36 protein-coding genes and 2 pseudogenes (1 of these 38 running past the window's edge) are annotated in these 57,671 nt (G+C 70.0%); 20 read left to right on the forward strand and 18 right to left on the reverse strand.

Annotated elements, in window-relative coordinates:
• Positions 1-77: 77 nt before the first annotated feature.
• From ACFV9M_RS32080 to ACFV9M_RS32105, 6 genes are all read right to left on the reverse strand, one after another.
• On the reverse strand, positions 78-200 hold the full coding sequence (locus ACFV9M_RS32080; RefSeq protein WP_385077259.1) for a hypothetical protein: 123 nt from the start codon (positions 198-200) through the stop codon (positions 78-80).
• Positions 185-1,057, reverse strand: coding sequence for a hypothetical protein (locus ACFV9M_RS32085; RefSeq protein ID WP_385077261.1), 873 nt, complete (start codon positions 1,055-1,057; stop codon positions 185-187). The genes ACFV9M_RS32080 and ACFV9M_RS32085 overlap by 16 nt, the downstream gene beginning before the upstream one ends.
• 204 nt (positions 1,058-1,261) lie before the next feature.
• On the reverse strand, positions 1,262-4,345 hold the full coding sequence (locus tag ACFV9M_RS32090) for a pPIWI_RE module domain-containing protein (protein ID WP_385077263.1): 3,084 nt from the start codon (positions 4,343-4,345) through the stop codon (positions 1,262-1,264).
• A 31-nt stretch (positions 4,346-4,376) separates the two neighbouring features.
• A complete protein-coding gene (locus tag ACFV9M_RS32095) occupies positions 4,377-8,075 on the reverse strand; it encodes a hypothetical protein (protein ID WP_385077265.1) in 3,699 nt (1,232 codons plus the stop codon).
• Positions 8,068-9,300 (reverse strand): hypothetical protein, encoded by a 1,233-nt coding sequence (locus ACFV9M_RS32100; protein WP_385077268.1) that lies wholly within the window; start codon positions 9,298-9,300, stop codon positions 8,068-8,070. Before ACFV9M_RS32100 ends, ACFV9M_RS32095 begins: the two co-directional genes overlap by 8 nt.
• Before the next feature lie 23 nt (positions 9,301-9,323).
• Positions 9,324-11,006: a PD-(D/E)XK nuclease family protein gene (locus ACFV9M_RS32105; RefSeq protein WP_385077271.1), complete on the reverse strand. Its 1,683-nt coding sequence runs from the start codon at positions 11,004-11,006 to the stop codon at positions 9,324-9,326.
• 205 nt (positions 11,007-11,211) lie between these two features.
• Between ACFV9M_RS32105 and ACFV9M_RS32110 the strand changes: the two genes are divergently transcribed.
• Positions 11,212-12,681: a serine/threonine-protein kinase gene (locus ACFV9M_RS32110; RefSeq protein WP_385077274.1), complete on the forward strand. Its 1,470-nt coding sequence runs from the start codon at positions 11,212-11,214 to the stop codon at positions 12,679-12,681.
• A 43-nt stretch (positions 12,682-12,724) separates the two neighbouring features.
• On the opposite strand, the gene ACFV9M_RS32115 is transcribed toward ACFV9M_RS32110, so the two are convergent.
• Positions 12,725-14,728, reverse strand: coding sequence for an N-6 DNA methylase (locus ACFV9M_RS32115; protein ID WP_385077277.1), 2,004 nt, complete (start codon positions 14,726-14,728; stop codon positions 12,725-12,727).
• Positions 14,729-15,046: 318 nt separating this feature from the next.
• Here ACFV9M_RS32115 and ACFV9M_RS32120 point away from each other — a divergent pair.
• Positions 15,047-15,358, forward strand: a pseudogene (locus ACFV9M_RS32120) (hypothetical protein); the annotation flags it as partial.
• A 143-nt stretch (positions 15,359-15,501) separates the two neighbouring features.
• Here the strand turns inward: ACFV9M_RS32120 and ACFV9M_RS32125 are convergent.
• The 5 genes from ACFV9M_RS32125 to ACFV9M_RS32145 all read right to left on the reverse strand — a co-directional run bounded on the left by ACFV9M_RS32125 (position 15,502) and on the right by ACFV9M_RS32145 (position 24,049).
• Positions 15,502-20,811 (reverse strand): sacsin N-terminal ATP-binding-like domain-containing protein, encoded by a 5,310-nt coding sequence (locus ACFV9M_RS32125; protein WP_385077278.1) that lies wholly within the window; start codon positions 20,809-20,811, stop codon positions 15,502-15,504.
• A 271-nt stretch (positions 20,812-21,082) separates the two neighbouring features.
• Positions 21,083-21,796 (reverse strand): restriction endonuclease, encoded by a 714-nt coding sequence (locus tag ACFV9M_RS32130; protein WP_385077280.1) that lies wholly within the window; start codon positions 21,794-21,796, stop codon positions 21,083-21,085.
• Positions 21,797-21,839: 43 nt separating this feature from the next.
• Entirely contained in the window at positions 21,840-22,514 is a 675-nt protein-coding gene (locus tag ACFV9M_RS32135) for a restriction endonuclease (protein ID WP_385077283.1), read from the reverse strand.
• Positions 22,514-22,726, reverse strand: coding sequence for a hypothetical protein (locus tag ACFV9M_RS32140; RefSeq protein WP_079033661.1), 213 nt, complete (start codon positions 22,724-22,726; stop codon positions 22,514-22,516). Before ACFV9M_RS32140 ends, ACFV9M_RS32135 begins: the two co-directional genes overlap by 1 nt.
• A 774-nt stretch (positions 22,727-23,500) precedes the next feature.
• Positions 23,501-24,049: a hypothetical protein gene (locus tag ACFV9M_RS32145; protein WP_385077286.1), complete on the reverse strand. Its 549-nt coding sequence runs from the start codon at positions 24,047-24,049 to the stop codon at positions 23,501-23,503.
• Between the two features lie 892 nt (positions 24,050-24,941).
• On the opposite strand from ACFV9M_RS32145, the gene ACFV9M_RS32150 reads away from it, so the two are divergent.
• Positions 24,942-25,976 carry a S8 family serine peptidase gene (locus ACFV9M_RS32150; protein ID WP_385077289.1) on the forward strand — a complete coding sequence of 345 codons (1,035 nt, stop codon included), beginning with the start codon at positions 24,942-24,944 and terminating at the stop codon, positions 25,974-25,976.
• A gap of 348 nt (positions 25,977-26,324) precedes the next feature.
• Here ACFV9M_RS32150 and ACFV9M_RS32155 read toward each other — a convergent pair.
• Positions 26,325-26,473, reverse strand: a pseudogene (locus tag ACFV9M_RS32155) (IS5/IS1182 family transposase); the annotation flags it as partial.
• A 100-nt stretch (positions 26,474-26,573) separates the two neighbouring features.
• The gene (locus ACFV9M_RS32160) at positions 26,574-27,677 is read right to left on the reverse strand and encodes a substrate-binding domain-containing protein (RefSeq protein WP_385073248.1); all 1,104 of its coding nucleotides are present in this window, start codon (positions 27,675-27,677) and stop codon (positions 26,574-26,576) included.
• 139 nt (positions 27,678-27,816) lie between these two features.
• Here ACFV9M_RS32160 and ACFV9M_RS32165 point away from each other — a divergent pair, with 139 nt between their 5' ends.
• From ACFV9M_RS32165 to ACFV9M_RS32190, 6 genes are all read left to right on the forward strand, one after another.
• A complete protein-coding gene (locus ACFV9M_RS32165; RefSeq protein WP_385073249.1) occupies positions 27,817-29,121 on the forward strand; it encodes an ABC transporter substrate-binding protein in 1,305 nt (434 codons plus the stop codon).
• Positions 29,122-29,195: 74 nt separating this feature from the next.
• Positions 29,196-30,089 (forward strand): carbohydrate ABC transporter permease, encoded by an 894-nt coding sequence (locus tag ACFV9M_RS32170; protein ID WP_385073252.1) that lies wholly within the window; start codon positions 29,196-29,198, stop codon positions 30,087-30,089.
• On the forward strand, positions 30,086-31,051 hold the full coding sequence (locus tag ACFV9M_RS32175; RefSeq protein ID WP_385073254.1) for a carbohydrate ABC transporter permease: 966 nt from the start codon (positions 30,086-30,088) through the stop codon (positions 31,049-31,051). The genes ACFV9M_RS32170 and ACFV9M_RS32175 overlap by 4 nt, the downstream gene beginning before the upstream one ends.
• A gap of 29 nt (positions 31,052-31,080) precedes the next feature.
• Positions 31,081-32,094, forward strand: coding sequence for a hydroxyacid dehydrogenase (locus ACFV9M_RS32180; protein ID WP_385073338.1), 1,014 nt, complete (start codon positions 31,081-31,083; stop codon positions 32,092-32,094).
• Between the two features lie 91 nt (positions 32,095-32,185).
• A complete protein-coding gene (locus ACFV9M_RS32185) occupies positions 32,186-33,082 on the forward strand; it encodes a polysaccharide lyase (RefSeq protein WP_385073257.1) in 897 nt (298 codons plus the stop codon).
• A gap of 31 nt (positions 33,083-33,113) precedes the next feature.
• Positions 33,114-35,930, forward strand: coding sequence for a heparinase II/III family protein (locus ACFV9M_RS32190; RefSeq protein ID WP_385073260.1), 2,817 nt, complete (start codon positions 33,114-33,116; stop codon positions 35,928-35,930).
• Positions 35,931-36,121: 191 nt separating this feature from the next.
• Here the strand turns inward: ACFV9M_RS32190 and ACFV9M_RS32195 are convergent, their stop codons facing one another.
• On the reverse strand, positions 36,122-37,501 hold the full coding sequence (locus tag ACFV9M_RS32195; RefSeq protein WP_385073263.1) for an alpha/beta hydrolase-fold protein: 1,380 nt from the start codon (positions 37,499-37,501) through the stop codon (positions 36,122-36,124).
• A gap of 1,071 nt (positions 37,502-38,572) precedes the next feature.
• Here ACFV9M_RS32195 and ACFV9M_RS32200 point away from each other — a divergent pair.
• Entirely contained in the window at positions 38,573-41,935 is a 3,363-nt protein-coding gene (locus ACFV9M_RS32200) for a S8 family serine peptidase (protein ID WP_385073265.1), read from the forward strand.
• A 252-nt stretch (positions 41,936-42,187) separates the two neighbouring features.
• Here ACFV9M_RS32200 and ACFV9M_RS32205 read toward each other — a convergent pair whose 3' ends face one another.
• Positions 42,188-43,303, reverse strand: coding sequence for an LLM class flavin-dependent oxidoreductase (locus tag ACFV9M_RS32205; protein ID WP_385073268.1), 1,116 nt, complete (start codon positions 43,301-43,303; stop codon positions 42,188-42,190).
• A 367-nt stretch (positions 43,304-43,670) separates the two neighbouring features.
• Between ACFV9M_RS32205 and ACFV9M_RS32210 the strand changes: the two genes are divergently transcribed.
• Positions 43,671-43,928: a hypothetical protein gene (locus ACFV9M_RS32210; RefSeq protein WP_385073271.1), complete on the forward strand. Its 258-nt coding sequence runs from the start codon at positions 43,671-43,673 to the stop codon at positions 43,926-43,928.
• Positions 43,929-44,095: 167 nt separating this feature from the next.
• Here the strand turns inward: ACFV9M_RS32210 and ACFV9M_RS32215 are convergent, their stop codons facing one another.
• Positions 44,096-45,046, reverse strand: a complete 951-nt coding sequence (locus tag ACFV9M_RS32215; protein ID WP_385073273.1) for an SDR family NAD(P)-dependent oxidoreductase — start codon at positions 45,044-45,046, stop codon at positions 44,096-44,098.
• A gap of 871 nt (positions 45,047-45,917) precedes the next feature.
• Here ACFV9M_RS32215 and ACFV9M_RS32220 point away from each other — a divergent pair.
• Positions 45,918-46,628 carry an SDR family NAD(P)-dependent oxidoreductase gene (locus ACFV9M_RS32220; protein ID WP_385073275.1) on the forward strand — a complete coding sequence of 237 codons (711 nt, stop codon included), beginning with the start codon at positions 45,918-45,920 and terminating at the stop codon, positions 46,626-46,628.
• A 417-nt stretch (positions 46,629-47,045) separates the two neighbouring features.
• Here the strand turns inward: ACFV9M_RS32220 and ACFV9M_RS32225 are convergent, their stop codons facing one another.
• A complete protein-coding gene (locus ACFV9M_RS32225) occupies positions 47,046-47,945 on the reverse strand; it encodes a LysR family transcriptional regulator (protein ID WP_385073278.1) in 900 nt (299 codons plus the stop codon).
• Positions 47,946-48,075: 130 nt separating this feature from the next.
• Between ACFV9M_RS32225 and ACFV9M_RS32230 the strand changes: the two genes are divergently transcribed.
• From ACFV9M_RS32230 to ACFV9M_RS32265, 8 genes are all read left to right on the forward strand, one after another.
• A complete protein-coding gene (locus ACFV9M_RS32230; RefSeq protein WP_385073280.1) occupies positions 48,076-48,954 on the forward strand; it encodes an NAD-dependent epimerase/dehydratase family protein in 879 nt (292 codons plus the stop codon).
• A gap of 104 nt (positions 48,955-49,058) precedes the next feature.
• Positions 49,059-50,096 (forward strand): DMT family transporter, encoded by a 1,038-nt coding sequence (locus tag ACFV9M_RS32235; protein ID WP_385073283.1) that lies wholly within the window; start codon positions 49,059-49,061, stop codon positions 50,094-50,096.
• Positions 50,097-50,194: 98 nt separating this feature from the next.
• Positions 50,195-51,565 carry an amidohydrolase family protein gene (locus ACFV9M_RS32240; protein WP_385073286.1) on the forward strand — a complete coding sequence of 457 codons (1,371 nt, stop codon included), beginning with the start codon at positions 50,195-50,197 and terminating at the stop codon, positions 51,563-51,565.
• Between the two features lie 353 nt (positions 51,566-51,918).
• Positions 51,919-52,518 (forward strand): aldehyde dehydrogenase family protein, encoded by a 600-nt coding sequence (locus ACFV9M_RS32245; protein ID WP_385073289.1) that lies wholly within the window; start codon positions 51,919-51,921, stop codon positions 52,516-52,518.
• Positions 52,500-52,823, forward strand: a complete 324-nt coding sequence (locus ACFV9M_RS32250; protein ID WP_385073292.1) for an aldehyde dehydrogenase family protein — start codon at positions 52,500-52,502, stop codon at positions 52,821-52,823. The genes ACFV9M_RS32245 and ACFV9M_RS32250 overlap by 19 nt, the downstream gene beginning before the upstream one ends.
• A gap of 189 nt (positions 52,824-53,012) precedes the next feature.
• Complete coding sequence (locus ACFV9M_RS32255; protein ID WP_385073295.1) at positions 53,013-55,781, forward strand: ATP-binding protein; 2,769 nt, start codon at positions 53,013-53,015, stop codon at positions 55,779-55,781.
• Positions 55,782-55,930: 149 nt separating this feature from the next.
• A complete protein-coding gene (locus ACFV9M_RS32260; RefSeq protein ID WP_385073298.1) occupies positions 55,931-56,755 on the forward strand; it encodes an alpha/beta hydrolase in 825 nt (274 codons plus the stop codon).
• 57 nt (positions 56,756-56,812) lie between these two features.
• On the forward strand, positions 56,813-57,671 hold the 5' portion of the coding sequence (locus tag ACFV9M_RS32265; protein ID WP_385073301.1) for an APC family permease. It continues 431 nt past the right edge of the window; only the first 859 of its 1,290 coding nucleotides appear in the window; the start codon lies at positions 56,813-56,815; its stop codon lies beyond the right edge, outside the window.

Raw genomic sequence — 57,671 nt, forward strand, 5'->3', positions numbered from 1 at the left:
ACCGGCACCTGCACCACCTGCCACCGCCCCCTGCCCAGAACCTCCGCCACCAGCCAGAACCCAAGAGCCAGAGCAACCTAACGGAGTCCTACTAGCTCGGTCATCGCCGCCAGCAGGTCCCGTGCGCTGGGCAGCACCCCGCCCGCCCGGTGCTCGCCGAGCGCGGACGCGAGTACCTCCAAGTCTAGAGTGCGCTCCACACGTACCTCCTCACGTCCTTCGCGAAGTCTTCAAGATCCTCGATCGCCACCACTACGCCCTGCAGCGCGCCCGGGTGGGTGTGGGTGGTGAAGTGCTGGTGCGAGCGCTCGAAGGCCGTGTCCGGGATGTATTCGGCGTCGAGAGCGATGCTGACCCCGCCGTTCCCCGACGCCTTCGCGTCCACCCATTGCCGAGCTATTGAGGCAACGAACTCCCGGGTGTCGGGGGCCAGCTCCCGGCCTCCCCACGAGATCTGACCCAGGTACCGCGCCCCCCAAGTGTTCAACTGCTGCCATGCCTTGCGGATCGTGTCGCTCGGCTTCGTCTTTTCCGCGGTGAACTTCTTCATCTCCCACAACCGGAAGACGAACCCCAGCTCGCTGCCGGGCACTCGGTGGATCACCAGCCCGTCCGGCCCGCTGTCCGTCACCGTCGATGAGGGCGGGTCCAGGATCTCCACGCTGCGCCCCGGCTCGGGGGGAAGGTCGCGGGTGGAGAGATACCAGAGCCACTCGCCTACGTAGCCGGTAATGCCGGTGGTGTCGTTGGCCTCGAATACCGGGCCGGCGTAGAGCAGGACGTGGGCGCGATCGGGGCCGGTCAGCGGGGTGCCGGCCAGGGCGCTGTCGCGCCAGAGCCGGTATGCGAGGTCGTCCAGGTCGGTGCGGGCCCGCATGATCTCGTCGGCGATGATCCAGGCTGCCGCGTCAAGGTCCTCGGGCACCGGCCCGATGGTTACCACCAAGTCCCACGGGCACACCTGTCCGATGCCGCGGCTCTCCCGCTGAGTGAAGTCCACAAGGCGGCCTCCGGCGGCCCGGGCGCGCTCCATGGCCTGCAGTGCGGGTATCGACACCCGTCCCCACCCCCGCTCCTGACTCGGTGCCGAGCCCCGCGGCAACACGGATCACCCTACCCAGCAAAATCTGGTCTGTGGGGGCGGATACTGCGTGAGCGTGGCCGCGGCCCTGGGCGCGGCGGCCACCGGCCGTATGGCACAGCGACTGAACGGTCATGATCAGCGATGGCTACCCACCGTCACCACCGAATACGGCCAGACCTACATTTCGAACAGGTGCAGCTGCCCTTCAGTGTCGACGTCGAGTGCCTCCAACTCCAAGTTCGGCACAGGCTGTTCCACCGGCGATGCGTCCTGCGCGTCATCCAAATCGTCTGAAGCGCCGGATTGGACCGCGGCCCCTGTGTCTCCCGTTTCCGCCTCGTCGTCCTTCGGTGTCGGCAGTACGTACTCCTGTGCCAGGCCGGCCAGGTGAAGTGGCAGGGGCAGGGCAAGGGCCTGATCGTAGTCCGGGGGCTGGCGCAGAATATGGGTGAGAAGCGCGAGGGACCTCGGGTCGTCGCCGTCGTCCCGATGGCAACCGACGACGGCGATCTCCAGCAGCCCCGGCATCCAGGCCGCCTGGCCGGTGTCGATGGTGGGTTCACCCTTGCGCTTGCCCTGAGCGATCGCCCGGGGCGAGAGCTTGTCGGCGGTCACCGCCGCGTGCTTGAACTGCACGGGCTTGGCCGTCGTGCTGAAGAACACGCGGGCGTCTTCAGCGGCATCCTCTGGCACCCACAAGCCCTGCTGGATGCCGTTCGCCTTGCCCTCCGGGGCTCTCCCCCACCACTGCGGAGTTTCGTTCCGGGCGCCTGCGCGGACCCGGACCATCCGCAGGTCGGGGTCGAGGCGACGAGCGGGAGCGAGGCCGTCCTGCAGGCGATCCCGTTCGATCCGGCCGTCCTGGAGCCAGGTCCAGTGCGAGCGGGCGTTGTGGGCCTCGGCGAACAGGACGGTTGGTGCGGTGCGTAGGGAGGCACGCAGACCCTGAAGCCACTCGGCGGCCTCACGGCGCTGCCGTTCGCGTTCTTGGTAGCGGTTCGGGCGCCCGGTCCCACTTTCCGTCTGCACCTCCGAGGTGTCGGCCTCGTCGTCCTGTGAGCCGCGCTGGCTGGGCAGAACGGGCTTGACCTCAGCTTTTGTGGTCAGCCTCAGCAGGAGTTCGGGGTAGGGGACCCAGGCGCCTGCGCCGGAGCGTGCCTCGGGGTCCCAGCCTTCGACACGGGCCGCGTCGGTGCCGGCCGGATCGGGGGTGATCATGACGCCGACCGGGAGGTACGCGGCCCAGCGATTCCGGGTCGTACGGTTCTTACGGACCATCCACAGTGCGGCATGCCGCAGTCCGTCGGGCAGTCCGTCGTCCTCGGCGAGCCGGGGAAGGGTGCGCGCGCCGAGCTGCCGCAGGCCGTCGTTCCAGGCACTTAGCGTGCGGTGCCGCAGGCTGGACGCTGTTTCCGCGCCCTTGCCGTTCTCGTCGCCTGCTTCGGGCACTGTGGTGAACTGTGTGACGAAGCCTGCCTTGGCACAGCCGAGTCGCATGGCGAACTTCGGGTCGTGCAGTCTGCTTGGATATGACGCGGCGCGGCCGATCTCTACCAGGGCGAGGGCCGGCGCGTCGGTGGTGCGTTCCGCGGCCAGCCACTGTGCGGCGCTGTCGCGGCGGGCCACTGTCGCGGCGGTCACCTGGACGTCCTTGATATGGGTGCCCGTGGGCAGGTCGAGCGGGGCAAGGAGGCTGTCGGCAGTACGGTCACTGAGCGCGACGAGCGGGCGCATGCAGCGGACCCGCACGGTCAGCTCCGGAGCGGACCACTCGTGCACGACCGGCGCGCCGGCCGTGGCGTCGTCGTACTGCTGTGCGGTGAAGGACCCGCCGTCGCCCTTGAGGCCCAGAAGCTCGCCGAGGGAGGCCAAAGCGGCGTCGCGCAGCCGCGGCGACTGCCACAGCAGCCGTGCCTCAAGCACGGGAGCGCCGCCCTGGCGCGCTACGCCGTCGAGAGCGTCCAGCGCGTAGGCCGTCGCCAGCCGGCGCTGAGCGCACCGTTCCGCTTCGACCGTCTCCTTGTCGCCCTTGGGGGTGTTCGCGGGCGTGCCCCGATCGATCAGCGCGAGGTCCGGGGCGCGGCGCAGTTCGGACGTGAGGGCGCCTTCCGCCCAGGCTGTGAGCTGTGAGAGCTGGTGTGCCATGAAGCCGGGGCCTACGTCGTGCCGCCCCATAGCGGTGCGGTACAGAATGCCGGCTCGGGCATCGTCGCGCAGCCAGGACGCGGGGTCGGTCAGGATCGCGTCGGCGTCCGGGAAGGGCTCGCCCAGGGGCAGTCCGGCGAGCATCGCTGCGGGGCCGCCCGCGCGCCACCGGTCGGCGAAGTCACCCTTCTCACCCATGTCCTTGTCCCAGTAGCGCTCCAGAGCGGCGACGGCGAACCGCTCGCTGCGGGGCGTGCCCGGCAGGAACGGCCTGCGCGGACGCAGCAGGACGGTGGTGCTCGCACCCCACGGGAGGCGCAACCGACCCGTCTTGGCGTTGGTACGAGTGGCCCAGCGGCGAACCGACCAGCGGAGGTTGAAGCGCGGCAGCGGGTCGAACGGCACGGTCTGGAGCGTGATCGACAGCGTCACCGACCACCAGGAGTCCTGCTTCTCGTCCGGCCCGGGGAACCGGATCGGTTCGGAGACGAGTTGGGCACCCTGGTCACGTGGTCCACGTGGCATGGCCCGGAAGATGAGCTGCCCACCGTCGTACGGGTACGGGCCTAGCGCGAGGATCCGCCGGGCCAGCCAGTCGGGGCTGAGGCTGTATTGGTGCGGTGACGGACGTGCGGTGCCGCCATCGGTCGGGACGTCACGCGGCAGGAGTTCATGGTGGATGGTCTCCCAGCGCGGCGGATGGGCGGCCAGTTCTGCGATGGTCTCCTTCAGCAGGCCGCGGTACTCGGGCTCGGGCCGCAAGTCACGCAGCCAGTGCTTGAGCACGGTGTCCAGGACAGGGCCGGGGAGCGGGTCGGGGAGGTCGGCGGGCGCACACAGCCAGTGGGCTGGCGCGCCCGGGTCACGGTCGTAGAAGGGGCGTGGCAGCGCGAGGACGTCGGGTGCGAAAGCCTGCAGGACCTGTTCCAGGCGCCAGGTCGGTGCTGTCTTCCACGGCTCCTTGCCCGCTGCCGCCCGGGGCGCGTTGCACAGAGTCAGGACGGCGTCCCGCCACTGCTCGGGGAAGGGCAGGACGCGGTAGGGCACGGTGTGAGAGGCCAAGGCGTCGGCCGGGCGCCAGGCTGTGGTGCGGGCGGAGCGATAGACGGGTGGCATGGGACGGCTCCTCGCGAGCAGAGTCGGGAAGTCAGCGATGGGTCATTGTGCGGAGGGCGTTGTAGAACGGCTGGTACAGGAGACGGACCAGAGAGCGAGCAGACGGGTCGGGGTGGGGCGGGGTGATGTCGGGTCCGTCCGTCAGGTATGGGTCGAGGATGCCGGCGAGGGCGTGGAGCAGGCCGTCGGTGCCCGGCACATCAGTCCCGGAGGACGGTTGGCCAGTGCTGCCGGGTGCGAGCTGTCTCGCCAGGCGAGGCGAGAAGGCGGCATCGACGAACACCACCCGGGCGGGCACTCCGCCGCGCACCAGACGGCCGATGACCTGCCAGAGCGTGACGAGTTGGTCCCAGGCGAAGGCGCGCTTCTCCCAGGCGGGCAGTGAACTGTAGGCGTACCTGCGGTTGAGCAGCCGACGCCATTCGCGGCGGCCCTGTTGGCGCAGGGCTCCGGCCGCTTCGTCCAGCGATCCCGCTTTCTCCATGAGTTCGGTGAGCGTGTGCGGGCCGTCGAGGGTGTCGCGGCGCGGCTGGTCGCGGAGCATGCCGCTCAGCCAGTCGTTGACCGCGAAGACAGACAGGTCGAGGTCGTCGGGGCGGGGGTGCGGGCGGACCAGGAACAGGGCCGTGCCGAAGGCCGCTTTGCCTTCCTCGTTGAGGATGTTGTGGCCACGCTCGACGGCCAGCAGCGGAGCGACCAGGACTTCTGCGGTGTCATCGTCGGCGAAGCGGGCGACGTCGCCACGCCGTAGTGTCGTCGGAGTCTCGTCCTGCTGCCCGGGGGCGGTGCCGGCTGGTACGCCGCTGCCGCGGGCCTCGTCGTCCGGGATCAGCGCGCTCACCTTGCCGCGCCAGGCGTCGAACCGGTGCAGTGCCTCGGCCACCGCAGCGGCTTCCCGGTAACTGCCCACGAGGATCAGCGCTCTCCGCCGCGTCGTCTCAGGGATACGGCTGATCTCCTGACCCAGCACCGAAGAGCCGCCCGGGCCCGGTTCGCCGAGCCGCCGGGCCATCGCGACCGCCTGGGCGAGCCGGTCGCGCGGCGGTGTGCCGGAGAGGCTCATCGGGCGCTCGTCCCGGTCGTAGAGGAAACGGGTGGCGAACGAGGTTCGGGCCACGGCAGCCAGGGACACGTCGGTGGGCTTGAGGACGAGGCTCACCGGGACGCGGACGTGGGCGCGGCTGGACTCGCCGGCCCAGCTGGTACCGGACATCAACACGACGTGCGGGCCGCCACGACCGGTGGCCGGGTCGGCGCCGAGGCTGTTCAGGTTCAGCAGCAGCTCGCGCCCGACTCCGGCACACCGGAAGAAGCGCAGGGTGCCGCCGCGGCGGCCGGCGTCGTCGCGTTCCTCACCGTCCGGGAGGTACTGGTAGCCGAGGATGTTGCCCATGGGCGCCTCGGGAACCAGCGGGGCGTAGTCCAGCGGGACGCGCCGGGCCAACTCCCTGCCCTGGGAGTCCAGTCGCAGGGCGGCCTCCACGTGCGGCCATAGGAAGGTGAGTCGCTCCAGCCTGTGGTGGAGGGTGCTGAGCAGCAGGAGGAAGGAGAGCCGCAGGCATAGGACGTCCCACCAGTCCTTCGTCGGCTCGGGCGGGGGCGTGGTGAATGCAGGCTGTTCGGCTCGTACTTCCTCCGTCACCCGGTCGACGAGCTGACCGGCCAGCTCACGCACCCGATCCCTCGTGCGGCCTGCTGCCATGTGGTGCAGGAGGGCGTCGGCCGTGTCGGTGAAGACGCCGGTGAGCGGGTCGGCGGCGTCGCCTTCTCCGAACGGATCGTCGCGGAAGGCATCCCAGGCTGCCTCGAGCAGGCGGCGGGCCGGGGAGAGCGCGAGGTGCGGGGAGGGGCCCGGCTCGTGCGCCACGTCGTCATAGCCCTCGTAGAGGTCAGCGCTGTCCTCAGCCATGTCGGCCGCGGCGGACGCCTCCCGTTCCACCTGGTACTGCTCGCCTTCGCGGTGGCGCCGGGTCACATCGCGGAACAGGTCGTCGAGCAGACTCTGCTGGAGGGTCCACGGGCTGAAGTAGGCGGGATCAGCCCACTCCCGGAGGTTCTCGTCCTTGATCAGCAGAGCGCAGAGCGGATCGACGGCAAGGGTGACGGTTCCCAGTGCCCGGTTCCACTGGGCGACCTGGCCGTCGGTCAGCGGCAGGCGGGCGCGCCTGCTCAGCTCCTCGATCTTGTAACGGTTCAGCTGGTCGAGCCAGGAGTCGGTGTCGGGGCGAACCAGCGTGCCGGAGGGGGTGAAGAGGCGGTCCAGTGCCATCTGGACGCTGTCTGCCTCGTCCACGAAAATCAGGTCGCTGCGCAGACACGCCAGTTCCAGCTGGCGCAGCCGCTCGTCGTTGAGTTGCGCGGGCACCTGGCTCTGTACCAGGCTGGCCGGGTTGGCCACCCAGATCAGAGCGTCGACCTGCGCGCGGGCAGCCGCGTGGCGCGGGCATTCGGCCCACAGAGGGCAACCGTGCGGGCGACCGGGCAGGCGGTCAGGGGCGTGGGCCTGGCGGGGTGCGGTGTTCCTCCGGTCGGGAGTCCAATGCTCCAGGACGACCGATTCCGGTTCCGCTGGGCCGCGCTGTGGCTCGGGATGCAGCCGGGTGCATGGTGCGTCGCGGTATTGCAGCGGATCGCCGTCGACGCCGCGCAGACCGCTCACTGCGCAGGCGGTGCTCAGCAGGTCGAAGCCGGGGTCGTCGTGGTCGAGGAGGTTATCGAATCCTCGGGCGGAGAGCCGCCGGTGCAGCCGCTGGACGTGTTGCTCGCGTGTCGTGGTGCCGAGCACCGGCGCGACGGCGATGTCGAGTGCCTCGAAGAGACTGCACAGCCGTAGCTGTTCGGCGACGTCTCCGACGACGAGCGTGGTGCGCAGCGGGATCTCGCGCCGGGCGGCCCACACGGCCACCAGAATCATGAACGTGCTCTTGCCGGCACCGACCATGCCGGCTAGGTGCACCATGCCGGCCAGTTCGACCTCGTCGGCCTCGGTGTAGTCCGTTCCCGCGGCATTCCGGGGCGCGAACCTGACCCCCTCCAGCCGCTGTTCCCAGTGACCGGGATGCGGGACCTCCGCCTCGCGCTCGGCCTCGTCCATCCACCGGGCCGTTGCGCGCAGTTCGGCGCGGCACACGCTGAGGGGCTCGCCGCCCCCGGGCCGTCCTGCGGCAAGGTCGTGGCCGGGTGGGTTGGCGCGGACGAGTTCCTCGGGAATGGTAACCGAGGCGTTGCGGCGGCGTTCCTGGAAGGAACTCGTCCCTGCCGGGGCCGGTTTGAGGGCACGGGTGACCAGGTCCGGCAGCCGGCTGAGGGCCTGGTCGTAGATGTCCATCCGTCGCCCGGCCACCATCGGCACCACGGGTCGGGGACCGCCGGTGGTTCCGACTGGCGGCAGCTCGTAAGCCCGCAGCCTGTTGGCGACCGACCGGTAGGCGTCCAGCGCCTGCCGCCAGGCGCGCCGCCGCAGCGGCCACAGGAGGTGCCGGGCGGCGGCGAGGGCCGTGCGCTGCCACGGATGTTGCGCCAGCCCGGCGTGTTGCGCGAACGGGTAACCGCCGAACAGTGCATAGGCATCCACGGCATCCGCCGTAGGGGCAAGCCGTTCGAGCAGCCGCAGCCCCAGCTCGACGCGGCACAACTCGACGGGGCCAAACCCGTCCGGGGCTCCGGCCTCGGGCCATTCGTCCCGCAACTCCCCCGCTACAGCCCCGCACCAGGCTTTCTCATCACGCATCTGTGCCCTCCTGGCTCTCGGCGCGGGTGCCACGGCGCGACTCGGCCAGCCGCTGCCGGGCAGCCCGGATCAATTCGTCGTCGGTGAGCAGGCGTACGGCAGCAGCCGCTGCGGGCCGAGCTCGCTGAAACGCCTGCTGATAGCCGGGGCGTTCGCGTACCCGGTAGACAGGCACCACCCAGAACGCCTCGTCGTACGGAGGCTCGGGCCGCACGGGGCGGGCGGCTCGGCCGAGGAAGGCCGGGTGCGCCCAGTCTTTGACGTCGACAGCCCAGCGGTGGCCGTCGGGGAAGACCACCAGCAGGTCGTAGGAGTCGAAACCCGGCCACATGGTGACGTCGAGGCCCAGACCGGTGAGCCGGTCCTCCAATTCCACCTCAGCCAGTCCCGGCCCGGTGACGTGTCGGCGCAGCGGGCGCTCCAGCTGGTACAAAGTGCCGGCGTGAGCCGCCTCGATCAGACGGCCGACCGGCGGGTCTCCCTGCCGTCGGCAGCGATCCCGCTCACACCACCACTCTCCGCCCGCAAGCGGCGTCAGCAATGTTCCGCAGCGACCGCACACCGCGTAACAACCGTCCCGGCTCCAGGAAAGAGGGACCTCCGGGTAGATCAGGTCGATGAGCTCCCAGACCGGCTCCAGCGTGAAGTCGCCGTGCAAGGCGAAGAGTTCCTGGGCGGTAAGCACCGGCCGCCGCACCAAAAGGCTACGGAACTCGGTGTATGTGTCCTCCTCTCCGTGGCTACGGCAGCGGTCCAGAGCGGTCCGCATCACCTGCTGATCGCGATGCCGCACAGCCGGGTCGGACGCCGAACGTTCCCATTCGCTCCACTCATGGCACAACTGAGTGGGGCGATGCGAGTACGGGTCGAGCAGAACGTCGTCCGGGCCGACAGCGTCCGACGGCAGCGACAGCGGCCAGTCCTCCAACGGGATGTCGGCACATCGCTGGACGAGTTCGGCAAGTGAGGCGGGTGGCCGGAGTCCGCCGCGCAGCCAGGCGACAACCGCCCGGTCCAGGGCGAGTTGGACGACGGGAGGGTACGGAAGGCAGAAGGCATCCAACCCAGTGGTGTGGTCCAGGACACACAGGGCCCGGGCCACCGTAGCCAGCAGCGGCACACCGTCATGGGCAGCCCAGGCATCGAGCGTTTCGGCGGACGAATCGAAGGTGGCAAGGGGACTCGCAGGCATGGCTTCCACTCCAGGTGGTGCGACGAGCAACATGACGGAGACAACGGGAACTTCCCTCAACCTGCGTCAGCCACGCGCTCTTTACCAGTGGCACACCAGGACAGTGCCTCGCAGCCCGCGCAGTCGTAACCGGGCCGGGGCACCGCGTCGTAGCGGGTCTCGGCGGACCAAGGCACGGTGTACGAGGCAAGGACGGTACGGGCGTGCTCGACCGTGGCCTCACCGCCCGGATCGAACTCCTCAAGGGACACCCCGTCCGGGCGCAGGATCTCCAGTTCCACGCGGGACCGTCGCGAATCGCCGCCGAGCACGCCGGCCGCCAGAAGCAGTACCGAGAGGGCGAGCTGCGGATGCTTCTCCAGCAGGACGGACCGGCCGCCCGGTGGAAATGCGCTGGTCTTGGTCTCGCGAACGACCACGCCGCCGCGTTCCTCGTAGACCAGATCGCACGAGGCGATGACTATGACGTCAGACTGCGGGTCGTGGGCCATCACTCGATACTGCGGGCGGAACCGCGTCGCCGCCGGATTGTCGAGCGGGCACCTGGCCCGGTGGGCCCGGAGCATGCCGAGGGCGGGGGCCAGCTCGTCGACCGTGAGGCCGGGCAGGTGTGCGGGCAGAGGCACCTCGCGGCACGGCGAGGCGTCCGCCGAGGCGTGCCGGGCGTTGAGCCAGCCGTCGACGGCCCGGCCTCTGCGGACGGCCTCGTTTTCCTGAACGGAGGCCGGCAGCTTGAGTACGCGGGTCAGGTGGTAGCGGGCGGGACAGTCGCGGTGTGCTCTCAGGTCGCTCACCGATACCGTGCGCCGCTTGCGAGGCCGCGTGGGAGGTGGGAGCACAAGGAGAGCGGGCGCCCGCGGCACGGTTGAGCACTCGGGTAACACCTTGCAACCCGCGCAGTGGGCACCGGCGACGCGATCGCGGCCATCGAGGACACGGCCGAGCCGGGGCACGACATGCTGCTCGTGCAAGTCCATGATCTCTTCAGCGGTCCAGTCCGCGAAGACGTCAGTCTCCGTTGTGCGCAGAAGACGGACCCGGCCTTCGGTGAGGCCGGCGGAGTAGACCCGGACGCGTTCTGGCCGCGGCGGCGGCGCCGGGTGCCTGAGGGCTGGGGAGTGATGCTCGAAGGAAGGGATGCGGGCCGGAGTCCCGTAATACAGGACTGAGGCGATAGCGGCGAGTTCGGGCAGCGGGAGGCGCTCCTTGGCATCTCCTTTCGCGGGAATCACGAGTTCACGCAGCCTCGCGTCGTCCGAGACATACTGCCTCCCCCAGACAGTGCGCTCGTAGTCGGTGATGCCGCGCTCGTCGGGCTCCTCAAGCGTGCGGAACGCGATCCATGCGTCCGGGGCGCGGAACGTGCGCGGAAGGTCGGCGCCGTCGCGGCTTTCCTGGTCCCTGCGGCGGGCGTCGAGGTAACGCTCCGCGGCCGCCGCCGACCAGGTCACGTGCTGCGGCAGGCACCGGGAGCGCGTCCGGTGACACCGCTCCATGGCCTCTTCGATGCTCTGCGCCGCGCCGGACTCCAGTTGATCTAGCAGTTCCTGCACGAGCGCGAACGGGAAATCCTCGCGTGGAGTCTTGGACGAAACCCGTTCCGCAGCGAACACGTCGCGGCGGACACTGAGAGCACGGTTCATCGGACAACCGGGCTCCTCGTCGCGCAGATGACGGACCGGGATGCGGGCCAGGCGCCCGACGCCGACCGTACCGGGAGGGTTGTCCCAGGGCTGCACGGTGCCGACTCCTTGCAGTCTCGACGGTGAGGGCATCACCGTGACAGAGCTCTGTGAACAAAGTCAAGGCACACAAGAATCTCCTGTAGCTTGCTGCCTGACGGTTCGCCAGAAGAGGCAGGGAGTGTGTGTGGTGGAGCCATGGCCGGCGGGGAAGAAGCTCGCGGGCAGATTCAGCCGCGCCGGCGAAGGCGCATGGGGTGGCATGGGGGTCGTCTATCGGGCGACCGACGACAGGCATGCCGAGCGGGCGGTCGCGGTGAAGTTCCTGTGGCCTCGAGATCAGGAGGCCACCCTGCGCGGGTACCGGACTCCCACCCCACAAGAGCTACGGCGTTTCGACCGCGAGTGCGAAATGCACCAACGCTTCGGTGGCCGGGGCGTGCCAGCCTTCGTCCACGCCGATCTCTCCCCGCCGCGCCCGTACCTCGTCACAGAGTACGTCGACGGCGATGACCTGCATGCTTTTCTCACCCGGAACCGACCCACCCTGTCGGCTGCGGCGTGTGTGATCGTCCCGCTGCTGGAAGTGCTCGGTCGGGTGCACGGCGCGGGCGTGGTACACCGGGACGTCAAGCCAGCCAACATCCTGCTGGCCCGACGCGACGGCGTCGTATACCTCACCGACTTCGGCATCGCCCTGCCGAAAGATCCGGCGGCCACCCGGTACACCAACGGACGGACGCCCGGCACGATCGGCTACATGGCCCCGGAGATCCACCGCGGCGAACGGAACCCGGGCCCGGAGGCCGACCTCTACAGTGTCGCCTGCATCGCGTTCCAGATGGTAACTGGACGGCTGGTCTTCGAGGCCGGCCACTCCGACTACGACTTGGCCCGCCTGCACTGCGAGGAGCGGCCGCCGCTGCTCAGCGACGACGTCCCCGGCCTGCCGTCCGAGATCGTGGACATCACGGACCGTATGCTCGCCAAGTCGCCCGCCGATCGGCCGCCTCTGGAACTGGCACTTGAGATCTGGCGGCCCCTGCTGCCCTCGCCGGGCGACTCCTCTCCACGCCCCGCCCTCGACCCAGACCCGACCCTGCCCCATCGCACCCCGGGGACCGCTGCGGCCCCGCTCTCGGAAGCAGCGCCGACGGGTCCGCGTCGCCCTCGGGTGCATCGCCGACCCGTCGGCGGTCCCACCCGGTCCGCGCTCCGAAATCTGTGCGCCGAGGCCGAGATCGAAATCGAACGCGGCGAACCGGGCAAGGCAGTCGACGAGTTGACCGCCATGCTGCTGCGCGCCGAGCAGTGCCTCCCTGGGGCGGTCCGCGAAGTGCAATGCGCGCGCCTCGTAGTGGCCCGTGCTCAGATGCTGCGCGGAGAGACTGCCTCCGCGGGCCGCATCTGCCGGGATGTCGCCAGGCGGCTCGCGGACGCATCGGCCGGCACGGATACCGGTGAACTGCGAGCACGGGCACGGCTCGTCGCGGTCCAGGTGATGACCGCGGAAAGGAGCCCGGTCCAGGCGGTGGCCGACACTTGGCTGGAGCTGGCCGAGGAACTCGCGTCCTGGCCCGGGCCAGGACCATCCCGCCAGACCGTGGAATTCTGCCGAGAAGTAGGACTCGAAGTGAAGGAACTTGTTCTGGACGCGAGGCAAGGTGAAGTGTCCCCGGCGCTGCCCGAGGCAATCCGCAAGCTGCTGGATCGCCTGCCAGCGCCAGCTTGAGGAACTCCGCGGAAACCGGGGCCCTCTGCCTGGGCCCGGCCCCTCACTCCTCCGTCAGCCTGCCCTGGGCCAGCAGCCCCGACAACATGGCTGAGAGCGCATCACCGTGCCTGCCCAGGTCGGCCGCCGCCTCCCGGAACCGGACGAGTCGGCGGTGGACCTCCCCGATCCGCCGCTGCTGCGTCGCCGGCGCGCGCAGGACGCGGAGTCGGCGCACGTCGACGCGAGAGGAAGAGGAGGCACGCGTCCCTGCCCGCTGATCGTTGCCTGGCGCGCTCAGACACGCGGCGAGGAAGAACGGGTCGAGCAGCGCAGGGTCGGTCCGCAGCCGGACGGTGTGGGCACCGAGCAGTCGCGGTCCGGCCGTCTCGACCCAGACGTCGAATCCGCCGGCCGCGGTCACGACCACGACATCACCGAAGGACGTCAGAACCCCCTGTCCCTCAGCCTCCAACTCGGCGGCCTGCGCCGCGGCAACCCATGGCTCCTCACCCCGTACGGCCCATGGGGTGACGACGGGCAGAGCATCCTCGGCATGCGCTCCCTGCTGGATCAGATCGTCAGCGAGAACCTTGCCGGGCATCACGTCCAGAGCACCGGAACGCTCCAGATCACCCACGAAGATGTAGCCGAAGTCGTCCGGCGCTGCGGCACTCGCTTCGTGTTCGCGAACTGCCTTGGCCGCATCGTCCAGGTCCATCAGCGCCCTGTCCCAGCCGGTCCAGGCGCGGCGCAGCTCCACCGGCCCCACGGACCGCTCGGTCACGGTACGGCGAGAGGGCGTCAGGTCGGTCCCGTCACTGAGCAGTTCCGCGGTCGGCACCCGCATGACGCCAGGTAGGTCATTGCCACGCAGGGCCGCCACGGTGCGCTCACGCAGACCGTCCCAGTCAACGGCCATGCCGCGACCAGTGAGCGCGGTCGTCCGGCAGTCCGCAGCGTCGACGAAGGTCACCTCGTCGGCGGAGTGTTCACGGGGCGTCGCCAGCAGCCACAGATGCAATCCCACCCCATGCGGCGGTGCGCTCCCGGGCGGCAGCGCGACTACGGCTCGCACGGCTCCAGTGCGCACCAACCCCGCCCGAATTCGCCGTCCGGCCCGGCGCGAAGCGACACCCGGTGGTAGGACCAGCACTGCTACTCCCCCAGGTTCCAGCACAGACAGACAGTGCTGCACCCACGCCAGCTCAGGCTCGGTCCGTGGTGGCGTGCCATACGTCCAGCGAGGATCGGTCGCCAGTTCGTCGTGCCCCCAGGCACGCTCGTTGGACGGTGGATAGCTCAGAACCACGTCTGCGCGGGAGGCGTGCCGCAGGGGCGCATCAAGCAGTGTGTCCCCAGACTGCACGTGTCGCTCGCAGCCCGGGAACTCCAGAGCCAGTCCGGCTCGGGTCAGGCGAGCCACAGCAGCATCGTTGTCGACACCTGCCAGCGCAGGCGGAGGTACCTGGCCCGACCATCGCCGACCGGACGCAGCCAGGAGCGAACCCATTCCGCACGCAGGGTCCAGCACCCGACGCACCGGCGCACTGTCGTCACGGAGTTCGGCCGCCAGAGCCACCATGGTGTCGGCCAGTTGGCGGGGAGTGGCAATCAACTGACGTACGTGGACAGCGTGCCAACGATCCAGCAGCACGGCGAAGGCTTCCTTCGACGACTGACGAAGGGCCAGCCGCACGACCTCGTCCGTTAGCTTCCGGTCGGCAGCGCTGGGTTCCGGGGCTCCGCACGGCGGGTTCATCGCCGGGATCGCCAGGCGCTCCCCCGCCGAGGCCAGTAGATGAGCCATCCCGTCTCGGTCACCGAGGTCCTCGATCCGCGGCCATAGACGGTCCCAGCCACTGGAGGACTCGTCGATCTTGCCGTGTCGTAGAAGCCAAGATTCCGCATCCGCCAGGGAGAACATGGGGCTAGCGTCAGTGCCGCCGACCGGCTTGGGGAAGTCGCTGTGCCGCCGCCTCCAGTTACTCACGGCGGCACGACCGACTCCGGCAAGCCGCGCGATCCCTGCAAGGCTGAGCGTGACCGGTTCATCGTGCTGCTCCATGGTCTCTCGTTTCAGGGATGGTCTAGCTGGATATGGCAGGCAACGAGGCACCCGAGGCATGGCGCAGCCGGCGACCGAAGCCTACGCGTTGACTCTGTCAATGTACTCAGGCTTAGGGTGCACGAGAGCCGTGCCCAGCAGCGAGCCGCACGCACCGCTGTCATTCCCGACGCCATGCCCGCTCCGAAGCATCTGCCACAGCGGAACGGCAGATGTCTGGATTCGGTGGACTTTCCGCCTGGACAGCTCGGAGCAGGCGCTGCTCTCCACTGAATTCGCATGCTTGCACCCCCATCGGCCCCAAGGGACCAGAAGGTCTTTCCCGAGGTGACCGACACGACGGTGGAGGAGTGGCGGCCGGCCCATGCCGACCTGACGTGGGCGAACGTGACCGGCCCGGCGTTCTACAGGATCGACTGGGAGGACCGGGGCATAGTGCCACGAGGGCTGGACGCGGCAACGCTACGGGGCCATTCCCTCGCCGTCCCGGCCATTGTGGAACGTGTGTGAAGCGAGCGACGGCCGGACTTGGAGAGCAGGCCCGGACGGCGGATGGCGCTGTTCTTGTGCGCGAAGGTCACCGGGCCACACGCGCACCCCGAGGATCCGCGGCTCGAGCCGGCAGGAAGGAAGACCCTGCACTGCGAGGTGTTCATGGAACTCGGCGGCAACGTGGACCGAGGCGGGCATGCCTGTATGGAGCGAGCCACCTCCGTCGTCCCACGGCCAGCCGGGCGCGAATTTGTTGATTCAGCCAAGGTTGAATCGGAGCCTCAACTGGGTGCTGACCAGTTCGTAACCAGCGAGGTCGGGGGCGCCGAATGGGTTGGGCAGGACGGTGATGTCGCGGCGGTCGCGATCGAGGACGTGAGAGACGTACACGATGAAGTACGTCTCGTCCGGCTCAGGCGAGAAGCGCGTCGAACCTCGGACTCGCCAAGGATGAACTCGCCACTGTCGCCGGTGGATGCCTTGACCTCGTAGAGGTAGGTCGCGTCGCCGTCGTGGATGAGGAAGTCATAGCCGAGCCGGTCGTCCCCCGGCTGCGCGCCGGCGAGCCCGTGGACTCGCAGGCCGGACTTCCAAGAGTCCTGTGGTTCGATCCCGAACTGCTCTTGCAGCCACGCGGCCACCGCCGCCTCCCCCGCAAGGCCCACGGCCAATGTCCGGTCCTGGTCGCTCGCGGGGACCTGGTACGAACCGCTGTGCGACCTTGCACCGGACGACGAGGAGGTGCGTGGCTGCGGAATGCGGGGCGCAAGCGCCGTGGCGGACGTGGCCGAGGTGGCCCGCTGCTCAGGCGTAAGGTCTGCGGCCACCTCGCGGGCGAGCGCCGCCAGGTCGTCGGACCGGGCCGACACGGGCCTGCCGTTCAGCATTACATGGGGGCCGGGTGCGGACCCTCCGGATCGGCCTCCGCCCGTGGCTCCGCCGGCGCTCCCAGCGGGCTCCAGGGGACGTGTCGCGGCCAGTCCGAGGTCCGCGCGCCGGTCCGACGGAGGCATGTCTTGGGGCCAGTGGCCGCGGGCCCTAAGCCAGGCGATCAATGCCTTCACGGACAAGGCTTCGAAGTCCAGCAGGCCGTCGTCGTCCAGTTCCCGCAGGACGTCCTGGGAGGGGGGCGGCACCGTGGGGCGACTTGCGGGATGGAGGCGCTCCCATTCCTCGATTAGTTGCCGCAGCCGTGGTACCTGCTTGTGCACCGCTGTGCTGGATGCCTCGCGTACCTCGACCAGCGGCCTCAGCGGGCGTGACGTCGACGCGGGTGCGGGAAGCTGTTTCATCAGCCAGGCGTCCGCGTGGGCTTGGAGGAGTTCGTCGGAGAGATGCCACAGCGTCGTGTGCCAGGCCGGGTCCGGCGCCAGTAGGGAGAGGTCGCGCAGCTTCACGTACCCGGCCAGGGACCGTCCGGACCGGTGGACGTCCCTATAGGCGTCCCTGATCCGCTCGGCGAGCGCCGGACGGTTCCGCTGAAGCCATGCCGCGAAATGCCGTTCATGCCGGTCCCTGTTGTCGATCTCCGGGAGGCCCAGAGCGCGCCATGCGCGGTTGGCGTCGGCAAGAGGCACGGATATGGCGCTCAGTTGCCGTTCCCGGTCGTCGTCCTCCAGCAACCGCATGAGCTGTTCCGCGTTCGGTGCGCCGATCCGGTCGGTGAGCCAGGTGAGGAGGGCGACGCGGTCGGAGAAGTCGTCGGCATGTTGCCGCAGTTGCTCCGCGAGGTCGAGATCGAGGCAGGCGAGCAGGGGGACAAGCCGCGCGCTGCCGGAACGCTGTGACGCCCGCTCGGCGAGGACGGCGTGCAGTTGGTGCGGCCGCAGGTCCAGGACGTCCGTGAGATCCTCCTCCGGGACGTGGTCGGTCTTCAGGCCGCGTTCCTCCAGTTTGGTTAGCGCCTTCCACAGCGGGTCTGCGAGGTAGGGTGCGCCGATGAGGGCAGCCACGGCGGGGGCAGCGGTGCGGAGCACTCGCCAGCCGGTACGCGGCTCGCCGTGCACGACGACCACACGGGGCCGGTATGGGTGCGGGTGCAGCAGAGCTCGGTCCGCTCCGTGCTCGGTGAGGCGGTGGCCGGCGATCCAGAGGACGGCCTCGCCGGCCACGGTCACGTCGCAGCGATGCAGTAGGCCGGCCACGTCGGCCGCGGCCACGGGCTCCGGACGGGACGCTCGTTCCTCGTCGAACTCCACCAGGGCCGCGACCAGGGTGAGCAGCCAGGATCCCGCGTACTCCGTCAACGGCACGTGCGGTGCGTCACGGAGGGGCAATCCGTCGGCCTGGATGTCGTGCGCGGCCTCGCCGCACCGCTGGACGTCGAACGTAGTCCTCCGTTGGAGGAAGGCGTGGACCCGGCCGCCCAGTGCCCTGTCCCGTACCGGGATCACGGGCACGGGGACCCGGCCCAGAAGGGCTCGGTTCTGGATCCCGTCAGGATCCGGGACGAAGACCGTCTCGTCCGTCTCCGCCGGGTCCAGCGAGGCGAGGGCACCAGCGCGGGTCACCAGCAGCCGGCGCGGCGTCGCGGGCTGCCCGCCGTCAGCGGTGCGCGTCCCGCCCTCCGCCGGCAGCAGCTGCGCCCACGCCTTCTCGTACTCCCGTCCGATCTCGTGCGCGAGTCTTCCTTCCCTGAGGTGGGCATTGGCCTGCACCAGGTCCGGCAGGTGGCGGAGCCGGTCGAGCGCGGTGCCGGGATCGTCCCAGGAGCGGATGCCGAGCAGGCCGAGCCGTGCCACGAGCTTGGCGGACCGCCTGCTGCGCGAGGAAGCCGGCACCACGCCGAGGAACTGGGGCGGGGACTGCGTGCCGTGCCACCACCAGGCCGTGCCGGCGGTGGCGAACACGGTCCCCTCCGAGGTGGCGCTCGGGGCGGCCGTCTGCGGGATCCACGGTGCGTGGGTGAGGAAGGCGGACAGCGGAGTGGGCCAGGGCGTCCCGCCGGGATCGCTGTGGCGTACGAACTGCATCTCCAGTGCGGAGTCGGCCCAGGCGAAGGCAAGGCCGTGCACGATGAGCTCCGCGTAGAGTCTGCGGTCCTCTTCGCAGAAGGCGGCGTAGTCGTCCTGACCGGGCAGCATGGCCGCGGCACCGGAGCGTGAGTGGTACTCCACGCTGATGTAGCCGACCCTACGCCGGTTCCGCCAGCGCTCGGCGCTCGTCCGCCACTGCGGCAGCAGATCCGGCCGGTCCGGGGCCCAGAAACGGGAGGGCCGGTTGAGGGCGTCTCCCCTGACACTGGTGCGGAAGGTCTCGTACCGGGGACGGAGGCCATGAGCGACGTGGTGCCGTTCGAGGAAGCGCCGCATGGCCTCCACGGGGATCGCGTCACCGCACAGCTCGTCGGGGCGGACGAGGAGCCGTCCTTCCGTCTGGGTGAGCACGGGAGACAGTTCCCGGACGCGCTCCAGGAATCGGGTCAGGGTGTCGTCGACGGAGGAGTGCTCGGCGGGCCATCCCGGCCCGAACATGGCGCGGCTCGCGTCGATCCAGCCGGCCCGGGTCAGTACCTGAAGATTTCCCAGGACGGGAGCCCTGCGGCCCTCCGTCTCCAGAGCGTGGGAGACCGCGCAGGCGTAGCGCAGGCAGGCCAGGCGTACGCCGTTGTCCTCGCTGTCCGCGCTCAGTGCGGCTGCGACGACCGCGAGCACCCGGTCGGCGCCGTAGTCATGGACGAGGTTCGCGGTCCTGAGCCACTTGCGGCCCTGGGCTCTGCGCTTGCGGCCCTTGCCGGACCAGGCGATGCCCTCGTGCACGAAGTGCAGGCGGTCGGACAGGCCGTCGGGCAGGGTGGGCAGGGAGCCGCCCTGCGGAGTGTCGCGGTCGAAGAAGACGCCATCCGCGCCGGCCGGTGCCGTCGCCGACAGGGAAGTAATGACGATCCGCTTGCCGGTCAGGGCCGAGCCGTCGGGAAACGCCTGGGAGAGGTCGTAGTAGAAGTCCGCCCACCATCCGGGATCAAAGATGTCACGTACGGCGGCCCCGGCGAGCCCTTCCGCCCACGACGCGAGGCGCTCTGTGGGGGGTTCGAGGCGCGTGCCCGCGCTCCTGGCCAGGGACGCCAGCCGCCGCAACCGGATGGGGTGCAGATGCGGATCGAGGAGATCCATGACCCCCGTGGCGGCGACCGCGTGCGGGGTGAACACCGTGGAGCCGCCCTTCCCTTCCCACAGAAGGGCACGGTGCAGGGAGGTGCGAGCCCCGGGCGTCGTTCCGATCACCGGGATGAACGGCACGTGGGCGATGCCATGGTCCAGCCGTTGGAAGGCAGACGTCAGCCGCGCCAGTGCCTTGGGCTGCCAGCACATCAGGTCGACGAGCGCGCCAGGCGGAACCGATGCCCGCCCATCCGCCGCGGCGAGCACCGCGCGGGCGCACACCTCAGCCACGGTGTCGAGCAGCAGGCCATTCCACGGCACCGCCTCGTTGAACGAACGACGGTTCATCTCCGCGAAGAACGGTGCGTGGACATAGCCGCGGACGGGTGCCGAGATCTGCTCGCCCATCGGCAAGAAGGCGTAGAGCCGCCCGTCCCGCAAGGGATCGCCAACCGGTACGGCGACCCGTACCTCGGCCTTCTTCTCCCAGGCCATCCAGTCGCGTCGCATCCCGCTCTTCTCGATCGACGCGGCGAGCGCCTCCCGTGCGCGGTCCGGGTCGGCCTTCCCACAGACGACGATCAGACGCATCCGCCGACGCAAGGTGATCTGCTGCACCTTCAGGCCACGGGCGTGGTGCAGCACCTCCACCTGACGGTCATACGTCCTGCGCCGGGTCTCCCCCGCGGCCCGCCACTCCAGCCGGACACGTTCCAGCCGGTCGAGGAACAGCTCGAACGGGGCGTTGTCGTCCATGAGTTCCCGCACCTGCGCCCCGGCGGCCGAGCGCGCGTCGGCCGACTTCAGCGGCAGACGGATGACGGTGACAAAGCCCCGGCGCGCGAAGCCTTGGACGGTCTTCGGTGGCTCCTCCAGGAAAACCGGCACCTTCAGCGTGAGCAGGTTCTCCTTCAAGTAGTCGGCGAAACCATCGCGTTCGGGCGCCACCTCCCGGGCGAGCGCGTCGTAGTCGTCGAGCCGGGCGAACCGGAAGGTGAACCCGTCGAGGAGCCGGGACCCCTCCCTGGCCACGCTGTAGACCTCAGGCGCGTCGCACAGATGCAGCACGCTCTTGAAACCGACGCCCTTATGGCCGATCCCGGCATCGGCACGCTTGCTGGACAGGGCGATGCTGCACAGGTCCTTGAAGTTCTTGCCGCCGAACGGCTTGCCGCAATTGGCCACATAGAGGGTGCCGTGCTCACCCTCGTCCTCGTCCAGCCGGATCTCGATGCGTCCGTCGGTGGCTCTGGCCGGGTGCGCGTCGTGCGCGTTCTGCAACAACTCGATGAGCACCCGGCCCTCGTACTCGGGCGCGATGATCGTCTCGGCCACGGCCTTGGCCTCGCGGGCCGCGTCACGGCCGTCGTCCCAGTCCCGCAGACAGCCGCGCACCTCGACCAGCGCCTTCTCGTGCACGCGCCTGCGCACGACGGCCCACCGGCGCTGCCGCACACGCTCCGCCGACGGTCGCCGGCCCCCCGCTGCCATACCGCTGCTCCCCACCCCGTGCGCCTCCCACCCCACTCTGCCGGTGATGCTACTGAGCGGGAAGGAACCCTGAAGGGCGTTTGACACCGGCGGCCCTGTAGCTCCGTAGCGTGCCCGTTTGATCAAAGCGCTCGTACGCTGCAGGCCGGGTAGCGGGCAAGCGGATCCCGACGCGGGCCCATTGGGTAGGGCCCCGGACTGATCCCGAGAAGGGACCACCGACGGATAGGCGGGAGCTCCCGGGACTGACTCTGCTGCGTGTGTGCTGGCGTCACTGTGTCGTGCTTTGGATACCGAGGACGTCGTAGAGGTGCTCGCCGTGGGCCCATCGTTTCAATTCCGGGCGGCCCATGAGGATGAGCTGGTGATGCTGGGCGAAGTCGATCGCCGGCTGCGTGAAGCCGTTGAGCGCGATCATGATCGGGAGGTCGGCTCCGTGGTGCGGGCGGGCTGTCCCGTTGAACTTCTGCACGTGGCCTGACCCGACTGGGCTCTGATACTGCTTGCACTGCACGATCAGGAGGCGGTCTTCGTCATCGCGGGCAGTGATGTCCACGCCGAGGTCACCGGCGCCTCCGACCCGCTTGGGACGCCGGAATCCGTCACGGGCCAGGAGATCAGTGCACGCCTGCTCGAAACCCGTCGCGCTCATCGACGAAAGCTGCTTCATCTTGAAGGTCAGCGCGTCCGCTTCGATCGCATCGCCAGAGGGAGCGGCGAACGTGTCGTCCACGTTGGCGTAGGTGTCGGCGCCGAACAGAAATGACAGGATTCTGCCGAGCAGGAGCAGCATGGGCAGTCCGCCGGCCGCGAAGAGCCCGGTCCACCACGGGTGATGGGCTATCAGCCCCCACAGATCTACGGTGATCCACTGGCCGACGTCCTCGGTGAGCCACTCCCAGAGCATCTTGCCGACGGCCAGCGCGATGACCGCATACAGCAGGAACTTCAGCAGCGGGTCGAGCGACCCGTCCTCGTCGAACACCACACCTCCAGACGTCTTGGGCAGCGATCACGATCTTTGCCAGTCATGCCACACGCCTGAATCGGCTCGGGCGGGAGCGCGCGGACAATCCGAGGAGCTCGTGTAGAGCGGCACCGTCCTCGGCCCAGCGCCGTAGCTTTTCCCGGTCAATCCAGTGGACGCCGTGTCGGTCGCCCCACGCCATGGCATCGCGTGTGAAGGCTCCGTTGGTGACGACGACAGCGTGATCGGCTTTGTGGACCGGCCCGGCCGTCCCCTTCACCGCGTACATCACAGCTGAGCCCACCTTCCCGCCGACGCGGGTGTGCTTGGCCTGCACCACGATCCGGCCGCGCTGCGGATGGTCACCGATGACGTCGGCGGCCTGGTCGCCGCCGCCACCCACTCTGCGGGCCGACCAGCCGTCGCGGACCAGCAGATCCCGCAGGGCGTACTCGAAGTGACGGTCGTCCATGGTGTCGAACTCCGCGAGCGTGATCCGCAGAGTGGCCAGCCGCTCCTTCTCCCGACGCCGCATCGTGGTCGCCTGCCTGATCCGCCACGCCGCGACGGCTCCCGTGAGCAGGGCGAGAGCCAGCAGGGCAGGCCAGGCCGCCTTCAGTGTGCCGACCGCCGTGGCCGCCGTCCGCGCCACCAGGACGAGCACAGCCAGGGCGACTACAGCCGCTGCGACCAGTTCCGCGGCACCGCGAGGGCGCCGCAGACGTATCCGTCCCATCAGCGGTCGGCCGTCGCGCTGGCCGCCGGCTTCGGATCCGTCGGCGGTGTCGTGGCGGTGGACTCACTGAACCCGAACACCTGCCCCCACAGCCACACGCCGGCCAGTAAGCCGGCAATCATCCAACCGCTCATGCGCTTGGCGCTCCTGGGCTTCGGATTGCGACGGATGTGTCCGCGTACCCGGTGGAACCCGTCCGGCACCTTCGACATGTTTCCCCCTCCCGTCGGTGGGCCGCGGAGCGCGGCTCATCCCAACAAAAGGGTGTAGCAGTGGGCACTGACAGCAGCTGATGGGTCATCACGGCGCTACGCCCCGGTCGAGTCGCCATCAGGCCAGGAGGGCCCACACCGTCAGGCCAATTCACGGGGCAGCGAGCCTGAGGCAGCTCAGCTGGGCGAATGCCCTTCTCAGCTCCCAAGCGGTTCACCACGGCCCTTTCCGCCAGCCCTCACGCGGCGCGTGACCGTCCGTCTCTCACCTGCGGAAACAGCCCCGGTCACGCCAAGCGGAGCTCTGCCGACGAATGGCGAAAAGCAGCGGAAGCGCACTCACAGCCATAGTGCGCCGGCGCCGCCCCTTCGAACCGTGGTTCTGCGACCATGACCCGGGGGCGTCACAGGGTCGGGAGCCACTGGTAGGCACTGATCAACCCGCCGTCGCGACGCCTCGGCCAACCGAGCCCCCACGGGACGAATTCTCAACGCGGTGTCGTCGCGGTCCTGCGAGGACAGCGCCCACGGTTGTAGGGCCAGGCCGAAGAAACCGCCGCTGGCCTCCGCCAGCGCCGGATCCAGCCTTGGTGCAGCCCGGTCAGGACAGTCTTCTGCGGCCCGTCGTCGCCTCTCGAAGCAGTACGAGGCCGTCATCTTCGTACAAGCGCAACATGCGAGCAGCGCTCATCACCACGAACCTTCGAACCAAGATCCGGACCATACCCGGACCAGCCGTCCGCAGCTTGTGGCGATCGGAGTTGTTTTAGCTGGTCAAGCTGCATCTGAGCCGTGTACCACCAGCAGACGAAGAACCTCCTGGTGTCGTACTCGCCGAAGAAGCTGGGCTTCTTCTAGGCGCTGAAAGGGCGCCTGCCCTGGGCATTTGCCCGTCAGGCGCCCTTCAAGGCACACAACTAAGAGGTGAGTCGAAATGCGCCCCTGCTCTCGGTTTCTCCCGCTGGTATCCCACCTCTGACCAACTGTTCCGGGGCATTTCCGGGCCAAGGGCCCGCTGACGCGTCCCCTGCGGCGCCTGTCAGCCCCCTGCGAGAGGGTGGGGAACGAATAGCCGCCGAAACTGGGGAAGTCGCTCTGCCGGCCGAAGGCGCCGTCGGGCGTTGCGGGCGCGTGGTAGTTCTCGCGCACGGCCGCCAGATCCCGGTTCTGCCGGCGCAACGTGGCCTTGGCGGGCACGTGGTTGCCGAAGGAGTGGATCAGGTTGTAGGCGTACCGGCCGGCGACGGGTTCGTCGAGGTACGGATCGGCCGGCGGGTCGATTTTGTTCGTGCGGTAGAACACCTCGTACCGCCGGTCGGTCACCGCGGGGGTGGGGGTGGCCGTGAGGTTGTTCCGGGTTCCGAGGATCCCGGTCAGATGGACACCGCTCGCATTTCTGCCCGCTTACAGTACTCATCACAGCGACCGTGAACTCGAGCATCAGGCCGGATATGGATGACGAAATCCTGATTTCCGAGCGCCGGATTCTCTCAGAGAGTGCGGCCGGATGATGACCTTGGCCCTCGCCCGACCCTTCGGGTGCGCACCCTGTCCGGCCATGCCCGACTGCCCGAGCCGGACGCTGGGGCCCGTGGGGCTTCCCCCAGCACGGTGACCCGGCCTTTGGCGGACATCGTCCACATGGTCTGCCGGGCCTTGGCCAACAGCGTCTCGTGCCGGAGCAGTTCCTCGGACGGACGACGTTCCCGTGGCTCACGTTCCGAGGATCGCGCGGCCCCGTCCCCCGGGCACGCGCCGGCCGCCAGACCCGGCCGCTTCTTTAACTGCCTCCGATCCCTTCCTCAAGCGCGCCCTAAGATCCACGGCGGCGGCATTGATCAGCCTTTTTGCCTGATTCCGGAACGCTAGCGTGCTCACGCGGTCGGTTTCCGGAGCCTCCGGAGCAGAACTGCGGCATCCACCCGCGCTCTCTCTCACACTCCTGTGTTCGGTGAAATGCCTGGACGTCGTGAGAACCCTGCGCCCCGGCGCATGCGCGGCCTTTTCGTAATCCCCGCCCATAGAAACCATGGAGTCACCCCCTGATGCTGCGTAGGAGATCCGTTCTCTTTCTCGCCGGCGCCTGTACGGCGCTCCTTCTGGCCACGACGTTCGCCTCGTCGGCCAGTGCCGACGAGCCAGTACCGCTCGGCTCCGTCCGAGGGGCGGACAGCCCTCTCGCCATCGACCCATCGACGGCTCGTACATCGTCGTACTGAAGCACGATGCTCCGAGCGCGAAGAAGGGCAAGGCCAGGAGCCTCACCGCCGAGTGCGGCGGTTCGGTGCGCCGGACCTTCGGCAGTGCCCTCAACGGATTCACCATCAAGGCCACGCCCACCGAGGCCCGTCGGATCGCGGCAGACCCGTCCGTGGCCTTCGTCGAGCAGAACAGCGTCGAGCACGCGGACGCGACGCAGTCCTCGCCCACCTGGGGGCTGGACCGGATCGACCAGAAGAACCCGCCGCTCAGCGGTAGTTACTCCTACTCGACGCAGGCGAGCAACGTCACCGCCTACATCGTCGACTCCGGTGTCCGCATCACCCACACCGACTTCGCAGGACGGGCCCGCTACGGGTACGACTTCGTCGACGGAGACTCCGTCGCCTCCGACTGCAACGGGCACGGGACCCACACCGCCGGCACGGTCGGCAGCGGCACCTACGGCGTGGCCAAGGGCGTGAGTCTGGTCGCGGTGCGCGTCCTGAATCGCGCCGGCAGCGGCACCACCGCGAACGTCATCGCCGGGTACGACTGGGTCGCCGCCAACGCTCAACTGCCTGCCGTGGCCAACGTCTCCATCGGCGGCAGCACGAGCTCCGCCAAGGACGCCGCCGTGGCGGGCATGGTCGACGCCAAAGTCACCATGGCCGTCTCCGCGGGCAACGACGCCGTCGACGCCTGCAGCCAGTCGTCCGCCCGTGCGCCCTCCGTGATCACCGTCGCCTCCACCACGAGCGCAGACGCCCGCTCCAGCTTCTCCAACTACGGCACGTGCGTGGACCTCTTCGCCCCCGGCTCCTCCATAACCTCCCTCGGCTACTCCTCGGACACCGCCACCGCCGTCAAGAGCGGCACCTCCATGGCCACTCCGCACGTCGCCGGCGCCGCCGCGCTCTACCTGGCCAACCACCCCTCGGCAAGCCCGGCGACCGTCACCGCCGCGATCAAGTCGGCCGCCACCAGAGACGTAGTGACCGGCGCCGGTACCGGCAGCCCCAACCTCCTGCTGAACGCCGCCGGATCCTGAACTCCGGCGGGCGCCGAGCCACAGCTCGGACCGCGCACGGAGGACGAACGGCAGACCGGACGGCGCCCCGTCCTCACGAGGAGTTCGTGGGCTCGGTACCACCTGCGGTGACGCCCCGCCCTCGGACGCGCCGACGCTCTCGTACGCGCACGAGCCGACGCTGTTCGCCCCGAGAGGGCAGTCGACGACTGCCCTCTCGGCCCGCACCTCGGGTACCCCGGCGGCGATCGCCCTGTCGACCGCCGCCGGGGTACCCGAGGTGCGCTGCGACGTGCGCAGGTCCACCACGGCCAGGGCTGGTGGCCCAGCCGGTCGTCGGCGCCGCCTCGCTTCCCGCAGTGGCGGTCACGCGAGGATGAGGCCGACCGTGTCAGTGACGATGCCCCGCCTCCGGCCGACGATCTTCTTCCTGGCGTCCGGTCCCCTGCTGGTCAGGGGTACGTGGAGGTCCGTACGCCCTGGGTGTGGGGCACTGAGGCGGTCGGCTCGGGCTCGCGTACCCACCGGCCTCCCTCGTGGAACTGCGCGACGCGTCCAAAGCAGTCCCCTACAAGGCTGCCCATGCGGTCGAACCTTGAGGGCTGAATGGGCTGAGGCCTAGCTGCGGATGTTGAGGAAGGGGCGCAGCCTGAGGGAATGAGCCGGCCGGCCCGGCTCCTGCAGCCGTCTGACGAGCAGTCTGACGGCCTCCGCGCCCACCGCGTGGCGGGGCGGCGCCACGCCGGTCAGGGGCGGGTCGGCCAGAGCGGCGAGTTCGTCGTCGTAGGTGACGACCGCGAGGTCCGAGGGGATCTGGACGCCCGCCGCCTGCAGGCGGCTCACCAGGGGAAGGGCGATCGAGTCGTTGTGGACCAGGACGGCGTCGACCTGGCCCTCCTTGACGGCGCGCACCAGCTGCGCGCACTTCTCGTCCAGATCCGCCAGATCGTTCTCGATGAGCAGGCGAGGGACCTCGGGAGAGCAGGGCGCCAGGTCCAGGGCGGTCATCGCGTTCTGGTAGCCGACCTCGAGCATGGGGGCGGTGCGGGTGTCGAACTGCAGGAGCGCGATACGGCTGCGCCCCTGTCCGGCCAGATGGCGTACGGCGAGATAGGCCCCGTACTCGTGATCGGTGGCCACCTCTTCGATGAAGCCGGCGCCCGGCCCGGTGCGCCGCTCGGCGAGGACGACGGGGACGGGCAGTTCCCGCAGCCATGCCTCGGTGCCGGGCGAGGTGCGTGGGTCCTCCGCCGTGGTCAGCACCAGGCCGCCGATCCCCGACGGCGGTTGCAGCATACGTGCGACCAGAGCTTGCTCCTCGGCGAAGTCGTTGTGCGATACGCCCAGGACCAGCTTCACCCCCAGTGCCTCCGCGGCGACGCGCGCACCGTTGACTACTTCCGGGTAGTAGTACGACGGGTGCGGCACGACCATGCCCAGGTTGCACACCGGGGTCGCCTCGGTCGGTGACCGTTCGGGTACCGAGGGCTCCGTCGGCGGGTGCGCCTCCGACGAGGACGCCCGCGGATCCTGTTCCTCCGGCGCGGGCCACACCACACCGCCGTGCACGCGCTGAACGGTGCCGCGCCGCGCCAGTTCCCGCACATCGCCACGAACGGTCACAGGCGAGGCCCCCAGCTCCTCAGCGAGCTCACGGATCGTGATGGACCCCCGAGCCCTGGTCGCCTCGATGATCGCCCGGTGTCTGTCTTCCGCGAGCATGCTTCTTCCTTCCCCTCGGTTACGTGAAAGTAAACGATATCGAATCGTCGTTACGCTTACTAAATGATACGACACGACCCTTGACAGGACAGGATCCGATATCGGACAGTCATCCGACATCAAAGAGAGGTGCGTGAAGATGAACAGACGGAGATCTCTGGTTGCCCTCACGGCAGCCCTGCTGCTGTCGTTGACGACGGCGTGTTCCGACGGGGGCAGCACGGAGGGTTCGGGGAGCGAGGTACAGGAAGTCACCTTCTGGTCCTTCCTCCGCGGTTCGGACACTGTGGCCGCCGCCTTCAACGCGTCACACCCTGGCATCAAGGTCAAGTTCGTGACACAGCCCGCCAACACCACGGACTACTACAGCAAGCTGTCCAACTCCCTCAAGTCCGGTGATGTGCCGGACGTGGCGGTGGCGGAGTACACCAGGCTTCCCGAGATCGTCAGCCTCGGCGGTGCCACCGACCTCAGCGACCAGGCGGGGGAGCTGGTGAGCAAGACGTTCCCGAGCTCCATCCAGGACCTGGTCCAGCTCGGCGGCAAGACCTGGGCCGTGCCGCGGGACGCGTCACCGATGGCGTACTTCTACCGCAAGGACTTCTTCGAAGCGCACAACCTGAAAGCGCCTACCACCTGGGCGGAATACAAGCAGCTCGCGGCCAAGGTCAAGTCGATCGACGACGGCAAGCGGGCAGGCGCCTATCTCACCAACAATTACAACCTGCTCACCGCGCTGTCCTGGCAGGCCGGCGGCAACTGGTTCGGCACCAAGGGCGACTCCTGGACCATCAGCATCGATGACGAGGCGTCCCTGAAGGTCGCCTCGTACTGGCAGGACCTGGTGGGCGACGACCTCGTCAGCACCCTGCCGGACTACTCCGACCAGTTCTGGGCGGACGTGCAGAAGGAGAAGCTCGTCGGCTACTTCTGCGCCTCCTGGTGCGCCGGCAACCTGAAGGCGACGGTACCGGACCAGAGCGGCGACTGGGCGATGGCCGAGCTTCCCAGCTGGGACGGCACGAGCAGCTCGGCGATGTGGGGCGGGTCCTCCTTCATCATCCCCAAGGGCGCCGAGAACTCCGCCGCCGCCCTGGAATTCGTCAAGTGGATCACCACGGACGCCGAGGGCGTCAAGGGCTGGTACGCCAACGACGCCACCAGCATGTACCCGGCGAAGAAGTCGCTCGTGACGACCGCCAAGAGCCAGTTCACCACCGACTACTACGGCGGTCAGGACATCTTCTCGGTGCTCACCGACTCGTACAACTCAGTTGTGCCGGACTGGCGTTGGGGTCCGACTGTGGCCACCACGGAGACGGCCTTCAATGACCGGCTGGGCAAGGTCACCACCGGTTCGGCCAGCCTCACCGACGTCTACGCACAGGTCCAGGACGCCACGGTGAAGGCGACGAAGGCCCGCGGCCTGACCGTCGCCAAGTGATCCAACCGCCGGCCGGAACACCCCAAACCCCCGGCGGTTCCGGCCGGCCGGCCGACTAGCCCAGGAGTAACCCCATGGCCACCCCCGTAACACAACGGCAGCGGCGCAGCGCCGTCCTGTTCCTCTCGCCGTTTTTGATCCTCTTCTTCCTCGTCACCCTGGCGCCGCTGTGTTACGCGGCCTGGCTGAGCCTGTTCAGCGAGCAGTCCTCCGGTCTCGGACTCGGCGGAGTGGAACGGCAGTTCACCGGCTTCGGCAACTACGCCAGGGTGCTCACGGACTCCGAGTTCCTGCACGGCTTCCTCACCATCGCCGCCTATGTGGCCATCTACGTCCCGGTGCTGACGCTCAGCGCCCTGGCCGTGGCGCTGCTGCTGGACTCCGGCCTGGCCGCGGCCAAGCGCGTCACCCAGGTGGTCGTGTTCATTCCGCACGCGGTTCCCGGACTGGTGGCGGCCCTGATCTGGCTGTACCTCTACACGCCGGGGCTCAGCCCGGTCACCGACTGGCTCGGGCAGTCGTCGGACGCCGCGAGCGTGGCCAGCACCAACCCCCTGCTGTCCGTGGTCAACATCGCCCTGTGGCAATGGCTGGGCTACAACGTCGTCATCTTCTACGCGGCCCTGCAGGCTGTTCCCCAGGAGGTGGTCGAGGCGGCCACCCTGGACGGCGTCAACCGGCTGCAACTCGCCGTGCGGATCAAGGCGCCGCTGATCCGCCCCGCCGTGGCCATGTCCGCCCTCTTCACGGTCATCGGCGGCATCCAGCTGTTCAACGAACCGAAGATCCTCCTCCAGGCGTCGTCCTCGATCACCGGGACCTGGACGCCGAACCTCTACACCCAGGACGCGGCCTTCAACCGCAACGACTACGGGACCGCCGCCGCCGCGTCACTACTGATCGCGGGCGTCGCGGCCGTACTGTCCTTCGTCGTCACGCGGCTGGCCAACCGACGGAGCGCAGCATGAACGAGACCCTCGGACCTCCCCGCACGGCCCCGGCCGCGGACGACCGCGCCGCCGAGCACCGCCCGCCCGCGGCAGCGCCGAGCGCCAAGCCTGCCCGGCGGCGATCCGGGGCGCGTACCCCCGGATCGCTCTCCCGCTTCGGGGTGAACGCGATCCTGCTGCTCGTCGTCGTCTACACCCTCGCGCCTCCGGTCTGGCTGCTGATGGCGTCGACCAAGAACCTGACCGACCTCTTCGGAACCAACGGGTTCGCGCCCGGCCATGACTTCAACCTGTTCAACAACCTGCAGCACCTGTTCGCCGCGCAGGACGGCATCTACGTCCGCTGGCTGTGGAACACCCTGCTCTACGCCGGCGGCGGGGCCCTACTGGCCACCATCATCTGCGCGATGGCCGGCTACGCCTTCGACAAGTTCACCTTTCCCGGCAAGGGGCCGGCCTACGGGCTGGTGCTGTTGGGCGTGATGGTTCCCAGTGCCGCCCTGGTCCTTCCGACCTATCTGCTCGCCGCCAAAGTCGGCCTGGTCAACAACTTCTGGGGCGTGTTCCTGCCCGGCCTGGTCTTCCCCTTCGGGGTCTATCTGGCACGGATCTTCAGCGCCTCCTACGTCCCCGACGAGGTCATCGAGGCGGCGCGCATGGACGGCGCCGGCGAACTGCGCGCCTTCTGGTCGGTCGCCCTGCCCATGATGCGCCCCGGCTTCGTCACCATCGGGCTCTTCCAGTTCACCGCGATCTGGAACAACTTCTTCCTGCCCCTGGTGATGCTGTCGAACCAGCAGCTGTATCCCGTCAACCTCGGCCTGTACGCCTGGAACGCCAGCGCGCTCACCCAGGGAAACCCCGACGACTACCTCCTCGCCATCACCGGCTCGCTGGTGGCCGTGATCCCGCTGATCGCCCTGTTCCTCTCCATCCAACGATTCTGGCGCGCGGGCATGACGGCAGGAGCCGTCAAGTGAGCGCTCACCCGGAAGGAACCACCAACACGATGGGGACCACCCCCGGTCGCCGTCCCCCGGCCAGGCTCGTCATGCGCCGGACCGTGCGGGACGCCCTGTTCACGCCGGTCTCGACGGCCCGCCTGGTCCAGCTCGTCGACACCGACCCCGGCGACGTGCTGGAGGACTTCGGCGAGACGGCCGATCTCGGCTCCGTGGAGGTGCTCATCACCAGCTGGGGCTGCCCGCCACTGGAGCGGGACGTCCTGGACCGCGCGCCGAGTCTGCGCGCGGTCATCCACATCGCCGGTTCGGTCAAGCACCACATCACCGACGCCGTCTGGGAGCGCGGCATCGCGGTCTCCTCGGCGGCCGAGGCCAACGCCGTACCGGTGGCCGAGTTCACGCTGGCCGCCATCCTCTTCGCCCACAAGCGCGTCTGGCAGATCGGAGGCCTCTACCGCGAGCACCGGACGTTCCTGCCGTGGACCGATCACTTCCCGGCGGTCGGCAACTACCGCCGGACCGTGGGAGTCGTCGGCGCGTCGCTCATCGGACGCCGGGTGATGGAGCTGCTGCGGCCGTTCGACTCCGACGTCCTGGTCGCCGACCCCTACCTCGACGAGGCCGAGGCGCGGTCGCTCGGAGCCCGGCTGGTCGACCTCGACACCCTGGTCGCCGCGTCCGACACCGTCTCCCTGCACGCCCCCAGCCTGCCGGAGACCCGCCACATGATGGACCGCAGGCGGCTGGGGATGCTCCGCGACGGAGCGACACTGATCAACACCGCGCGAGGGGATCTCGTGGACACCGACGCCCTCACCCGCGAACTGGTCTCCGGGCGTGTCCACGCCGTGCTCGACGTGACGGACCCGGAGCCCCTGCCGGCCACTTCCCCCCTGTACGAGCTGCCCGGAGTGCTGCTGACACCGCACATCGCCGGCTCCGTCGGCGGGGAACTGGAGCGGCTCACCGAACACGCGCTCGCGGAACTGGCCCGGTTCGCCGCGGGACAGCCCTTCGCCCGCCCCGTCCACCGCGCCCGGCTCGCCCGCTCCGCCTGATCCGGAACGGGCGACCGCGCCAACACCGTGCCATACCACCACGACCTGGAGGCCGGAGCATCCGGGCTCCTACCAGAAAGGCGTGAGAGTCATGCCGGACAGCAGGCGGAAAGGTTCCTGTCAGCCTCTATCGATCACCTTCCTCATCGTCCAGATCCTGCTCGTCGCCTTCGCCACCTCCGCGTCCGCGAACGCGGCCATCCGCGCGACCTACGAGACCGGGGACACCTCCTCCGGTATCTCGGGTCTCGGCCTGACGGGCTGCTGCACGTACTCCCTGACCGTCGACAACACCCTCGCCCGCGCCGGAAGCAACTCCGTCCGCTCCGACCTGAAGTACGGAGACCCTGAGGTCGCCGGAGGCCCGCGGGCGGAAAGCAACGCCGAGAGCATCACGGCAACACGCTTTCAGTCGGGCCAGACGTACTGGTACGGCTTCAGCGTCTACATCCCCTCCACCTGGGAGGCCGACACCGCCGAGGACATCATCTTCCAGTGGCACCGCACCAAGTCCTCGTGTGACGACCCGAGCCGGTCCCCGGCCATGTTCCTGGAGGTGCTGCCGGCGACCTCGACAGCCGCCTCCCGGCTGCGGCTCCGGGTCAACTCCGATCCTGTTCTCTGCGACTACCGGGACAACGCGAGCGCCAACCTCAGCAAGACCAGCTACGACCTGGCCACGCTGACGACCGGCGTCTGGCACGATTTCGTCTTCCAGGTGAACTGGCAGTACACGCAGACCGGTTTCATCAGAACCTGGCACCAGACCAGCAAGGCCACCGGCTGGACCCAGGTCCTGGACGCGGAAGACGTGGCCAACACCTACAACGACGCCTCCAGCACCTACGGCTACCTCAAGTGGGGCATCTACAAGCCCGCCTGGCGGGACGGGGCGACCGCCGTCACCGAACGCGTCGTCTGGCACGACAACGTCGCCGTGGCCGCCGACTCCGACAGCGGCTTCGACGACGTCGACCCCACCACGTGAGACCCACCCCGACACTTCCTAGGAGACCAGCATGTCCCTCTCCCGCAGGCACATCCTCCAGACGATCCTGGCCGGCGCGGCGGCGGCGCCCCTGCTGAGCGCCATCTCGGCCACCGGCGCGGCGGCGGCAACCGTCTCCACCGAGATCTCCGACGCCGCGTTCTTCGGCGCCTGGAACTCCACCGCCGGCACCTGGACGACCAGCCCCGTCTTCGACTACGACGGGCACCCCGGACTGGCGCCGGTCGCCGACGCCGCGCGCGCGGGTGACTACAGGACGGCGCGCACCGCCCTCCTCCAGTACATGAAGGGCCGCGACGAGCGCGTCCCGCCGGCCTGGGCGTACAACGGTGTGTACAGCGCGGCACTCGTCCCGCTGTTCCTCGACCACATATGGACCCTGGGCAAGGGTGAGATCTACCGGACCACCCTCACCGTCGGCACCGACTGGACGACGCTCACCTCCGATGTCACCTCGGCCGTGCAGGGCACGATCAGCGCCGGTGGCGTGGGCTTCATGCTCATGGCCCGCAACAAGGAGTCCGCCGCCGCCGAGTTCGCGAGCCGACACGCCACGAGCGGCGCGCCGGAGCTGACGCTCACCTACGCGGACGGCACCGTCCACACCCTGGCGGCGGACCAGAGCTGTTACATCGCGGCGGGCACGGACGCGGACGCCGTCTTCGGAGCCACCGAGACCATCGAGGTGCACGACGAGGGCACCGGAGCCTTCAGCTCCACCACCCGCAAGGGCTACCTCTGGTTCGACCTGTCCGGCCTGACCTCCCCGGTCAGCGCCACCCTCAGCCTGACCGGCCGCACCAGCGGCACCCGGCAGGACATCATGCTCTACCAGCTCCAGGTCAGCTTCGACGAGACGACCCGTACCTGGAACAACACCGTCCAGAACACCTTCTCCTGGCAGGGCGACGCCAAGGGCTTCGACTGGAAGAAGATCACGGGCGCCAACGTCGACAGCGAGTTCTACTACCAGCTGCCCCGGTTCTACTTCGCCGGCCCGCTTGCCGACGCCTACGCCGGCGCGGGCGACGAGGACATCGCCACCGGACTCATCGGCCTGATGACCGACTTCATCGCTGACACCAACACCTACGGGTCGGCCGCCGGCGCCGCGAGCTACCCCCGGAACCTGGACGCGGCCTGGCGCGTACAGAACTGGTGCTACGCGTACGAGATCCTGCGCTCCAGCCCGTCGCTGACGGCAGACACCAACACCACCCTGCTCAAGGCGCTCTACGCCGCCGGGCCCTTCTTCTCCACCACCACCTCCGTCACCCCCAACTGGATGATCACCATCAAGAGCGCCCTGGTCTACCTCGGAGCATGCTTCCCCGAGTTCGCCTCGGCGACCCAGTGGCGCCAGGACGCGGTGGCCTATCTGGTCGAGCAGCTGGGCAGCTCGCTCTTCCCCGACGGCGGCTACACCGAGGCGTCCTCCACCTACGCCATGGGTGTCGCGACCACGTTCGTCGGCACCTCCAGCGTGCTGGTCGCCAACAACTACGACGTCGGCGCCATAACCCCACTGAGCGGTCTGTCCTGGTTCCTCGCCGACCAGACCTACCCCAACGGCTACGACCCCTCCTACGGCGACTCCAGCTACACCGACCAGCGTGCCTCACTGACCAAGCTCGCCGACCTGCTCGGCGACGACCAGCTGAAATACGTGGCCACCGGCGGCGCCGAGGGCACCAAGCCCGACCACACCTCGGTCACCTACCCGGACACCCGGGTCGCCGTACAGCGCACCGGCTGGACCGACACCGACTGGTACCTGCGCATCGGCGCCGACCGCGGCAACCACGGCCACCCCGACGAGCTCGCCGTCCAGGTCTACGCCCACGACCGCCCCCTGCTGCCCGCCATGGGCGCCTACGCCTACGTCACCGACCCCACCGCCGACTGGCTGCGCAAGACCACCCGGTCGCACAACACCATCACCATCGACGGCCTCGCGCAGGACCCCACCGCCGACGGCTCGGTCACCAACGTCGCCACGCCGTGGGCCGACCTCGCCGACGGCCACACCGACGCGACAGCCGGAGTGCGCCACGAACGCTCCGCCCTGTTCCTGCACGACCTGGGCTGGATCATCTCCGACACCCTGACCCCCGCCGACTCCGCGAAGCACTCCTACGAGCAGAACTGGCACTTGCTCCCCGACGCCGCCCCCACCCTCGACGGCGCGACCGCGCGTACCACGTTCGACAGCGGCACCCAGCTGCACATCATCCCCGCCGACCCCGACGCGACGACTCCCGCTCTCCAGGACGGCTACTACTCCCCCGTCACCTACCAAGTGACCCCCGCCTCCTACGTGTCCTACTCACTGACCGCGGCGGACACGGTGCGGCTGGACACGCTGCTGCTACCGGTGCCGGAGGGCACCCGCGCCAAGGCGAGCCTGAGCCTGGTGAAGCGCTCGGGGAGCGCGCGGGTGCTGGAACTGAAGGCCGACTCGCTCAAGGGGTACTACCTGCGAGCGGCAGACGACGGGACCACCCACGACTTCGGACCATACAGCTACGACGGACCGCTCGCCTACGTCGACCAGGACCAGAGCGTGCAGCGCATCCTGCTCACCGGCGGCACCACCCTCCGCCAGAGAGGGAACGCCCTCCTCATCGCCGACCAAGCTCTGGACGGCACTCTGGCGGTGCGGTTGAACAAGAGGGACAAGACCATCGAGATCACCGGCACCGCCGCCGAGGCCGGCGGCGCGAACCTCTACCTGGCGGCTACCTGGGCGCGTAGCGCCACCGTCGCCGGGCAGACCGTTCGCCTCGTGCGGAACGGCCCTCTCGTGGCAGTCGCAGCTCTGCGTTGACTCGGCCCGCACAAGGCGGAGGGTACGAGCGCCCAGAACTCCGCGGCTCGACAGCGACATCCCCGAACTGCTCGATCCGATGAACCCGATGTACTTCCTCAGGAAGCGGAACCCGGGCCGGTCGAGACGCGCCCCGCTGCCCCGGCCGGTGTTGTCCGACGGCCGGGGCAGCGGGCTGGACGGGCCGGTGGTCAGGCGCCCCAGGAGGCCGGCGCGGTCGTCGCCGGCAGGAAGGCGACACGGGTCAGGAAGTCGCGCAGGAGGATGCGCCACACGTACCACTCGTGTCCGCCGTCGATGAAGACGGTCTGGACGTGCACACCCGCCGCGGTCAGGTCCCGCACCATGCGGAAGGGGCCGCGGTGAATGGTGGAGAAGCCCGGGTTGATGGGGTCCTGCCAGCCGGAGGCGACGTAGACCGACACCTTCTTCATGGCGGTGACCTGCGCGTCGGTCAGCGTGGTGCCGGACGGCAGGCCCGCGCTCATCATCCCGTAGTAGCCGAACTGCTCGGTGTTGTTCAGCAGCAGGTACGAGGTGCGCATGCCTCCGGCCGACAGTCCGGAGTAGGCCCGGTCGGACGCCTCGGTGGAGACGTTGTAGTGCGCCTCGATCCAGGGGATCACCCGCTCGATGAGGTCGGTGCGGTGCAACTGGTCCTGTGACGAACTGGCGTACCCCGTGGCGTTGGGCATGACGACGAGCATGGGCTGAATCTCACCGTTGTTGATGAGGTTGTCGAGGATGTTCGCCATGTTCCCCTGGGTGTTCCACCCCATCTCGTTCTCACCTCCACCGTGGCTGAGGTAGAACGTCGGGTACGGCTTCGCCCGCTCGGCGTCGTAGCCGGGCGGGGTGTAGACGACGAGGTAGTTCTTGTCGGCCGGGGTGACGTGCCCCGGGGAGCCGTACGTGACATGCAGCAGCTTGCCCCGCGCGCCCTCGCTGGGGGCCTGCCAGGAGACGTCGGCGGGGTCGAAGTCCGGATCGGACGGGACGTATATCTGGCTGCGGTCGACAGCCGTCCCGTGGACGACTCCGTTCACCACGTTCCAGGCGGGGTTGCCCGGGTCGGGCAACTGGCCGGTGATCGTCGTGTCGTCGGCGTCGCCGTCGACGAAGAAGCCGTAGGTGTACACGCCGCCGGGCAGCGGAGTGGTGTAGGTCCACACGCCGTCCCGGCCCTTGGTCATGTCGACCACCGGCCAGTAGGGGCTGGTCGAGTTGGGGTGTGCTATCGGCACGTCGCCCGGCAGCCACCGCTCCGGCGGCAGACCCGGCGTCTCCACCAGGTGATCGGGACCGGTGAGGCGCGGGGAGAGTGCGGTGGGCCGCTCGAAGTACCACTCGCCCTTGAGCTGGACCCGGGTGGCGCGCGGAGCGTAATAGCGGAAGGTCACCTCGTAGCCGGTCGGACGCTTTCGTGTGTGCCGGATCTGCGGACCGTACCCGCGCGCCTTGTTCTCCTGGGAGCCCGTACCCGAGCCGCGGGTGGCGGCGTCCGCGGCCGACGCCGTCGTCGTGCCGAGCACCGGCCCCGCGACAGACGCACCGCCCACGGTCAAGGCCACCGCTCTGGCCACTTCTCGTCTCGTCATCGACATGAGATGCACTTCCCCTCGCTGTTGCGGGTGAGCGTGGAGCGGGCCGCCGCCGACGGGGAGGATGTGGCGGGAGGAGTCGGTGGGAGTCCTGGCGCCGCCGGTCGGTCGGGCCGTGGAGGGACCCGAGCGAACAGGTGATGAGTTGAAGACGGCCGCTGCACGGTGTCGAGCAGTCAACTTCCGTGTGGGCGACCCGTCAAGGGGCCTGACAAGGCCGTTCGTGAAAGCGGCAGCCGAGGGTCCGGTCGTCCGCACCGGTCATCTCTCTACGGGTTCCGGGCCGGACGGCCTCGGGCGCGTGCACTGTCTGAACACCCGGGGCGGCGTGTCGTGCCGCCGCCGCACGCGCCGAGGTGACGGCGCGAGCCGGAGCTGAGCCGGTGCCGGCGATCTTCCCGGCGGCTGGTGTCAACCGCGGGAACCGCGGGATGAGGTTGTGCCCAGGACGCTGTGAGTCCGTGTCCGCCCTGTCGTCGCCGCCGACGAGCCGGCCCAGCATGAGGCGACTCGTTCGCAGGCGGACCGGCCGTGGCGTCAGGGCACCGCACGGCCCGCCTCGCTCAGGAGGAGATCTCGTCGACTCCGCAGCACGTCCCTTCTCCCTCGACCCGTCCCGCCGCCCTCGACCGCCGACGACTTCTCGGCAGCGCGGCGGGTGCCGCCGCGGGAGCGGCGCTCCTGAGCGGCGTGGACGCCGGCCCGGCGGCAGGTTTGCCCACGACGTCTCCTGACCGCTGCGCAACTGCCCGGTGAGGGAGTGCCCGCATAGCGACGTACCCCCATCCGGCCTGCATGTTGTCGCCTCTTGCTTCTCGGCTGGGACCACTTGCCCGACAGCGGCCCCTGCGCGCCGCCGGCCCACCAGGACGGCCGCTTGTCGAGACCGACGGTCGGCACGGTCGGCCGGCCCTGCCGACATCGAGGACCGGCACGACTCTTCGCGCGATGAGGTCTAGACCTTCCCTGACGGCCCGGGAACGCTTAGGATTTCTGTCCTGTACCCGTCAATGCGGCGGGTACGGGAGGGGAGACAACTTCATGTTCGCGAAGTTAAGACGCGGCTTGCCGTCCGTCGTCGTTCTGAGCGTCGCTCTGGCCACGCTCCTGCCCGCGCCGTCAGCGACCGCCGGTCCGGTCGCTGACGGTGTCTTCAGCGGCGGGGCCAGCCAAGCGTTCGACTCGGCCGAGACGATCACGCTCATCACCGGTGACGTGGTGACCGTGGCCAATGTGGACGGCCGGCTGACCTACACGATCGACCCGGCCCCCGGCCGCCGCGGCATCGGCTACCGCGAGGAACGCGGCCCGGGTGCCGACGGGACCGAGCACGTCAGCCTGATCCCCTTCGACGCCGAGGCCCTCGTCTACGCCGGGAAGCTCGACGCGCGCCTGTTCGACCTCACCGAACTGGCCGCCGCGGGTTACACCGACGCCGACACCGACGCGTTGCCGTTGCTGGTCGGCTACGACGAGCCCGGCGCGACACACCGTACGCTCGCCGGCGGCTCCCACGTCACCCACACCCTCGAAAGCATCGACGCCGTCGCCCTGGACCAGGACAAGTCCAGCGCCGGCGCGTTGTGGGACACCCTCGTGACCGACGAGACGGCATCCACTCTCGACCTCGGCTCGCACGTGTCGAAGGTCTGGCTCAACGGCCGTATGGAGGTGCGGGACGACGTCTCCGTACCGCAGATCGGCGCTCCGGACGCCTGGGCAGCCGGGTACGACGGTACGGGCACCACGGTCGCCGTGCTCGACACCGGGTACGACCAGACCCACCCGGACCTGGCAGGCCGGGTCGCCGACGCCAAGGACTTCACCGGCAGCCCCAACGGCACCAAGGACATGCACGGCCACGGCACGCACGTGGCCACGACGATCGCCGGTGACGCCGCCGCCTCGGACGGCAAGTACGTCGGTGTCGCCCCCGGCGCCACCGTCATCGTCGGCAAGGTGCTCGGTGACAGCGGCAGCGGCACACAGGCCGGCGTCATCGACGGCATGGAGTGGGCGGCGGGCGAGGGCGCGGACATCATCTCCATGAGCCTCGGCGGCTACGCCTCCGACGGCACCGACCCGGAGTCCCTGGCACTCAACGCCCTCACCGAGCAGACCGGCGCCCTGTTCGTCGTGGCGGCGGGCAACGCCGGCGCGGCGGAGACCATCGGATCACCCGGTTCCGCCGACGCGGCGCTGACGGTCGGAGCGGTCGACTCGGCGAACGCGCTGGCGTCCTTCTCCAGCCGGGGCCCCCGGGTGTTCGACGGCGCGGTCAAACCCGACCTCACCGGACCCGGCGTCGCCGTCACCGCGGGACGCTCCTCGACCGGATCCGCGGGCACCCCGGTGAACCAGTACTACACGAGGATGTCGGGCACCTCGATGGCCACGCCGCACGTGGCCGGGGCCGCGGCGATCCTCAAGCAGCTGCACCCGGACTGGACGGCCAGGCAGCTCAAGCCGTTCCTGACCTCCACGGCCGTGCCCGGCGCCTACACGGTGTTCCAGCAGGGCACCGGCCGCGTCGACCTGACCCGCGGTGTGACGCAGTCCGCGTACGCGTCCCCGGCGAGCATCTCCACGTACCTGGAGTATCCCGCCGACAAGTCCGTGACCAAGACCGTCACGTATCACAACGACGGTGACAGCGACCTGAACCTGACGTTGAGCCTCGCCGCGAGGAACAACGCCACCGGCGCCGCCACCGGCCTGTTCAGCCTCGACCGGACCGCGGTGGTGGTGCCCGCGCACGGCACCGCCGACGTCACGTTGACCATGGACCCGTCCGCTGACGACTTCGGCGTGTACGGGGGAGTCATCACGGCCGTGGACGGCGACACCCGTATCCTCACGGCCGTCGGCGCCTACAAGGAGGTCGAGACCCACACCGTGCACTTTCCGATCACCGCGAAGAACGGTGACGCGGTGTCCTACGGCAGCGTCTCCATGAGCCGTCCGCTGAACCTGACCACCGGGAAGCGCCACACCATCGGGATCGACTACAAAGCCGGAGAGCTCTACGCCAGGCTCCCGAAGGGCACCTACAGCTTCGAGGGATACGCCTACTATCCGACAGACGAGGAGAACACCAGGGACGTCGGGTACACGCTCAAGCCGAGCGTCGTCGTCGACGACGACATCGACGTCGCCTTCGACCAGTCCGAGACGACCCCGGTGTCCATCAAGGTCGACCGGGCCGAGGCATACGACGCCTACCAGACCTTCTACGCCCTCCAGACGGTCAACGGCACGGTGTACGGAGGCGGTGTCCATCTGACCGGGATCCGCGGAACCCGGAACCACCTCACGGCCACCCCCACCCCCGCGGTGACCGACCGGCGGTACGAGGTGTTCTACCGCACGAACAAGATCGACCCGCTGGCCGATCCGTACCTCGACGAACCCGTCGCCGGCCGGTACGCCTACAACCTGATCCACTCCTTCGGCAACCGCGTGCCCGCCAAGGCCACGTTGCGCCGGCACAACCGGGATCTGGCGGCCGTGCGCGAGAACTACCACGCGCCCGCAACGCCCGACGGCGCCTTCGGCCGGCAGAGCGACTACCCCCGTTTCGGCGGCTATTCGTTCCCCACCCTCCCGCACGTCGTGCCCTACGGCGACGACGTCGTGCATTACTACAGCACCGAGCCCGGCACGTCGTGGGCAAGTCAGGTGAGCTACTACGACGGCGCGGGCGCCCAGCTGGCGTACGAGAGCACGCCCTTCATCGAGCGAGCGAAGGGAAAGAGCGAGGTCGACTGGTTCGGTTCGCCGCAGACCAGCGCGGCGTACGCCAGTCGCGCGGCCGGTACCGACCGGCTCACCGTGGCGTACGCGCCGTTCTCGTCCTTCACCGCCGGCCACATGGGCACGAGCACGGCGAGCAGATCGCTGACCCTGGCGCGGGACGGCGTGACGCTGGGAACCTCCAGCGGCACCTCGGCGAGCTTCACCGTCCCGGCGAGCGCGGGAACGTACACGCTCACCGGCACCGCCACGCGGCAAGCGGCGTGGACGGATCTGGCGACCGGCGTCCACACACGGTGGACGTTCCACTCGGCACAGGCGGCCACCGCCGCGTACGCGCCGCTGTACACCGTCCGGGCCGACGCGCACACCGACCTCACCGGCCGGGTCCGTGGCCCGTCCGCCACCGTCGACATCACCCTCGACCCCGGGTACGCCACCGGTGAGAAGATCACGACGGTGACCGCACAGGTGTCTTTCGACGACGGTGCCACGTGGGCGAAGGCACCGTTGGCGCACATCGCGGCCGGCTGGAGGGCGCACGTACCGCGGCCCCGCGGTGAAGGTCACGCCTCCTTGAAGATCACCGGGGTCGACACCTCCGGGAACTCCGTCGAGCAGACCACGATCCGGGCCTTCGCGTTCGGGTGACTGCCCGATCGCCTGACGGGCTCTGACGGGCTCTGACGGGCATGGAAAGGGGGCGCCGCCGATCCCTCGGCGGCGCCCCGAGCGGTTCCGAGGAGGGTGATCCGGTGGGTTCGGCGGCGGTCCGGGTGCCCGGTCAGCTGACCGGGAACGAGAGATTCGCCATGCGACGACGCCCTCACGCCGGCGTCGGGGTCGAGGTCGGCGGCCAGTGTGACCCGCGTGCCGGCGGCGGAGCGAGCCGGCGCGCGGGTGTCACCGTCGTGGTTCGGCCGCCGTGAGGGCCCGTAGCCGCGGGGCCACCTCCTCGCCGACCCTGAACGCCTCCTCCAGGTGCGGGTAACCGGACAGCACGAACTCCTCCACGCCCAACCGCCAGTACTCCGCCAGGCGTTCGGCGACCTCGTCATGGGAGCCGACGAGCGCGGTGCCGGCGCCCTCGCGCACCAGGCCGATGCCCGCCCACAGATTGGGCGCGACGGTGAGCGCCCGGGTGTCGCCGCCGTGCAGGGCCGTCATCCGGGCCTGGCCGGTGGAGTCCATCCGGGCGAAGCGTTCCTGGGTGAGCCGGACGGTCTCCGGATCCAGAGTGGACAGGATGCGAGCGGCCTCTGCCCATGCCTCGTCGGCGCTGTCCCGGGAGATGACGTGCACACGCAGCCCGAAGCGGACGGTGCGGCCCACCGCCGCCGCCCGCTCGCGCAGCCGGGTGACGCGTTCGGCGACGGCGGACGGCGGCTCACCCCACAGCAGTTGGACGTCGGCGTGCTGCGCGGCGACCTGTTCCGCCTCGGCCGAGGCGCCACCGAAGTAGAGCGGTACGGGCGCGTCGAGGGTCGGCTCCACCAGTTCCGCGCCGGACACCCGGACGTACCGGCCGTCGAAGTCGACGGACTTGCCGGCCAGCAACCGGGCGACCACGTCCATGAGTTCCCCGGTACGCGCATACCGTTGGCGCTTCTCCAGCGGGTCCCCGTAGGCGAGTTGCTCCACCGGGTCGCCGCCGGTGACCACGTTGAGCGCGATGCGGTCGCCGAACAGTCTGCGGAAGGTGTCCGCCTGCTGGGCGATGAGCGTGGGCTGCGTCAGCCCGGCCCGGAAGGCGACCAGGAACCCGATCCGCTCGGTGACCGCCGCGACGGCGGAGGTGAGCACCCACGGGTCCACACAGCCGAGGCCCACCGGGGTGAGCACCTTGCCGAAACCGGCCTGCTCGGCGGCGCGTGCCACCTGGGCGAGATAGCCGAGGTCGGCGGGGCGCCGGGTGGCCGCGGCGGTGCGGCCCTGCACGGCGGTCACCCCGCCGGGGGAACGGCCGTCCCCGCCGGTCGGAAGGAACCAGTGCAGGACGGGAACGGAGTCGGACGGCATACCGGGAAACCCTTCGGAGAAGAGGGCAGGAGGAGATCAGGGCAGGAGGAGATCAGGGCGGGAGGAGATCAGGGCGGGTGGAAGTGGAAGCGGGTGTGGGGAACGGGCGCGATGCCGCCCGCCGGGGCGTCGCCGGGACGGTGAGGTCCGCCCGGCGGGCGGCGCCGGTGCGGCGGGCGGCGCAGGGACGCCGAGGGCGCTCGGGACGCTCAGGAACAGAGACAGCGGAGGCGGCGACACCCGTGAGTGGACCGTCCGCCCGCCCGGACCATCGACGCGGGGGACACACACGGGCGCGACTCACGGACGACGGTCATGGACGCATCGTTCAAGGTGACGCTGCCGACGGCAAGGGGCGTTCCGTCATATGGGCATCGCGCGACCGGTGCTCGCCGGGGACACCCCGCCGATCGCGTCAGGCGAGGGGGTAGCCGACGATGCTGTGCGTGGTGGCCGGGATGTCCTCGGTCGTGCGGTAGTGGCCGGCCCGCCCGTCGAAGCGGGCGCTGTCCCCGGCGCGCAGCAGGACGAAGGTCCGTCGACGATGAGCGTCACCTCCCCGTCGACCACCATCACGTACTCGACCGGCCCCGGGCCGTGCGAGCTGACCTGGCTCTGCGCGTGAGGGCGGAGCCGGGACCGGTAGACCTCGAAGTCCCTGTCCAGGCGCAGCACAGCGCGTCCAGCGGCGGATCATGCTGCCCTGTTGCTCATGGTCGGCGTGGTCGGTGCTGTGACCGAGCGCCACGTTGGCCAACCTGCGCACGCTTGTCGGCCAGCGCGCGCCTGGGGCTATCCGCGGACGGCGCCGAGGTCGACGCCGGTCAGCTCACAGCTTGCGTCCCACAACCGCGCCGCTACGGAGGTGTCGGCGAGGTGGTTCCACACCGGTTCGCGTCGGGGCTTGCCTCGCAGGCTGAAGACGCGCGGTCCCCACAGCTGTCCTCCGCGCACGCCCGGGTCGAGCACTGCTCGGACCGCGGGCCATGCGCCGGCGTGCTTGCCCTGGACGAGGAGGGCGGCTGGTGCCCCGCAGAGCCGCGCGCCAGCGGTCCGCACGTGGACCGGCGGCCGTGACGGGGTCAGGGAGTCCAGCGCGCCGCCGGGATGGGCCACCACGCTTGCCACCGTGCTGTCGACGCCGCGCAGGTGGCGGTCGAGTTCGAGGCCGAAGTACATCTGCGCCAGCTTGGAGCGTCCGTAGGTGCGCTTGGGCCGGTAGTCCTTCCGGGACTGCAGGTCGTCGAGGTCGAGCCGCTCGGACTTCGCCGCGAAGCTGCCCATGGTCACGATGCGGGCCGCCGGTGCGGCCGACAACAGCGGCATCAGCCAGTGGGTCAGCGCGAAGTGCCCGAGGTGGTTCGTGCCGAACATGAGCTCGTGACCGTCCCCGGTCTCCCGGCGCGGCGGGTCGTCGAGCGCGACGCCGGCGTTGTGGACCACCGCGTCGAGGCACTCCACATCCAGTGATTCCACCGCTGTTCTGAGCGACGAGAGGTCGGCGAGGTCCAGCAGTACGGCCCGCACCCGCGCGCCGGCGACACGCGAGCGGATCGAGGCCGTGGCGACTTCGGCCTTCGCGGGATTCCGGCTGCCCAGTACGACAGTGGCTCCGGTTGCGGACAACTGCTCCGCGACGAAATACCCGATACCGGCGTTGCCGCCGGTGACCAGGAAGACGCTGCCATCGGCACGGGGCAGCCGTTGAACATCCCAGGGCAGGATGGAGGGTGTGGGCGACATGACGGCGGGGCTCCCTTGCTGGTGAAGGCGGCTGCGGCTGCCCTGCAGGGCAGCTCGACGCCCACGGTTCCAGCGGCCCCCGACACATCGCCTACGGATCACCGACAGCCCCGCCGGACGGCCGAGATCCTGCCGACGCGGTGCCGGCCCGTCGCAGTCCTGAGCCAGGACACGGTAGTTGGCACCAGCAGGACTGGCGAGCTGGCGTTTCGGCCGAGGTATCCGACCGCTCTCAGTCGCCCTTCCTTCGGCATCCACGAGCTGCACCAGGACGTCCGCTCCGTCGAACCCGGTGACCTTCACCGTTCTCACGGCCCCCGGCCGGAGGTAGTTGATCAAGGACTGCACCCGGGGGGACAGCGGCTGGCTCGGACGTGGAGGTGAGCCCAGTCGGCGCCGACACCTCGAGGGCCAGGCCGAGGCGTACACCGCGGCCGCGCTGTTCCTTCATCGATTGGAACCTGGTCATGAGAGCTGGAACCAGTGCGGGACTGATCGAGGAGGACGGCCACACAACCGTGGCGACGACCAGAACACAGCCGACAAGCGTGTTCGTGACGGTTGAGGGAACGGCGTTCTTCTCCGTCCCGGTCCGGGCGTGGTGGGCTTGCCCTGGCCAGACGGTCATGGTGGTCCCTCAGCGGTGCCGCACTGCCTACTGACCAGGTCTCACCGAGGGTGAGCGGACAGGCGGGCTCCGCTGCCTGGCCAGTTCGCTCCGGTCGTCTGCGGGCGAGAACCGCAGTCGCCACGTGGGTCATTCGACGGATTCCCCGGCGCCGGCGATCGGCGACTCTTGCCCGTGTCAGCAGATGCCGCCCCGGACTCCCTGTCGAGGGGCGCCGTCGCGGAGAAACGGACAGGAGCAGTCATGAGCAACGAGCAGCAGGTCGCGATCATCACCGGCGCATCGCGGGGCATCGGCGCCGAGTTGGTGAAGGGCTACCGGGACAAGGGCTTCCGGGTGGTCGGAACCTCCCGTTCGATCAAGCCCTCGGAGGACCCCGAGTTCCTGACGATCGCGGGCGACATCGCCGATCCGACGACCGCCGCCCGGCTCGTCACCGAGGCGCTCCAACGGTTCGGCCGCATCGACACCCTCGTCAACAACGCCGGCGTGTTCATCGCCAAGCCGTTCACGGAGTACACCGCACAGGACTTCGCGACCATGCTGGGAGTGAACCTGCACGGGTTCTTCCACGTCTCCCAGGCCGCCGCGGAGGCGATGGCCAAGCAGGGCAGCGGGCACATCGTCACCATCACGACCACCCTGGTCGATCACCCCATGGCGGAGGTCCCCTCCGCGCTGGCGTCCCTGACCAAGGGCGGACTCGACGCGGCCACCCGGTCGCTCGCCATCGAGTACGCCTCCAAGGGCGTGCGGGTGAACGCGGTGTCTCCCGGCATCATCAAGACGCCGCTGCACCCGGTCGAGGCGCACGAGATGCTCGCGGGTCTGCACCCGATCGGGCGCATGGGCGAGACGAGCGACATCGTCGACGCCGTCCTCTACCTGGAGGCCGCCGGCTTCGTGACGGGCGAGATCCTGCACGTCGACGGCGGCCAGAGCGCGGGCCGCTGACCGGGGCCGACCGTGGGGGGACTGTTTCGACACCAGTCCCGGTCGACGTGACGCTGTCCGGCGGTGCGCCCCGTAGCGCACCGCCGAGCGGCGCCTTTCGGCGTCACGGGCGGTCGAGGATCGTGCGACGCGATGAAGATGAAGGAGTCTCAGGAGAGGGCGTTGGTCAGGCCCGGCAACCGGGTCTTCGTCGACAGACAGCACCCCGGTGCCCACGCCGCGCCTGCCGCCACCGGCGACGCCGCACGGGACGCGGCGGCCGTGGCCGGGCTCGATCGGCACCTCGTCGAGCTGATCAACTCGCGCGTGTCCCCGACCATGAACACCTTCGACCGGAAGCGGTCTGGCCCAAGCACCCCGTCCACGCGAGCCCGGTGGTTTCCGGGAAGTGATCCGGACGCGGCCGGGAACGTCCGTTCAGAACACGCGGTCGTGCCGGATGTGGTGCGCGATGAGGTCGAGGAAGGCATGCAGCGCCCGCGTCGGCGGACGCGTCGCGGAGGCGACCACACTGAGTGTCCAGGACAGACGGGCGTCCGCGAGGGGGACGGAACGCACGGCGTCCCCGGCCGCCGCCGCGAAGTCCGGGGGCAACAACGCCACGCCCAGGCCGTGCGCCACGTAGTCCGCGATCGTGGTGATGTCCGAGACCTCGATGAGGACGCGCCGGGACAGCTCCCCCCTCATGAACGCGTCGTCCACGATCTGGCGTTGCCCGAAACCCATGGGCATGTCGACGAAGGGTTCCCCGGCGACGTCGCTGAGCCGCACGCTCTTCCGGCGGGCCAGTGGGTGATCGGCGGGGACCAGCAACTGGACCTCGTACCTCTTGATGGCCCTCGCCCTGAGATGTTCGTCCTTGATGTCGGCTCCCACGAAGGCCACGTCGACATGGCTCTCCTTGATCCGCTCGATCAGCCCGGAGGTTCCCCGCTGGGAGGTCTCGGTACGCAACCGGACCTCGGGGTGACGCCGGTGGAAGTCACCGGCCAGTGCGGGTACGTCGATCACCGTCAGCCCGCTGAGGACGCCCACGGTGAGGCTGCCGCGCAGCCCCGTGGAGAGCGGCTCCACCGCGGCCCGGGCCCGGTCGAGTACCTCGATCGCGGTCCGCGCCTCGGGCAGGAACGCCGAACCGGCCTCCGTCAGCCTGACCGACCGCGTGGAGCGGAGGAGCAGTTCGGCCCTCAGCTCGTGCTCCAGGGCCTTGATACCGGCCGAGAGCGTGGACTGCGTGACGTGCAGCCGCTGGGCCGCCCGCGTGAAGTTCAGCTCCTCGGCGACGGTGATGAAGTACTCCAGCCGCTTCTGGTCCACCGTTCCCCATTCATCGTTGTTTCCGATCGAGCATTCGTAAACATTCGTTGGACACGATAGCCGGGCGGAGCGACTGTTGTCGTGCGGGCCAACGCCCCGCCCAGGAGACGTCAGCGAAAGAGGATGAACCATGCGCGTACTGCTCACCGGCGGCACCGGCTACATCGGAGCCGCGGTGCTGGACCGGCTCGTCTCCGGCGGCCACCAGGTCACGGCCGTGGTCCGCTCCGCCGAGAAGGCCGAGCTGGTGCGGGCCAAGGGTGCCGAGCCGGCGACAGCCGACCTGGCGGACGGCGACGCCCTGGAGGAACTCGCGGCCGCGAGCGACGGCGTGATCCACCTGGCGTCACCGGGCGACGAGACCAGCGCGACCGTCGACGAGGCGGCCGTCACCAGCTTCCTGCGGGCGCTGCGGAACACGGACCGGCCGTTCGTGCACACCACCGGCGTCTGGCTGCACGGCAGCGGTTCGGCCATCACCGAGTCGACCGCCGTGAACGCCCCGCGGCTGACCGCCTGGCGCGTGCCGTTCGCCGAGCTCGTACGCCACGCGCGGGGCGTCCGGACCTCGGTCATCGCCCCGGCGGTGGTGTACGGGCACGGCGGCGGTCTGCTCAACCTCGTCGCCGCCGGTCCGCGAACCGCCGGGAACGCCCCGGCGCTCATCATGGTCGGGCCCGGTGATCAGCACTGGAGCACCGTGCACGTGGACGACCTGGCCGAACTGTACGTGCTCGCGCTGGAGAAGGCCCCGGCCGGTTCGTACTTCCTCGGCGCCGGTGGTGCGAACCCGACCGTGCGGGAGATCACCGAAGCGGTGAGCCGTTCCGTCGGTCTGGCCGGACGCGTCGAGCCCGAGCCCGTCGTGCAGACGCTCGACCGGCTCGGCCTGCTCGGCGAGGCCCTTCTCCTCGACCAGCAGGCCTCGGGCGACACGGCCCGCCGTGTCCTTGGCTGGTCACCCCAGGGGCCGTCGATCCTCGACGACATCGCGCGTACGGACTTCTGAGGGAGACCCGCGCCCCGGGCCCCGCGGCAGGCGGGGCCCGACCGACCACCGGCGGCCGGGACGACCGGGCCCTGTGCCGCACCCCTTCCTGAAGGAACTTCGACATGAGCACTCCCACCGCACCGCCCGGGTCAGGCCGCCGTCCCGCCGAGCCCGGTCCCCAGTCGCCGGGGCGGTCCCGCCCGTCCGTGCCCCGCGGCGGTTCCCTGGCGGTCGTGGCGGCCGTCGCCGCCGGCATGGTGGTACCGGTACAGGCCCGCCTGAACGGCGAACTGAGTCATCGCCTGGACGACGGCGTCGCCGCGGCGGCGATCAGTTTCTCGGGCGGACTGGTCCTGTTGTCCCTCCTCGCGCTCTTCTCCCCCGGGCTGCGTGGCGCGCTGCGCCGCCTGGCCGGCGCCGCCCGGGACGGCAGGCTGCCCCGCCGGTACCTGCCGGCCGGTGTACTCGGCGGCACGTTCGCCCTGGCCCAGTCCACCGCCGCGCTGGTCACCGGAGTCGCCGTGTTCACCGTGTCGGCCATCGCCGGTCAGACCTTCGGCGGTCTGATCGTGGACAGCCGGGGTATCGGTGGCGGCCCGCGGCGGCGCCCGGGCGCCGCCCGGATCACGGGAGCGGCCGTCATCCTGGTGGCCGCCGTCGTGTCCGCCCTGCCCCGTCTCGCCGGCACCCCCGCACCGGCCACGATCATCCTGCCGGCCGTCGCCGCCATCGCGGCCGGCTTCCTCCTCGGTGTGCAGCAGGCCCTGAACGGGGCGTCGACGGCCGCGTCGGGCTCGCCGCTCGCAGCGACCTGGCTCAACTTCCTCGTCGGTGCGGTGTTCCTCGTCGCCGCCTGGGGTGTGAGGACACTCGTGCAGGGGGCCTCGGCGCCCTCGCTGCCCACCAGCTGGTGGGTCTACCTCGGTGGTCTGTGCGGCGTGGTGTTCATCGGTGCCTCGGCTTTCCTCGTGCGCCGAATCGGTGTCCTGCTGCTGAGCATGGCCTCGATCGCGGGACAGCTCGCCGGTTCGATCGCCTTGGACTTCCTGGTCCCCTCCAGCGATCGGCCCCCCTCCGTCCTCACCGTCCTCGGCGCGCTGCTCACCTTCGCCGCCGTCTGGATCGCCTCCCGGCGCCCGCGCGGCACCACCGCGAAGTGATCAACGTCCGCGCCCGGACCGGACGCGGACCCGACCCACCGTCCCTCTCCCGATGGACGAGCGACACAGTGCCGCCCACGGCACGAAAGGAACCACTGGTGTCCCAGAACCAGCCGCAGAACGAGGAACGTGTCCTGATCAAGGGCGCGTACCTGATGACGCAGGACGACAAGCTCGGCAACCTCGTGGGTGACGTGCTCGTCGCCGACGGCAGGATCGTCGCCGTCGGCCGGGACCTGTCCGACGACCGGGCCAGGGTCATCGACGGCACGGGGAACGCCGTGCTGCCCGGTTTCATCGACACCCACCGCCACAACTGGCAGGGCGCGCTGCGCAACCTCGGCCCCGCCTGGACCTACCAGGAGTACCGCAGCCAGGTGCAGATCGGCCTCGGACAGTACTTCGCCCCCCAGGACGTCCACATCGGCAACCTGGCGGCGGACCTGATGTCCCTCGACTCCGGGGTGACGACCGTGCGGGACGAGTCGCACATCAGCAACAGCCCCGCGCACTCGGACGCGGCGATCGCCGCACACTGGGAGTCGGGCATCCGCGCCGTCTTCGACCACGGCTGGCCGTCGACGGAGGCCGAGCAGTGGCAGTTCGGCAGTGACCGCACGCACCCCGACGACATCCGGCGCATCCGCGCCGAGGTGCTGTCCGACGACTCGGCACGGGTCACGCTCAACGCGATGCTCCGCGGACCGGAGCTGTCCACCCCCGACGTGGCCGAGCGCGACATCCGGCTCGCCCGCGAGCTGGGCCTGCGGATCAGCATGCACGTGGGCCTCGGCGAGTGGGGAGCAAAGCAGCAGGCCGTACGGCAGCTGGAGGAGTCGGGGCTGCTCGCCTCGGACATGACGTTCATCCATCTGTGCACGTCGACCGACGAGGAGCTGAGGATGCTGGCCGCACGCGGTGCCACCGCGTCCGTGGCGGGCGCCCTGGAGGTCTTCATGCCGGGCCTGGGCCAGCCGGCCACCAACCGGCTGCTGGCCGCCGGTGTCCGCCCGAGCCTCAGCGTGGACACCGAGACGATCGTGAGCGGTGACATGTTCGGCGTCATGCGGGCGACGCTCGCCTACCAGCAGCTGATCCTCGCCGGCGCGGCCGGACCCATGGACCGTGTTCCTGGCCTGCCCACGTTCGACGCCGCCGACCTGCTGTCCTTCGCGACCATCGAGGGCGCACGGGCCGCGGGGATCGACGACCGCACCGGCAGCCTGACCCCGGGCAAGGAGGCCGACCTGATCATGATCCGCCTCGACCACGCCAACATGCTGCCCGCCACGGACGTCGCGGCCACGATCGTCGCGGGCGGCCACGCCGGCAACGTCGACCTGGTCGTGGTGGCCGGTGACGTGCTCAAGGAGAACGGTGTGCTGAAGGGGGGCGACGCCGTCCTCGACGAGGCCGCCGCCTCCCGTGACCGGCTCTTCCGCGCCGCCGGTCTGCCGCTCCCGGTCTGAGCCGGCCTCCGGGCGAGCGCGGGCCGACGCCAACGCCGGCCGACCGACAGATGCGGTGACCGGTCGTCCCCCGCCCTGCCCACCGTGCCGGGCGCCCTGCTCGCCTTCGCGGCGGTCGGCATCGCCTGTCGTAAGGGCCTCGCACGCGCGCGTGGAACGAATGACCGGGCCTCGGCGACCAGCACCGGATCCCGGCTGCCTCGCACGCGCGCGTGGGGCGAATGAGTCGACCGCAGTCGAATGACCGATGCCGTCCGCCGACCGGCGGCGCCACGATCGACGCACCGCGTCCGTGCCGAGCCAGGCTCCCGCCCCGGACGCCGCGTCCCGCAACGCCGGCTTCAGGAGACATCATGACCGCGCCCGCATCACCCTCGCCGTACACGGGCTTCGACCGCATGCCGATCGCCGGCGAGTGGCGCGCCGGCAGCTCGTCCTCGCTGCTGGTGGACGTCGATCCCTACACCGGAGAGACCGTCACGGAGATCTTGCCGGCCGATCACGCGGACGCGGACGCCGCGTACCGGGGCGCCGAGGAGGCGCAGCGCCGGTGGGCCCGTACGGCGCCCGGCGAGCGGGCCGCGGTGTTCGAGCGGGCGACGCGCATCATCGGCGAGCGGCAGGCGGAGATCGTGGACTGGCTGATCCGCGAGGCGGGTGCCACGCCCGACCGGGCCGCCGTCGAGGTGGGGATCGTCCAGGCCGTCACCGCGGCGGCGGTCGGGCATACCGAACAGGTGATGGTCACCACGGCTTCGATGGTCCCGGACAAGGAGAACCGCGTCTACAGGATGCCCGCCGGCGTGGTGACGGTGATCAGTCCCTGGAACCGGCCGCTGTGGCTGACCCACCGCTCCGTGGCGCCCGCCCTGGCGCTCGGCAACGCGGTGGTGATCAAGCCGGCGGAGGACACGCCGGTCACCGGTGGTCACTGGTGGTCACCGGTGGTCTGATCCTCGCCAAGATCTTCGAGGAGGCCGGGCTGCCGCCGGGCGTGCTCAGTGTCGTGGTGGGCCGCGGCAGCGAGGTGGGCGACTTCATGGTGGCGCACGAAGCGCCCCGCGTGACCGTCGACCTGGCGGCAGCGACGGTGCCGCTGTGCCCGGGGCTCGGGCACGAGCATCTGATCCGGGTCGTGAGGGCCCTGGACGGGGCCGGCGGATCGGCGATCGTCGTCGGCGGCGAGGCCGTGCGGGCGCCGCAGCGACGGAGCGAGCTGAGCCATGAGGCCCTGCACGCGAACGTGTCCTTGCTGTAACTGACGGGCAGCACCGACTGGCTGGGGCTCGCGACCGCCTGTCACGGCCTCCTGCCCGGACCCGCCCGGCCCGGAACGGACGGATCGCTGACCGACGTCGTGGACGCGGTGGCGGCCATCGGGGGAGCACCCGGGATCGTCACCGACCCGGACTTCCGTCTCCGGGCGTTCTGCGGACAGTGAGGGCACGTGACCGACCAGCAGGACCGGATCATCGGACGCGACGGTGAACGTGCGCGGATCGCGGCGTTCACCACGGCCGGCGACGGGCGGGCGCTCGTCCTGCGCGGTGAGGCCGGGGTCGGCAAGAGCGTGCTCCTCGACGAAGTGGCCGGACAGGCGTCCGGAGCGGGGCATCGCGTCGTCCGGGCCCTGGGTGTGGAGACGGAGTCGGGTCTGCCGTTCGCCGGCCTGCACCAGTTGCTGCACCCGCTGCTCCCCCGGGACACCTCCCTGGACCGGGATCACCGGTCCGTACTGGACGTGGTCTTCGGCAGGGAGTCAGGAGGCGCGCCCTCCATCATGGCGCTCGGCATCGCGGTGCTCGACCTCCTTGCGCTCGCCGCTTCGGAGGAACCACTGCTCCTGGTGATCGACGACGGCCACTGGTTCGACGAGCCGAGCGCCGACGTGTGCTCGTTCGTGGCCAGACGGCTCGCCGGGTACCAGGTCAAGCTGCTCGTCGGCCTGCGCACGGACACGGAATCCGCGTTCGACGCCGCCGGCCTGCCGGAGGTCCTGCTGGAGCCCCTGTCGGAGGAGGAGTCGTGCCGACTCCTGGACCAGCGGCATCCGGGGCTGGCCGAGAACATCCGCAGGATCGTCCTCGACAACGCGGACGGCAACCCGCTCGCGCTGATGGAGCTTCCGCGGACGGTGACTCCCGGCGTCGCGCACATGATCGTCGAGGACCTCGGAGGGCGGCAGGGGCTTCCCCTGACCCGTCGTCTGGAGCGCTTGTACGCCCGCCGCGTCCACGACCTCCCGCCGGGCGAACGCGCCGAGCTCGTCCGCGGCGCCCTGGACGGTATCGAGGCCGGATCGGTACCCCGGCGCGTGATCGGCGCCCGCTACCGCATGCGCCAGGTGGAGGGCGCGAGGGCTCAGGGTCTGCTGACCGTCGACCCGGCCACGGGCGACTTCACCTTCCGGCACCCGCTCGTCCGGTCCGCCGTCGTGCAGCTGGCCACCCCCAACGAACGCAGAGCCGCCCATTCGGCGCTGGCCGAGCTGCACCGCTCAGACGTCGAGCGGCGCGCCGTGCACCTGGCGGCCGCCACCGTCGACCCCGACGTGGAGGTGGCGGACGCCCTGGAACGTGCCGCGCACTCGGCGACCCGCAGGGGCGGCGCGGCGACCGCCGTCGCCTGGCTGACGCGCGCCGCGGAACTGAGCGTGTCGGCGGCGGACCGGTCCAGGCGCCTGGGCGACGCCGCCTTCATCGCCGGCCAGTCCGGCCTGCTCGACCAGGCGGAACGCCTGGTCGACGAGTCCGGTCGCGCATCCGGCGGCTCGGTGTCGCCCGGATCCGTGATCACGTCCTCGTACGTCGCCCTGTACAAGGACGGCGACGTGCGCTCGACGCATCGCCGTGTCCTGACGGCCATCGAGGAGGCCCGGCGCGGCGGCGCGGACGACGAGACCATGGAGAGGCTCCTGAACCTGCTCCTGGCGATCAGCCAGTTCTCGGCCGACCCCGCCGTCTGGTCCCGCACCGATGCCCTGATCGACTCCGTCGGCGACGCCGTCGCCCCGCTCACCCTGCTCTACCGGGACTCCTGGGGCGACGTGGTCCGCCGGGGCGCCACCGTGCGCGAGCGGCTGGACGACGCCTTCGCCCGCATGGCCGGGGGCGAGCCGTGGGACGTGATGCGCCTGGCCGTCTCGGCCTTCTACGTGGACGCCCTGGGGGACTTCCGGCCCTACCTCCAGCGCATGGTCGAGCGCGAGAAGGAGGCCGGCGCGGTCACCAACGTCATGACCATGCTGCACCTGGTCATGCTCGATCAGATCTCCACCGGCGCCTGGGACGAGGCCGAGGCGAACGGCCGGCGGGGGCTGGACCTGACCACCTCCCACGGCTACGAGCTGTTCGCCCATCAGTTCCGCGCGTTCCTCGGACTGCTCGCCGCCGGCCGCGGAGAGCTCGAGCGTGCGCGCGAGCTGCAGTCGACGATCGAGGCGTGGGCGCGACCGCGCGGCATCGGGTTCCTGACCCAGTACGCGGAGACGATCGGTGCGCTGGCCGCGCTGAGTTCCGGTGACTACGAGGCGGCCTACGTCTACGCCTCGGGCCTCACGGCGCCGGGTGAGTTCACCCCGTACTCCCAGCAGGCGGCCCGCACCCTGCTCGACCTCGTCGAGGCCGCCCTGCACACCGGCCGGACCGCGCAGGCACGCGTCCACGCCGTGGCGGCCCGCGACGCCCGCCTGTCCGACGTCTCCCCGCGCCTCGGCCTGCTGACCACCGCCGCACTGGCCATGACCGGGGACGACGCCGAGGCGGACGAGTTGTTCGCCCAGGCCGTCGCGCACCCCGCGGGCCCCTCCTTCCCCTTCGATCTCGCCCGGATCCAGCTGGCCCACGGCATGTGGCTGCGCCGGGCGCGCCGGCCGAAGGCGTCCCGCGAAGCGTTCAGCCGGGCCGCGGACCTCTTCGAGCGGCTGGGCGCCGCGTCGTGGGAGGAGCGCGCGAGGCTGGAGCTCCGGGCCGCCGGGGCCCCGGTCCGCAAGCCGGGCGGTGGAGCAGCGGCCCTGACGCCGCAGGAACGGCAGATCGCCGACCTGGCCGCGGGCGGGCTCAGCAACAAGGAGATCGGGGCGAAGCTCTTCCTCTCGCCCCGCACTGTCGGCGCTCACCTGTACAAGGTCTTCCCCAAGCTGGGCATCACCTCACGGGCCTCGCTCCGGGACGCCCTCGCCAAGGACGGCACCGAGGAGGACGGGCCGGACATGTGACGTCCGAGGGTGCGACGGGTGCGACGGGTGCGACGCCTTATGCCGGCCGCTTAAGTCATCAGACGGATTCGGCGGCCGTGACTGTCGGACGAACCTTGAGTCATCGCCGGGGACCGCGACCGCGGGACCCGAACACTCGAGGAGAGATCATGACCACGAACCGCACCCCCGTCGTCTTCATCCACGGTCTCTGGCTGCACGCGTCCTCCTGGCGCCCCTGGATGGAACTGTTCGCGTCCCAGGGCTTCGAGCCGGTCGCCCCGGGGTGGCCGGGTGAGGCGGACACGGTCGAGGAGGCCCGCCGGAACCCGCAGGCGGTCGCCGGACTCGGCATCGACGACGTCACCGACCACTACGCGCGCATCATCCGCTCCTTCGACCGGGCGCCCGTGATCGTGGGCCACTCCTTCGGCGGCCTGATCACGCAGAAGCTCGTCGGCATGGGTCTCGGCCAGGCGGCTGTCGCCGTCGATCCCGCACAGATCAAGGGCGTCAAGCCGCTGCCCTTCGCGCAGTTGCGGTCGGGCTTCCCGGTCCTCGGCAACCCGGGCAACAGGAAGAAGGCCGTCTCCCTGACCGCGAAGCAGTTCCGCTACGGCTTCGGCAACGCCGTCTCGGAGGACGAGTCCGACCAGTTGTTCGAGAAGTACACGATCCCGTCGCCGGGGCGCCCGCTCTTCGAGGCGGCGTTCGCGAACTTCTCGAAGAACTCGCCGGCGGCCGTGAACACCGCCAACACCAGCCGGGGACCGCTGCTGCTGGTCTCCGGCCAGGAGGACCACACCGTCCCGGACGTGGTGACGCGTGCCGCGTACAAGCTGTACGGGGACTCGACCGCGGTGACCGAACTGAAGCAGTTCGCCGACCGGGGACACTCGCTGACCGTCGACGGAGGCTGGAACGCGGTCGCGGACTACGCACTGGGCTGGCTGGCGCGACAGGGCGTCCAGGCCCGTACCGAGCTGACCGGCTGACCATCGTCCCCGCACACCGTCCACGACGGTGTCCCGTCCTGGAGAGGACCGGCGGCGATGGCCCGCACCGGCTCGACCCGTGCTCAGGGGCTCGGCGTTCTCCGCGGCACCGCGCTGTACGTCGCGGCGATCGTCGGCCCCGGCATTCTCACCCTCCCGGCGATCGCCGCGCACAACGCCGGTCCCGCTTCCCTCGTGGCCCTGGCCGCACTCCTCCTCGTATCGGTCCCCATCGCCTTCACCTTCGTCGCCATCGAGCGCACCTCACCGGGCGCGGGCGGTGTCGCCGCCTACGCGACACGGGCGTTCGGCGCGACCACCGGCCGGATCGTGGGGTACTGGTTCCACCTCGGCGTCCCCATCGGCGTCCCCGCCCTCGGACTCATAGGCGGCGGATACCTCGCGGACGCGACCGGCGGCGGCAAGGTGACCGCGGCCGCCACCGCGGCCGCCGTCGTCCTCGTCGCCATCGCCGCGAACCTCGGCCGGCGCGCCGGCTCGGGACGGCTGACTCCGGTACTCACCGCACTGCTCGCCGCCCTCGTCGTGGTCACCGCGGCGGTGGCACTCCCCCACGGCGACAGCGCCCCCCTCACTCCCTTCGCACCGAGAGGATGGGCCGCGATCGGATCGGCGGCACTCGTCCTCACCTGGGTTCTCACCGGCTGGGAGGCGGTCAGCCATTTCACCGGCCGGCTGCGTGACCCCCGGCGCACCCTCCCCAGAGTCACCGCCTGGGCCCTGCTCACGGTGGCGCTGCTGTACGCGGCCGTGGCCGTCCCCGAGATCCTCGTCCTGGGCCCGTTCGCGGGATCGTCCGAGGCCCCGCTCACGGACATGCTGGCCGTCGCCCTCGGACAGGGAACGGCGGCGGTCGCCGCGGCACTGGCCGTCGTCATCGCGCTGAACAACGCCA

Origin of the sequence: Streptomyces sp. NPDC059895, from assembly GCF_042731035.1 — a bacterium.
Classification (GTDB): Bacteria; Actinomycetota; Actinomycetes; order Streptomycetales; family Streptomycetaceae; genus Streptomyces.

Bases quoted from the DNA above. Each gene is read 5' to 3' on its own strand.
- ACFV9M_RS32170 (WP_385073252.1), top strand. From the start codon at position 29,196: ATGGCCACCCCCGTAACACAACGGCAGCGGCGCAGCGCCGTCCTGTTC.
- ACFV9M_RS32230 (WP_385073280.1), top strand. From the start codon at position 48,076: ATGCGCGTACTGCTCACCGGCGGCACCGGCTACATCGGAGCCGCGGTG.
- ACFV9M_RS32135 (WP_385077283.1), bottom strand. From the start codon at position 22,514: ATGGGACGGATACGTCTGCGGCGCCCTCGCGGTGCCGCGGAACTGGTC.
- ACFV9M_RS32205 (WP_385073268.1), bottom strand. From the start codon at position 43,303: ATGCCGTCCGACTCCGTTCCCGTCCTGCACTGGTTCCTTCCGACCGGC.
- ACFV9M_RS32210 (WP_385073271.1), top strand. From the start codon at position 43,671: ATGGGCATCGCGCGACCGGTGCTCGCCGGGGACACCCCGCCGATCGCG.
- ACFV9M_RS32110 (WP_385077274.1), top strand. From the start codon at position 11,212: ATGGGGGTCGTCTATCGGGCGACCGACGACAGGCATGCCGAGCGGGCG.
- ACFV9M_RS32260 (WP_385073298.1), top strand. From the start codon at position 55,931: ATGACCACGAACCGCACCCCCGTCGTCTTCATCCACGGTCTCTGGCTG.
- ACFV9M_RS32215 (WP_385073273.1), bottom strand. From the start codon at position 45,046: ATGTCGCCCACACCCTCCATCCTGCCCTGGGATGTTCAACGGCTGCCC.
- ACFV9M_RS32180 (WP_385073338.1), top strand. From the start codon at position 31,081: ATGGGGACCACCCCCGGTCGCCGTCCCCCGGCCAGGCTCGTCATGCGC.
- ACFV9M_RS32115 (WP_385077277.1), bottom strand. From the start codon at position 14,728: ATGGAGCAGCACGATGAACCGGTCACGCTCAGCCTTGCAGGGATCGCG.
- ACFV9M_RS32090 (WP_385077263.1), bottom strand. From the start codon at position 4,345: ATGCCACCCGTCTATCGCTCCGCCCGCACCACAGCCTGGCGCCCGGCC.
- ACFV9M_RS32175 (WP_385073254.1), top strand. From the start codon at position 30,086: ATGAACGAGACCCTCGGACCTCCCCGCACGGCCCCGGCCGCGGACGAC.
- ACFV9M_RS32095 (WP_385077265.1), bottom strand. From the start codon at position 8,075: ATGCGTGATGAGAAAGCCTGGTGCGGGGCTGTAGCGGGGGAGTTGCGG.
- ACFV9M_RS32190 (WP_385073260.1), top strand. From the start codon at position 33,114: ATGTCCCTCTCCCGCAGGCACATCCTCCAGACGATCCTGGCCGGCGCG.
- ACFV9M_RS32140 (WP_079033661.1), bottom strand. From the start codon at position 22,726: ATGTCGAAGGTGCCGGACGGGTTCCACCGGGTACGCGGACACATCCGT.
- ACFV9M_RS32165 (WP_385073249.1), top strand. From the start codon at position 27,817: ATGAACAGACGGAGATCTCTGGTTGCCCTCACGGCAGCCCTGCTGCTG.
- ACFV9M_RS32200 (WP_385073265.1), top strand. From the start codon at position 38,573: ATGTTCGCGAAGTTAAGACGCGGCTTGCCGTCCGTCGTCGTTCTGAGC.
- ACFV9M_RS32235 (WP_385073283.1), top strand. From the start codon at position 49,059: ATGAGCACTCCCACCGCACCGCCCGGGTCAGGCCGCCGTCCCGCCGAG.
- ACFV9M_RS32125 (WP_385077278.1), bottom strand. From the start codon at position 20,811: ATGGCAGCGGGGGGCCGGCGACCGTCGGCGGAGCGTGTGCGGCAGCGC.
- ACFV9M_RS32245 (WP_385073289.1), top strand. From the start codon at position 51,919: ATGACCGCGCCCGCATCACCCTCGCCGTACACGGGCTTCGACCGCATG.
- ACFV9M_RS32160 (WP_385073248.1), bottom strand. From the start codon at position 27,677: ATGCTCGCGGAAGACAGACACCGGGCGATCATCGAGGCGACCAGGGCT.
- ACFV9M_RS32100 (WP_385077268.1), bottom strand. From the start codon at position 9,300: ATGTTGCTCGTCGCACCACCTGGAGTGGAAGCCATGCCTGCGAGTCCC.
- ACFV9M_RS32185 (WP_385073257.1), top strand. From the start codon at position 32,186: ATGCCGGACAGCAGGCGGAAAGGTTCCTGTCAGCCTCTATCGATCACC.
- ACFV9M_RS32220 (WP_385073275.1), top strand. From the start codon at position 45,918: ATGAGCAACGAGCAGCAGGTCGCGATCATCACCGGCGCATCGCGGGGC.